This is a genomic window from Neisseria sp. P0001.S005, from assembly GCF_051963715.1.
In genome coordinates this window covers 1-57671 of record NZ_JBQCTZ010000003.1, presented here as the reverse complement: position 1 = coordinate 57671, position 57671 = coordinate 1, and the positions used below count along the sequence as shown (strand labels likewise).

46 protein-coding genes, 3 tRNA genes and 3 pseudogenes (1 of these 52 running past the window's edge) are annotated in these 57671 nt (G+C 49.2%); 29 read left to right on the top strand and 23 right to left on the bottom strand.

Annotated elements, in window-relative coordinates:
- Both ACTHSP_RS01240 and pgmB read left to right on the top strand, forming a co-directional pair.
- Positions 1-1630: the 3' portion of a glycoside hydrolase family 65 protein gene (locus tag ACTHSP_RS01240; RefSeq protein ID WP_440345482.1), read on the top strand. 629 nt of this gene lie to the left of the window's left edge; only the last 1630 of its 2259 coding nucleotides appear in the window; its start codon lies off the left edge, out of view; its stop codon occupies positions 1628-1630.
- Between the two features lie 12 nt (positions 1631-1642).
- The gene (pgmB, locus tag ACTHSP_RS01235; protein ID WP_440345481.1) at positions 1643-2308 is read left to right on the top strand and encodes a beta-phosphoglucomutase; all 666 of its coding nucleotides are present in this window, start codon (positions 1643-1645) and stop codon (positions 2306-2308) included.
- Between the two features lie 559 nt (positions 2309-2867).
- Here the strand turns inward: pgmB and ACTHSP_RS01230 are convergent.
- From ACTHSP_RS01230 to ACTHSP_RS01215, 4 genes and pseudogenes are all read right to left on the bottom strand, one after another.
- Positions 2868-3155, bottom strand: a complete 288-nt coding sequence (locus ACTHSP_RS01230) for a hypothetical protein (protein ID WP_440345480.1) — start codon at positions 3153-3155, stop codon at positions 2868-2870.
- A gap of 94 nt (positions 3156-3249) precedes the next feature.
- Positions 3250-3441: pseudogene (locus ACTHSP_RS01225) on the bottom strand (UvrB/UvrC motif-containing protein); the annotation flags it as partial.
- A gap of 11 nt (positions 3442-3452) precedes the next feature.
- A complete protein-coding gene (gene murI / locus ACTHSP_RS01220) occupies positions 3453-4262 on the bottom strand; it encodes a glutamate racemase (RefSeq protein WP_049331752.1) in 810 nt (269 codons plus the stop codon).
- A 60-nt stretch (positions 4263-4322) separates the two neighbouring features.
- Entirely contained in the window at positions 4323-5552 is a 1230-nt protein-coding gene (locus ACTHSP_RS01215; RefSeq protein ID WP_440345479.1) for a multidrug effflux MFS transporter, read from the bottom strand.
- Between the two features lie 241 nt (positions 5553-5793).
- Between ACTHSP_RS01215 and ACTHSP_RS01210 the strand changes: the two genes are divergently transcribed.
- From ACTHSP_RS01210 to ACTHSP_RS01200, 3 genes are all read left to right on the top strand, one after another.
- Positions 5794-7323 carry a helicase HerA-like domain-containing protein gene (locus ACTHSP_RS01210; RefSeq protein WP_049350586.1) on the top strand — a complete coding sequence of 510 codons (1530 nt, stop codon included), beginning with the start codon at positions 5794-5796 and terminating at the stop codon, positions 7321-7323.
- Positions 7324-7453: 130 nt separating this feature from the next.
- Positions 7454-7942: a GNAT family N-acetyltransferase gene (locus tag ACTHSP_RS01205; protein ID WP_036472879.1), complete on the top strand. Its 489-nt coding sequence runs from the start codon at positions 7454-7456 to the stop codon at positions 7940-7942.
- Positions 7943-8150: 208 nt separating this feature from the next.
- Complete coding sequence (locus tag ACTHSP_RS01200; protein ID WP_191620539.1) at positions 8151-8651, top strand: glycosyltransferase family 9 protein; 501 nt, start codon at positions 8151-8153, stop codon at positions 8649-8651.
- A 48-nt stretch (positions 8652-8699) separates the two neighbouring features.
- Here ACTHSP_RS01200 and ACTHSP_RS01195 read toward each other — a convergent pair whose 3' ends face one another.
- From ACTHSP_RS01195 to ACTHSP_RS01185, 3 genes are all read right to left on the bottom strand, one after another.
- Complete coding sequence (locus tag ACTHSP_RS01195) at positions 8700-10055, bottom strand: PFL family protein (protein WP_049350902.1); 1356 nt, start codon at positions 10053-10055, stop codon at positions 8700-8702.
- Positions 10056-10070: 15 nt separating this feature from the next.
- Entirely contained in the window at positions 10071-10343 is a 273-nt protein-coding gene (locus ACTHSP_RS01190; RefSeq protein ID WP_440345478.1) for an ACT domain-containing protein, read from the bottom strand.
- 107 nt (positions 10344-10450) lie between these two features.
- Complete coding sequence (locus tag ACTHSP_RS01185; protein WP_440345477.1) at positions 10451-11596, bottom strand: polyamine ABC transporter substrate-binding protein; 1146 nt, start codon at positions 11594-11596, stop codon at positions 10451-10453.
- Between the two features lie 328 nt (positions 11597-11924).
- Between ACTHSP_RS01185 and ACTHSP_RS01180 the strand changes: the two genes are divergently transcribed.
- Together ACTHSP_RS01180 and parE are read left to right on the top strand one after the other, a co-directional pair.
- Complete coding sequence (locus ACTHSP_RS01180; protein WP_004520487.1) at positions 11925-12461, top strand: RNA pyrophosphohydrolase; 537 nt, start codon at positions 11925-11927, stop codon at positions 12459-12461.
- Positions 12462-12529: 68 nt separating this feature from the next.
- Positions 12530-14515: a DNA topoisomerase IV subunit B gene (gene parE, locus ACTHSP_RS01175; protein ID WP_049350900.1), complete on the top strand. Its 1986-nt coding sequence runs from the start codon at positions 12530-12532 to the stop codon at positions 14513-14515.
- Between the two features lie 190 nt (positions 14516-14705).
- Here parE and ACTHSP_RS01170 read toward each other — a convergent pair.
- The 4 genes from ACTHSP_RS01170 to ACTHSP_RS01155 form a co-directional block, all read right to left on the bottom strand.
- Positions 14706-14782 (bottom strand) — tRNA-Asp (locus tag ACTHSP_RS01170).
- A 32-nt stretch (positions 14783-14814) separates the two neighbouring features.
- Positions 14815-14890: transfer RNA gene (locus tag ACTHSP_RS01165), tRNA-Val, on the bottom strand.
- Between the two features lie 125 nt (positions 14891-15015).
- Entirely contained in the window at positions 15016-15609 is a 594-nt protein-coding gene (gene ribA / locus ACTHSP_RS01160; RefSeq protein WP_049351962.1) for a GTP cyclohydrolase II, read from the bottom strand.
- Positions 15602-16267 carry a hypothetical protein gene (locus tag ACTHSP_RS01155; RefSeq protein WP_049329074.1) on the bottom strand — a complete coding sequence of 222 codons (666 nt, stop codon included), beginning with the start codon at positions 16265-16267 and terminating at the stop codon, positions 15602-15604. Before ACTHSP_RS01155 ends, ribA begins: the two co-directional genes overlap by 8 nt.
- Positions 16268-16428: 161 nt before the next feature.
- Between ACTHSP_RS01155 and ACTHSP_RS01150 the strand changes: the two genes are divergently transcribed.
- From ACTHSP_RS01150 to ACTHSP_RS01100, 11 genes and pseudogenes are all read left to right on the top strand, one after another.
- Positions 16429-16513: transfer RNA gene (locus ACTHSP_RS01150), tRNA-Leu, on the top strand.
- 197 nt (positions 16514-16710) lie between these two features.
- On the top strand, positions 16711-17934 hold the full coding sequence (locus ACTHSP_RS01145) for a tyrosine-type recombinase/integrase (RefSeq protein WP_049329075.1): 1224 nt from the start codon (positions 16711-16713) through the stop codon (positions 17932-17934).
- 180 nt (positions 17935-18114) lie between these two features.
- On the top strand, positions 18115-18276 hold the full coding sequence (locus tag ACTHSP_RS01140) for a hypothetical protein (RefSeq protein WP_193699283.1): 162 nt from the start codon (positions 18115-18117) through the stop codon (positions 18274-18276).
- A gap of 1 nt (position 18277) precedes the next feature.
- A complete protein-coding gene (locus ACTHSP_RS01135; protein WP_049329076.1) occupies positions 18278-19075 on the top strand; it encodes a hypothetical protein in 798 nt (265 codons plus the stop codon).
- Between the two features lie 97 nt (positions 19076-19172).
- Complete coding sequence (locus ACTHSP_RS01130; RefSeq protein WP_049329077.1) at positions 19173-19379, top strand: helix-turn-helix transcriptional regulator; 207 nt, start codon at positions 19173-19175, stop codon at positions 19377-19379.
- 112 nt (positions 19380-19491) lie between these two features.
- A complete protein-coding gene (locus ACTHSP_RS01125) occupies positions 19492-19749 on the top strand; it encodes a helix-turn-helix domain-containing protein (protein WP_049329078.1) in 258 nt (85 codons plus the stop codon).
- Between the two features lie 282 nt (positions 19750-20031).
- Positions 20032-20370: a hypothetical protein gene (locus tag ACTHSP_RS01120; RefSeq protein ID WP_049329079.1), complete on the top strand. Its 339-nt coding sequence runs from the start codon at positions 20032-20034 to the stop codon at positions 20368-20370.
- A gap of 142 nt (positions 20371-20512) precedes the next feature.
- The gene (locus tag ACTHSP_RS01115) at positions 20513-20728 is read left to right on the top strand and encodes a hypothetical protein (RefSeq protein ID WP_049329080.1); all 216 of its coding nucleotides are present in this window, start codon (positions 20513-20515) and stop codon (positions 20726-20728) included.
- Entirely contained in the window at positions 20725-21825 is a 1101-nt protein-coding gene (locus ACTHSP_RS01110; protein WP_371464500.1) for a DUF7146 domain-containing protein, read from the top strand. The genes ACTHSP_RS01115 and ACTHSP_RS01110 overlap by 4 nt, the downstream gene beginning before the upstream one ends.
- Positions 21822-23567, top strand: a pseudogene (locus ACTHSP_RS01105) (DUF927 domain-containing protein). Before ACTHSP_RS01110 ends, ACTHSP_RS01105 begins: the two are co-directional and overlap by 4 nt.
- Before the next feature lie 769 nt (positions 23568-24336).
- Positions 24337-25677 carry a DUF2868 domain-containing protein gene (locus ACTHSP_RS01100; protein ID WP_049352741.1) on the top strand — a complete coding sequence of 447 codons (1341 nt, stop codon included), beginning with the start codon at positions 24337-24339 and terminating at the stop codon, positions 25675-25677.
- Positions 25678-25750: 73 nt separating this feature from the next.
- On the opposite strand, the gene ACTHSP_RS01095 is transcribed toward ACTHSP_RS01100, so the two are convergent.
- The 3 genes from ACTHSP_RS01095 to grpE all read right to left on the bottom strand — a co-directional run bounded on the left by ACTHSP_RS01095 (position 25751) and on the right by grpE (position 29042).
- Positions 25751-25969, bottom strand: coding sequence for a hypothetical protein (locus ACTHSP_RS01095; protein ID WP_003684970.1), 219 nt, complete (start codon positions 25967-25969; stop codon positions 25751-25753).
- Positions 25970-26236: 267 nt separating this feature from the next.
- The gene (gene dnaK / locus ACTHSP_RS01090; RefSeq protein ID WP_440345476.1) at positions 26237-28165 is read right to left on the bottom strand and encodes a molecular chaperone DnaK; all 1929 of its coding nucleotides are present in this window, start codon (positions 28163-28165) and stop codon (positions 26237-26239) included.
- 304 nt (positions 28166-28469) lie between these two features.
- Complete coding sequence (grpE, locus tag ACTHSP_RS01085) at positions 28470-29042, bottom strand: nucleotide exchange factor GrpE (RefSeq protein ID WP_308887835.1); 573 nt, start codon at positions 29040-29042, stop codon at positions 28470-28472.
- A 150-nt stretch (positions 29043-29192) separates the two neighbouring features.
- Here grpE and cysE point away from each other — a divergent pair, with 150 nt between their 5' ends.
- The gene (gene cysE / locus ACTHSP_RS01080) at positions 29193-30011 is read left to right on the top strand and encodes a serine O-acetyltransferase (RefSeq protein ID WP_440345475.1); all 819 of its coding nucleotides are present in this window, start codon (positions 29193-29195) and stop codon (positions 30009-30011) included.
- 73 nt (positions 30012-30084) lie between these two features.
- Here cysE and ACTHSP_RS01075 read toward each other — a convergent pair whose 3' ends face one another.
- Positions 30085-30675, bottom strand: coding sequence for a tyrosine-protein phosphatase (locus ACTHSP_RS01075; protein WP_440345474.1), 591 nt, complete (start codon positions 30673-30675; stop codon positions 30085-30087).
- 125 nt (positions 30676-30800) lie between these two features.
- Between ACTHSP_RS01075 and mnmC the strand changes: the two genes are divergently transcribed.
- Positions 30801-32411 carry an FAD-dependent 5-carboxymethylaminomethyl-2-thiouridine(34) oxidoreductase MnmC gene (gene mnmC / locus ACTHSP_RS01070; RefSeq protein ID WP_440345473.1) on the top strand — a complete coding sequence of 537 codons (1611 nt, stop codon included), beginning with the start codon at positions 30801-30803 and terminating at the stop codon, positions 32409-32411.
- A gap of 208 nt (positions 32412-32619) precedes the next feature.
- Here mnmC and ACTHSP_RS01065 read toward each other — a convergent pair whose 3' ends face one another.
- Together ACTHSP_RS01065 and ACTHSP_RS01060 are read right to left on the bottom strand one after the other, a co-directional pair.
- Positions 32620-34857, bottom strand: coding sequence for a TonB-dependent hemoglobin/transferrin/lactoferrin family receptor (locus ACTHSP_RS01065; protein WP_440345484.1), 2238 nt, complete (start codon positions 34855-34857; stop codon positions 32620-32622).
- A gap of 234 nt (positions 34858-35091) precedes the next feature.
- Positions 35092-36090 carry a Slam-dependent surface lipoprotein gene (locus ACTHSP_RS01060; RefSeq protein ID WP_049352749.1) on the bottom strand — a complete coding sequence of 333 codons (999 nt, stop codon included), beginning with the start codon at positions 36088-36090 and terminating at the stop codon, positions 35092-35094.
- A 370-nt stretch (positions 36091-36460) separates the two neighbouring features.
- Between ACTHSP_RS01060 and ACTHSP_RS01055 the strand changes: the two genes are divergently transcribed.
- Positions 36461-38002 carry a surface lipoprotein assembly modifier gene (locus ACTHSP_RS01055; RefSeq protein WP_049352751.1) on the top strand — a complete coding sequence of 514 codons (1542 nt, stop codon included), beginning with the start codon at positions 36461-36463 and terminating at the stop codon, positions 38000-38002.
- 120 nt (positions 38003-38122) lie between these two features.
- Here the strand turns inward: ACTHSP_RS01055 and ACTHSP_RS01050 are convergent, their stop codons facing one another.
- On the bottom strand, positions 38123-38746 hold the full coding sequence (locus ACTHSP_RS01050; protein ID WP_049352753.1) for a biliverdin-producing heme oxygenase: 624 nt from the start codon (positions 38744-38746) through the stop codon (positions 38123-38125).
- A 404-nt stretch (positions 38747-39150) separates the two neighbouring features.
- Here ACTHSP_RS01050 and ACTHSP_RS01045 point away from each other — a divergent pair, with 404 nt between their 5' ends.
- Genes ACTHSP_RS01045 through ACTHSP_RS01035 form a run of 3 tightly spaced genes read left to right on the top strand, consistent with a single transcriptional unit; the run spans position 39151 to position 42637 of the window.
- The gene (locus ACTHSP_RS01045) at positions 39151-40461 is read left to right on the top strand and encodes a PqiA/YebS family transporter subunit (protein WP_079454066.1); all 1311 of its coding nucleotides are present in this window, start codon (positions 39151-39153) and stop codon (positions 40459-40461) included.
- A complete protein-coding gene (pqiB, locus tag ACTHSP_RS01040; protein ID WP_440345472.1) occupies positions 40458-42119 on the top strand; it encodes an intermembrane transport protein PqiB in 1662 nt (553 codons plus the stop codon). The genes ACTHSP_RS01045 and pqiB overlap by 4 nt, the downstream gene beginning before the upstream one ends.
- Complete coding sequence (locus tag ACTHSP_RS01035; protein ID WP_049352757.1) at positions 42119-42637, top strand: PqiC family protein; 519 nt, start codon at positions 42119-42121, stop codon at positions 42635-42637. Before pqiB ends, ACTHSP_RS01035 begins: the two co-directional genes overlap by 1 nt.
- A 56-nt stretch (positions 42638-42693) precedes the next feature.
- On the opposite strand, the gene ACTHSP_RS01030 is transcribed toward ACTHSP_RS01035, so the two are convergent.
- A complete protein-coding gene (locus ACTHSP_RS01030; protein WP_049352759.1) occupies positions 42694-43404 on the bottom strand; it encodes a GrxB family glutaredoxin in 711 nt (236 codons plus the stop codon).
- 88 nt (positions 43405-43492) lie between these two features.
- Between ACTHSP_RS01030 and ACTHSP_RS01025 the strand changes: the two genes are divergently transcribed.
- From ACTHSP_RS01025 to putA, 4 genes are all read left to right on the top strand, one after another.
- Positions 43493-45706, top strand: coding sequence for a RelA/SpoT family protein (locus ACTHSP_RS01025; protein WP_440345471.1), 2214 nt, complete (start codon positions 43493-43495; stop codon positions 45704-45706).
- Between the two features lie 251 nt (positions 45707-45957).
- Positions 45958-46752 carry a formate/nitrite transporter family protein gene (locus ACTHSP_RS01020; protein WP_049352763.1) on the top strand — a complete coding sequence of 265 codons (795 nt, stop codon included), beginning with the start codon at positions 45958-45960 and terminating at the stop codon, positions 46750-46752.
- A gap of 456 nt (positions 46753-47208) precedes the next feature.
- Positions 47209-48735: a sodium/proline symporter PutP gene (putP, locus tag ACTHSP_RS01015; protein ID WP_049352766.1), complete on the top strand. Its 1527-nt coding sequence runs from the start codon at positions 47209-47211 to the stop codon at positions 48733-48735.
- A 231-nt stretch (positions 48736-48966) separates the two neighbouring features.
- Positions 48967-52575, top strand: a complete 3609-nt coding sequence (gene putA, locus ACTHSP_RS01010) for a bifunctional proline dehydrogenase/L-glutamate gamma-semialdehyde dehydrogenase PutA (protein WP_049352767.1) — start codon at positions 48967-48969, stop codon at positions 52573-52575.
- A gap of 56 nt (positions 52576-52631) precedes the next feature.
- Here putA and nth read toward each other — a convergent pair whose 3' ends face one another.
- The 4 genes from nth to ACTHSP_RS00990 form a co-directional block, all read right to left on the bottom strand.
- Complete coding sequence (gene nth / locus ACTHSP_RS01005) at positions 52632-53261, bottom strand: endonuclease III (RefSeq protein WP_003685196.1); 630 nt, start codon at positions 53259-53261, stop codon at positions 52632-52634.
- A gap of 137 nt (positions 53262-53398) precedes the next feature.
- The gene (gene nhaC, locus ACTHSP_RS01000) at positions 53399-54778 is read right to left on the bottom strand and encodes a Na+/H+ antiporter NhaC (RefSeq protein WP_049352769.1); all 1380 of its coding nucleotides are present in this window, start codon (positions 54776-54778) and stop codon (positions 53399-53401) included.
- A gap of 180 nt (positions 54779-54958) precedes the next feature.
- Positions 54959-55582: an alpha/beta fold hydrolase gene (locus ACTHSP_RS00995; protein WP_049352771.1), complete on the bottom strand. Its 624-nt coding sequence runs from the start codon at positions 55580-55582 to the stop codon at positions 54959-54961.
- Between the two features lie 92 nt (positions 55583-55674).
- A complete protein-coding gene (locus ACTHSP_RS00990; RefSeq protein WP_049352773.1) occupies positions 55675-56898 on the bottom strand; it encodes a sugar MFS transporter in 1224 nt (407 codons plus the stop codon).
- Between the two features lie 272 nt (positions 56899-57170).
- Here ACTHSP_RS00990 and ACTHSP_RS00985 point away from each other — a divergent pair.
- Positions 57171-57377: pseudogene (locus ACTHSP_RS00985) on the top strand (YqaA family protein); the annotation flags it as partial.
- Positions 57378-57671 lie beyond the last annotated feature (294 nt).

The following is a 57671-nucleotide window of genomic DNA, read 5'->3' as shown; positions in this document are numbered from 1 at the left end:
ACAATTCATCGTCAACGCTGAGCAAACCTTCGCCGGCAGCTTCAAAGCCCTCGGCGGCAGCCAAACCGACTGGCAAGTTTCTAATTCTTTTGAAGCCGAAGTCGGCAGCACGCCCGAAACCTTTGAAAAACGCGTGATTGTTACCACCAGCCGCGATTATCAAGGCTTGGAAGCAGTGAAAGCCGCAGGTCGCGCCTTGTCGGAAAAAATCGCAGGCGTTGCGTTTGAAACCTTGCTGAACGCGCACAAAGCAGGCTGGCTGCACCGTTGGGAAATCGCCGACGTGGTCATCGAAGGCAGCGATGAAGCGCAGCAGGGCATCCGCTTCAACCTGTTCCAACTGTTCTCCACCTACTACGGCGAAGACGCGCGCCTGAACATCGGCCCCAAAGGCTTTACCGGCGAAAAATACGGCGGCGCGACCTATTGGGACACCGAAGCCTACGCCGTGCCGCTCTACCTTGCACTGGCGGAACCCGAAGTTACCCGCAACCTGCTGCAATACCGCCGCAACCAACTGCCGCAGGCGCAGCACAACGCGCGCGAACAGGGCTTGGCGGGCGCACTTTATCCGATGGTAACGTTTACAGGCATCGAGTGCCACAACGAATGGGAAATCACCTTTGAGGAAATCCACCGCAACGGCGCGATTCCTTACGCCATCTACAACTACACCAACTACACCGGCGATGAAAGCTATCTTGCCAAAGAAGGCTTGGAAGTCTTGGTCGAAGTGTCCCGCTTCTGGGCGGACCGCGTCCACTTCTCCAAACGCAACGGCAAATACATGATTCACGGCGTAACCGGCCCGAACGAATACGAAAACAACATCAACAACAACTGGTACACCAACACCCTCGCCGCATGGGTATTGGACTACACCCGCGAAGCCTTGGCGAAATACCCGCGCCCGGATTTGAACGTGAGTGCCGCCGAGTTGGAAAAATGGGCGGACATCAGCGCGAATATGTACCGTCCGCATGACGAAGAACTCGGCGTATTCGTGCAGCACGACGGCTTCCTCGACAAAGACATCCGCCCCGTGTCCGCACTTTCGCCCGACGATTTGCCGCTCAACCAAAAATGGTCGTGGGACAAAATCCTGCGTTCGCCCTTCATCAAACAGGCGGACGTCTTGCAAGGCATCTACTTCTTCGGCGACCGTTTCAATATCGACGAAAAACGCCGCAACTTCGACTTCTACGAACCGATGACCGTGCACGAAAGCTCGCTGTCGCCTTGTATCCACGCCATCCTCGCCGCCGAACTGGGCAAAGAAGAAAAAGCCGTGGAAATGTACCAGCGCACCGCCCGCCTGGACTTGGACAACTACAACAACGACACCGAAGACGGTCTGCACATCACCTCCATGACCGGCTCGTGGCTCGCCATCGTCCAAGGTTTCGCCCAAATGAAAACCTGGGGCGGCAAACTCAGCTTTGCACCGTTCCTGCCGAGCGCATGGACAGGCTACGTCTTCCATATCAACTACCGAGGCCGTCTGATTAAAGTCGCCGTCGGCAAAGAAAACGTCGTCTTCACCCTGCTCAAAGGCGAACCGCTCGATTTGCAGGTGTACGGCAAAGACATCACGCTCAACGGCAACCATACCGTTGCGTTGGAAAAATAAGGAGGGCGCAAAATGACTTTTACCGCAGTGCTCTTTGACCTCGACGGCGTCATCACCGACACCGCCGAATACCACTACCGCGCATGGAAAAAGCTCGCCGAAGAACTGGGCATCAGCATCGACCGCAAGTTTAACGAGCAGCTCAAAGGCGTGTCGCGCGACGATTCGCTCAAACGCATCCTCGCGCACGGCGGCAAAACCGTCAGCAAAGCCGAGTTCGCCGAACTGACCCGCCGCAAAAACGACAACTACGTCGAGATGATTCAGGCAGTCAAACCCGAAGACGTGTACCCCGGCATTTTGCCGCTGCTGGAAGCATTAAAAGCAAACGGCAAAAAAATCGCCCTTGCGTCCGCCAGTAAAAACGGCCCGTTCCTACTCGAACGCATGGGGCTGACCCACTTCTTCGACGCCATTGCTGACCCTGCCGCCGTCGCGCATTCCAAACCCGCCCCCGACATCTTCCTCGCCGCCGCCGAGGGCGTGGGCGCGGACATCCACCGCTGCATCGGCATCGAAGACGCCGCAGCAGGAGTAGCCGCCATCAAAGCCGCCGGCGCCTTGCCCATCGGCGTGGGCAAAGCCGAAGACTTGGGCAGCGACATCGCACTGGTCTCCGGCACCGCCGAGCTGACCTACGCCTACCTGCAAAACGTGTGGGCGCAGTCGGGCAGGTAAAATACTAAGGAAGTAAAAAGGCCGTCTGAAAACTGGATTCCAGACGGCCTTTATTCTAAAAGTTTCCAGACGACGTTTGAGGTCTTCTGAAGATTGGAAACAATGGTTTGAACGACAAAGAACGCGTGCGTGCGTGCGTACCGCACACACCCTACACCTCGGTTTTAAAGTTTGTGCCATCCGCAGGTAGTGTGTGTGGCTCAGCCACTCACGCGTTTGGTGGGGATGTAGGCTACGGCTTGCTTTACGTTAAGAGGTTTTTAAACGACGTTTAAGGTCGTCTGAAAGTTTGAAATAATGGTTTGAACGGAAAAGAACGCGTGCGTACCGCACACACCCTACACCTCGGTTTTAAAGTTTGTGCCATCCGCAGGTAGTGTGTGGCGTAGCCACACACGCGGTTGGTGGGATGTAGGCTACGGCTTGCTTTACGTTCAGAGGTCTTCAGACGACTTTAAGGTCATTTGAAAATTTGAAACAATCGTTTGAACAGTAAAAAACGTGTGTGTGCGTATCACACATACTGCACGTCGGCTTGAGAGTTTGTGCGTCCCTCAGGCTACCCTTGCTGCTGCTCCAAAACGTATACTACTTCTATACTGCGAGGGTCATTAGAGTAATTATCCTCTGTTGCTTGTAAATAACTGTCTGTATTTTTTATGCGGTCAAATAACTTAGCTCTAAATTCACCATCAATTTCATAAACAAAAACAGCTTGTGCCCCATCTGGCTCACGAGATAAGGCATTACTTCTATTACTAGGCAGAGTCGCCCTAACTATTTCCAAATGATTTTCAGGAATATCAGATATATCATTTATGTTTTCTACACGAAAAGAATATGTCATTTTCAGTCCTCAGAATGTAATTGATCAAGTTACGATGTTTCTCCACATCTTTTAAGAACATTGTGGTCATCAACTAAACTTTCAAGTGCTTTTATTACTCACTCCCAAACAACAAATTCTCCTTAATCCCCCGAATCTTATCCCGCAACACAGCCGCTTCTTCAAACTGTAAATCTCTAGCAGCCTGCTGCATGGCTTTTTCCAGTTTAGCGATTTCTTTAATCGCGTCTTCTTCATTGTGAATTTCGCCGACTTTAACCTTGTTCTTACCTTTCAGACGGCCTTTAATATTTCCAGTCAACCCAACGTTACCATCTCAATCTGTTCCATACTTCTACCCAAGAAGCGTTCGCCGATGGTGCGGAAGCGCAGTGGGATATCGCTGACGTAGAAGCGGTAATCCGGATTGTCGTTTTCTGTATTCAGCAAACCTGCTTGCGCTAAGGCTTTGGCGGTGGCTTCGGCGGTGGTGATGGCGGAATCGACCAAGGTGACGTTTTGTGCTTCACGGCCGATAAGCGGTTTGAGCAGTGGGAAGTGGGTACAACCCAACACCAGCGTATCGATGTCGTCGGCCAAGAGCGGCTTCAGGTATTCGCGTACGGTCAGGCGGGTGACTTCGTGATCGAGCCAGCCCTCTTCAACCAATGGCACAAGCAGGGGCGCGGCTTGTGTGCGCACCAGCGTGTCGTTGTTTTTTGAATGGATGGCGCGTGCGTAGGCATTGCTGTTGACGGTAGTGTTGGTTGCGATAATGCCGATTCGGTTGTTTTTGGTGGTTTGCAAAGCGGCTTCCGCACCGGCGGAGATGACGTCCAATACGGGCATATTGCCTGCTTTTTGGCGGATTTTTTGTCCGGCAACCGCGGCGATGGTATTGCACGCGATGACGAGTGCTTTGACATCGTTTTCCAGCAGGAAATCGACAATCTGCATGGCGAAGGTTTCAATGGTGGCACGGGATTTGGTGCCGTAGGGAACGCGTGCGGTATCGCCGAAATAGATGATGTTTTCCATTGGCAGGCGTTCCATCAGGGCGCGGACGTTGGTCAAGCCGCCGACGCCGGAATCGAATACGCCGATGGGGCGTTGTTTGCTGGTACTCATGGTTAATTTCTTCAATATAGAGTTGAGGCCGTCTGAAACCGTTTTCAGACGGCCTGAAGGTTAAACATATTCTTTTTTATCGTTTTCTACCCAAGCCTGATGCGAGCAAATCCACAACAGTACGATACCGCATACGGTCGAGCTCAACATCATACCGGCCATTACCAAGGCGGAACCATTATGCAGCCAAGTCGTTGCCATGCCGACCGATGCGCCGATGAGAGATTGGAACACGCCTAAAACGGCATTTGCGCTGCCACCCTCTGCGCTGAAATAGCTCATAAAGCAGGCCTGAGTGTTCGCACCGACCAAACCTTGCGTACCGACTGAAAACATCACACATGGCACTAAAGCCCACAAAGGCGGCAGAGACAGTGACAACACCAAAACCGTCATCAACAGATTGGCGGCGAATTGGACGATAATGCCCCATTTGAGGATGTTTTGCGGATGCGTACCGGTTTTCAAACGCCATGCGGTAACGCGGTTAAACGACATCATGGTAATGATATTGAGCGCAAATATCCAAGCGTATTGGTTTGGTGAAACATGATACAGATGTTGGTACACAAACGATGATTCGGTCAAAAAGGCAAACATCGAACCAAAACTGAAAGCTTGGAAAAACAAATAGCCCATCGCAGCTCGCGTTTTCAAAACGCGTTTAAACCTGTCTGCCACCACGCCGAACACGTCCATGCTGATTTTGCCTTTTTGGTGCGGCTTGGGCAGGAAATACCACATCAACCCCCAAAGCAGCAGCGAATAGCAGGCCAGAAAGCCGAAAATCATGCGCCAACCGCCCAAATTCTGCAAGCCGGCACCAATCATCGGCGCCATCAGCGGCACAATCATCAGAATGATGCCGATTAAGGCAAACATCTGCGCGGCTTTGCGTCCGGAATAATAATCGCGCACCATCGCGCCGGAAATCACCACGGTCATCCCCGCACCAAACGCCTGCAAAGCACGCAAGTTCAACAGCTGCTCGACATTATTCACCATCGTCAAACCGATAACGGCGGCAAAGTAAATGCTCAAGCCCACCAAGGCGACAGGTTTGCGGCCTTTAATATCCGAAATCGAACCGCCGACTACCTGACCAAACGCCACGCCAAACATAAAAAAGCTCAGGCTTTGCTCAATACGGTGGATGTCCGAACCCAGCGACTTCGCCATTTCGGGAATCGCAGGCAGATAGGCATCGACAGAAAACGGCATCAGCGCGACCAACATCGCCATCAGCACGGCCATGGTTTTTTCGCCCAAAGGGGCTTGTTGTGCAGTCATTCCGACTTTCGCTTTCGTAAAAAATATTCAAAAAACAAAGAAAACAACCGCCTTGTCAGACGGTTGCGGATTGGATGGAATTATAGCAGATTTCAACCTTGTCCAATCACTGCAAAAAAACCTTTGCAAAACTTAAGGCCGTCTGAAACTTTGCTTGGTTGAACCCCCTCGCCGCAAACGTTAAAATGCTTGTTTTTTAAGACAACAAATTGTTTCACATCACGGATCCTAAGGAATAATCATGACTACATTTCAAATTGCGCGTGCCGACGGGAAAACGCTCGAAATCCAAGGTAAAATGGCCAACCGCCACGGCTTGATCGCCGGTGCGACCGGTACGGGGAAAACCGTTACCCTGCGCCGCATGGCGGAAGCCTTCAGCAGCGAAGGCGTCCCTGTATTCTTGGTCGATGTCAAAGGCGATTTGTCGGGCATCGCGCAAGCCGGTGCCAACAGCGGAAAAGTGGGCGAGCGCATTGCCGAGTTTGGTTTGGGCGAACAATGGCTGCAAAATTTCCCCGTGCGCTTTTGGGATGTTTACGGTGAAACCGGTATTCCCGTACGCGTCACCGTTTCAGAAATGGGCCCTATGCTTTTGGCCCGCCTAATGAATCTGAACGACACGCAAGAAGGCCTGCTCAACCTCGTGTTCAAAGTTGCCGATGACAGAGGCTGGCACATTCTGGATTTGAAAGACCTGCGCAGCATGTTGAAACACGTTTCCGACCACGCTTCGGAATACCGCACACAATACGGCAACGTTTCTGCCGCCAGTATCGGCGCGATTCAACGCCAACTGCTGACTTTGGAAAACGAAGGCGCAGAAAAATTCTTCGGCGAACCTTCCCTCAACCTGCAAGACTGGATGCAAACCGACAACGGCAAAGGCATCATCAACATCCTTAACTCCGAAAAACTGATGCGCTCGCCGCGTATGTACAGCGCGTTTTTGCTGTGGATGCTGGCAGAATTGTTTGAAGCCCTGCCCGAAGTCGGCGATTTGGACAAACCTAAATTCGTGATGTTCTTCGACGAAGCGCATTTGATGTTCGACAATGCCGCCAATGCGCTGGTCGAACAAATCGAACAAGTCGTGCGCCTGATCCGTTCCAAAGGCGTAGGCGTATATTTCGTCACCCAAAACCCGCTCGACTTGCCCGATACCATTCTCGGCCAACTGGGTAATCGTGTACAACACGCCCTGCGCGCCTTCACACCGCGCGACCAAAAAGCAGTCAAAGCCGCTGCCGAAACCTTCCGCAGCAACCCAAACATCAAAGTTGCCGAAGCGATTGCCGAACTCGGCGTCGGCGAAGCCCTCGTTTCCTTCCTTGATGAAAAAGGTATGCCCGAGCCGGTAGAACGCGCCCTCATCCTGCCGCCGCAATCCTCCCTGACCCCGCTTGCCGCAGAAGAGCGCAACCGTTTGTTCCAAAACGACGATTTGTATCCAACCTATAAAGACATGGTGGACAACTACTCCGCTTTTGAAGCATTGGCCGAAGCAGACAGCCAGGCTGCCGCTGAAAAAGAAGCCGCAAATGCCGCCAAAGAACAGGAAAAAGCGCAAAAAGCCGCAGAAAAAGAAGCTGCCAATGCCGATCCCGGCATCCTCGGCGGACTGATCGGCGGCTTGAGCGGCGGACGTAAAAAATCCGGCCAAGGTTTGGGCTACAACGTTGCCGACGCCATCGGCAGCCAAATCAACCGCCAAGTAACCAACGCCATTTCCCGCAGCGTAATGGGCATTATTAAAAATATGTTCAAATAATCAGCCTGCAAACATACTGCCTTTATTGCAATAGCCGCAAGTCGGATACTTGTATCCGACACCTTGCTTTCAGACGGCCTCAAAGCAGCCTGAAAACAAGCCAAGTGCCCGCCAAACAGGAAAACACGCCATGCCCCAAACCGTTACCCTTGTGCTGTACGACCCCGCACACGCCGCCGATTTGGACTACCGTCTGCACGGAGAGCAAGCACAATACTCGGTTTCGCCCCAAGAGCGGCTGCAAAACGGCCGGTTCGCCGCGCCCGACTGTTTGGCCGTAACCATTTTGTGCCAAAACCGCCCCATCGGATTTTTCATCCTTGATAAAGGCAGCGACCGCCTTACTTACAGCGCCAACCCCCGCGCCGTATTGCTGCGCTCGATGTCGGTCAACCCCGCATATCAGGGTCAAGGCTGCGCCCGCGCGGCGCTGGCTGACGATAAATTGGCGCCGCTCATCCGCAGCATATTGCCCGACTGCGACGAAATCGTGTTCGGCGTACACCACGCCAACCGCGCCGCCATCGGCCTGTACCAAAGCTGCGGATTTGCCGATACGGGGCGAACCTTTATGGGCACAAAGGGGCTGCAATATATTTACAGCAAAACGATTCGGTAAAAGGCCGTCTGAAAAACTGAAAACGACCGGTTTCCAACTCCCTCTCCTGCGCTCGCGCGGGGGAGGGTTGGGGAGGGGGTGGCGTTTCACAGAAACGCTTTGCCGCCGCCTCGTAATGTTCCCGAAGCCGCAAACGCCCCCACCCTAGCCCTCCCCCGCAAGTAGGAGAGGGAACGAATAGGCCGTCCGCACCCAAAAGACCCCAAAAATGACCGCTAAAACCCTGTTCAAAGCCATCAAAAAACGCCTGCAAACGCTGCGCATCCGTGCGGGCAAGGCGTGGCTAGACCGTGCGCCGGTGCCGTCTGAAAAGCCGCTTGCGCCGGAGAATATCGGCGGCATTCTGTTTTTGCGCCAAGACGGCAAAATCGGCGACTACATCGTCAGCTCGTTTGCCTTTCGCGAAATCAAAAAATCCGCGCCGCACATCCGCATCGGCGTGGTCTGCACCGAGGCCAACCGCAGCCTGTTTGACGCCAATCCGCATATCGACGCGGTGCATATTGTCCAAGCCAAAAGCAGCCGCTCGTATCGGGAAACCGGCCGCTCGATTGCAGGGCAATATGATGTCGTTATCGATCCCACCGTATTGGTGCGCAACCGCGATTTGGTTTTAATCCGCAGCATCAGCGCGCCCTACAACATCGGCTTTGCCAAAGAAAACTACCACATTTTCAACCGCAACATCGCCGATAAAAAACAGCATTAAAGGCCGTCTGAAAATCAATTTCAGACGGCCTTTTATTTATCAATCCAATCAGTTTTTCATCGATTGAACCGGAGCCGGGATTCTACCGCCTCGGTTGACGAACACTTCGCATGAGCCTTCTTTGACCGGCATTACAGGCGCGTGGCCCAACAGGCCGCCAAACTCAACGCTGTTGCCAACGGTTTTGCCGGTTACCGGAATAATACGCACGGCGGTGGTTTTGCTGTTGATCATGCCGATGGCGGCTTCGTCGGCGATGATGCCGGAAATGGTATGAGCAGGCGTATCGCCGGGGACGGCAATCATGTCCAAACCAACGGAGCAGACGGCTGTCATGGCTTCGAGCTTGTCCAGTGTCAGTACACCGGCTTCAGCAGCCGCAATCATGCCCTCGTCTTCGGAAACAGGGATAAATGCGCCGCTCAAACCGCCGACCGCGCTGGAAGCCATCATGCCGCCTTTTTTCACGGCATCGTTCAGCAATGCCAAAGCCGCTGTCGTGCCGTGCGTACCGCAGACGCTCAAGCCCATTTCTTCAAGAATGCGTGCCACCGAATCGCCGACGGCAGGAGTTGGTGCCAATGACAAATCAAGAATACCAAACGGGATATTCAGCATTTTTGAAGCTTCGCGGCCGATGAGTTCGCCCACACGGGTAATTTTGAAAGCCGTTTTCTTCACTACTTCCGCAACTTCGGTCAATGTCGTTGCATCTGAATTTTCCAACGCAGCTTTTACGACACCCGGGCCGGAAACGCCGACATTGATAACGGCATCCGCTTCGCCCGAACCATGAAACGCGCCCGCCATAAACGGGTTGTCTTCCACTGCATTACAGAACACGACGATTTTGGCGCAGCCGAAACCTTCAGGCGTGATTTCAGCCGTGCGTTTGATGGTTTCGCCTGCTAGTTTGACCGCATCCATATTGATACCGGCACGCGTGCTGCCAATATTGATGGAGCTGCACACGATATCAGTGGTTTTCATGGCTTCAGGAATGGAACGAATCAGCACTTCGTCCGAAGGCGACATGCCTTTTTGCACTAACGCGGAAAAGCCGCCGATAAAGGACACGCCGATGGCTTTGGCAGCTTTATCCAAGGTTTGCGCCACGCTGACATAGGAATCGGCATGGGTGGCCGCGGCGATTTGGGCAATCGGCGTAACGGAAATGCGCTGATTCACAATCGGTACGCCGTACTTGGCAGACAGATATTTTGCCGTTGCCACCAAATCCTTACCGACTGTGGTAATTTTATTGTAAATGTTTTGGTTCAACACATTGATATCGCTGCTGATACAGTCGTGCAGATCAATACCGATGGTAATGGTGCGCACGTCAAAATTCTGGTCGGCCACCATTTTGACGGTTTCTAAAATCTCGCCGGATTGAATACTCATGGCTCTCCCTCCGACTTAAATACGGTGCATGGCTTGGAAAATTTCTTCGTTTTGCATACGGATATCAAGCGCAAGTTTTTTGCTCTCTTCCACAAACAAATCCAAAATTTCTTGACGCGATTTGGTGCATTTTGAAGTGTCCACCAAAATAATCATGGTAAAAAAATCGTCCATCAGCTGTTGGCTGATGTTGAGAATATTGATTTGGTTTTCCGCTAAAATTTTGGAAACGTCGTACACAATGCCCACACGGTCTTTACCGATGACGGTGATGACTGAATTGTTCATAACGCTGTTTCTCCTTATAGGATATTTGAAAAGTGTTGACAATTATAACACTCAGGCCGTCTGAAAAACTGTTTCAGACGGCCTGAGTATTCAAATTTCAATTTTAATTATCGCCCTGCTTTCAAAGCCTGCCACAGGCGAACGCTGAGTTTGCTCGCATCGGTTGACTTAGGCGAAACGATGAAGCTTTTTTCCATCAATTCTTTACTTGGGAAAATCGATTCGTCAGAGGTGTATTTTTCATCCATCAAATCACGCGCCGGACGGCTGGCCGGAGCATAAGTCACATAGTTGCCGTTTTTGGCCGCTGTTTCCGGATTGAGCGTGTGATTGATGTATTTGTGGGCATTGGCCACATTTTGCGCATCACGCGGAATCATCAGCGAATCCACCCAAATACCGACGCCGCTTTTCGGCGCCAACACTTCGACTTCGACGCCGTTTCCGGCTTCTTTGGCACGGGTTTTGGCAATATTGAGGTCGCCGCCGTAGCCTACCGATACGCAAAGATTACCGGCAGCCATATCGTCGATATAGCCGGACGAGGTAAAGCGTTTGATGTCGGGGCGCACTTTTTTCATCATATCGACAGCTGCTTTGATGTCGTCAGGGTTTTCGCTGTTCGGGTCTTTGCCCAAATAATGCAAAGCCAAAGGAATCTGCTCGATGGCACTGTCAAAATAGCTGATGCCGCAGGTTTTCAATTTTTGGGTGTATTCAGGATTGAACACCAAATCCCATTCGTTTTCAGGCAGCTTGTCCGTACCCAAAGCCTTTTGAACCTGCTGCTTGTTAATCGCCAGCGTATTGATACCCCAGAAATAAGGGACGGCATATTCGTTGCCCGGATCGACGGTTTCCATCATTTTCAACAAATCGGGATCGATATTGGCGTAATCGGGAATTTGCGATTTGTCGATTTTTTGATACGCGCCGGCTTTAATCTGGCGGCCGACATTGGCAATAGAAGGTGCAACCAGGTCATAACCCGACTTGCCGGTCAGCAGCTTGGCTTCCAGCGCTTCGTTGCTATCGTAGTAATCGTAGCGGACATTGATATTCGTATTTTTTTCAAACTCAGACAGCGTGGCCGGATCGACATAATCCGACCAGTTGTAGATATTGAGTTTATCCGTTTGAGAGGAAGGAGTTTGAGTTTGAGATGCGGAAGATTCTGCGGCGGTTTCTTTTCCACCGCTACACGCAGTCAAGACGAGGCTCACGATTGCCGCCGCCATCAAAGATTTTTTCATGGTTTCAGACCTTTTGTTCGGGGGGTAAAAATATTGCAGCGGTGGCGGATGCCACTTACAAAAGGGAAACTGTGGGGGCGGCCAGCATGTGTCCTTTGCCCTTAATTCAGCAAGGTTTGCATTAAACGGCAAAAAGCTTTTGAATGCAATACCTTAAAGCGGAAAAAAATTTCATTTTTCAGACGGCCTGAAGCTATGGTTTTATTCATAAACAACATTTTTTCAGAAACGGTTTCATGCCGTCTGGAAAAAACTGTGGGCTTATTCAGACGGCCTCAAGATTTGTCAAAACCGCCCAATTTGTGGGAAAATTGCACGATTGAATTTAATGAAGGGCGACACCGTGTTAGACAGAGAAGGCTATCGCCCCAATGTCGGTATTATCCTGATTAACGAACGTAACGAAGTCTTTTGGGGCAAACGCGTACGCGAACACTCATGGCAGTTTCCGCAAGGCGGCATCAAGCCGGGCGAAAGTCCTGAGACCGCCATGTACCGCGAATTGTACGAAGAAGTCGGCCTGTTACCGCAACACATCAAAATCGTTGGCCGTACGCGCGACTGGTTGCGTTATGACGTACCCAGCCATTGGGTGCGCCGTGAATGGCGCGGTTCGTATCGCGGACAAAAACAGATTTGGTATCTTTTGCGCTTGGTCGGCCGCGATAGCGACGTCAACCTCCGCGCCTGCCATCATCCTGAATTTGACGGCTGGCGCTGGCACCAATACTGGGCGCCGGTTGACGAAGTCATCGACTTCAAGCGCGGCGTGTATTTGGACGCATTGACCGAACTCTCCCGTTTCTTGCGCGGCATAGAAAGCTATGAAGACTTTATCCGTCGCAATCCAATAGAAAACCTATAACCCAAACGCTTTCAGACCGTCTGAAAGCGTTGTTTTTCATCCTTTCAGACGGCCTTTACATTATTCCTATGGCTAAAAACAATCAATACAGCGAATCCAGCATCACCGTCCTCAAAGGCTTGGAGCCGGTCAAAGAACGTCCCGGCATGTACACACGCACCGACAGCCCGACCCACATCTGCCAAGAAGTCATCGACAACGCGGCGGACGAGGCGTTGGGCGGTTTCGCCACTGAAATCGACGTGCGCATCCACGACGACGGTTCGCTTTCCGTGTGCGACAACGGACGCGGCATTCCCGTCGGGCTGCACCCTGTCGAAGGCGTGCCCGTGGTCGAACTCGTGTTTACCCGTCTGCACGCGGGCGGCAAGTTCAACAAAAAAGACGGCGGCAGCGCGTATGCCTTTTCAGGCGGCCTGCACGGTGTGGGCGTATCCGTGACCAACGCACTCTCCACCCGCCTTGAGGTAACCGTCAAACGCGAAGGCAAAATCCACCGCATCGTGTTTGCCGGTGGCGACGTGGTCGAACCGTTGGCGGAAGTGGGCAAATGCGCCGTCAAAGACAGCGGCACCGAAGTGCGCGTCTGGCCGGACGGCAAATATTTTGAAAGCCCGAATTACAGCATCCCCGAACTCGAACGCCTGCTGCGCGCCAAAGCCGTGCTGCTGCCGGGTGTGCGCGTTTCCCTGACCCGCCCGGTCAAGGGCGAAGACGAAGCGCACACACAAACCTGGCACTACCCCGACGGTCTGAAAAGCTATCTGACCGACCTGATTGCCGACGTGCAAGAAGCCGTACCGCTGTTCTCTTGCGAAAACTACATTTCAGACGACCACAACGGCGATTTCAGCATCGGCGAAGGCGCCGCGTTTGCCCTGACCTGGCTGGAAGAAGGCTCGTGCGCCAACGAAAGCTACGTCAACCTCATCCCCACCCCGCTGGGCGGCACGCACGAAGCAGGCTTGAAACAAGCCGTGTTCAACGCCGTCAACAATTTCATCAACCTGCACAACCTCCTACCGCGCGGTGTGAAAGTACAAAGCGACGACGTGTTCAGCAAAACCGCCTTCGTCCTCTCCGCCCGTGTCCTCGACCCGCAATTCCAAGGTCAGACCAAAGACAAACTGACCAACCGCGACGCGCTGAAACTCGTCGCCGCCGTATCGGGTGATCCTTTGGAATTGTGGCTGAACCAAAACGTGGACTTCGGCAAAAAAATCGCCGAACTCGCCATCCGTCAGGCACAGGCGCGGATGCGTTCAGTTAAAAAAATCGAAAAGAAAAAAGGCAGCGGCGTCGCCGTCCTGCCCGGCAAACTGACCGACTGCGAAAGCGAAGACATCCGCGAAAACGAACTCTTCCTCGTCGAAGGCGATTCCGCCGGCGGCTCCGCCAAACTCGCCCGCGACAAAGCCACCCAAGCCATCCTGCCCCTGCGCGGTAAAGTCCTTAACAGCTTTGAAGTCCACCCCGACCAACTCTTCGGCAACGCCGAAATCCACGACATTTCCGTCGCCATCGGCGTCGATCCGCACGGCATCAACGACAATCCCGACTTAAGCGGCCTGCGCTACGGCAAAATCGCCATCCTGTCCGATGCCGACGTGGACGGCTCGCATATTCAAGTTTTGCTGCTGACCCTGTTCTACCGCCACTTCCCGAAACTGGTCGCCGATGGACACATCTACGTCGCCCAGCCGCCGCTGTTCCGCGTCGATGTCAACGCACAAGGCAAAAGCAAACCCGCCCGCAAATTCTATGCCCTCGACCAAAACGAACTTGACAGCATTTTAGAGCGGCTGCAAAAAGAAGGCGTCAAAGAAACCGCCTATTCCATCAGCCGTTTCAAAGGCTTGGGCGAGATGAACCCCGACCAGCTCAAAGACACCACCATGCACCCCGACACCCGCCGCCTGTTGCAGGTGCAAATCCCCGAAGGCGCGGATGACGAAACACGCGACATCTTCGTCAAACTAATGGGCAAAGGCGAAGCCGCCGCCCGCCGCGCATGGATGGAACGCGAAGGCGATATGGCGGAATTGGATATTTAATCCATTGTTTTAATAGGCTAAAGGCCGTCTGGAACTTTAAAAGTTTCAGACGGCCTTTTTTAAAATCATCAGAATTTAAGGTTAAACAGTATTTCAATACCCCGTTACTTACCTGTTTCTATTTTTGCAGCTTAATTGTATCTTTAAGACAAATAAAAAAGCACCGATATAATCAGTGCTTTTTAAATAATGGCGCGGCGGACGGGGCTCGAACCCGCGACCCCCGGCGTGACAGGCCGGTACTCTAACCAACTGAGCTACCACCGCGCATTCACTGTCAAAGACAATGAAAGGAAACTTGGTGGGTGATGACGGAGTCGAACCGCCGACATTCTGCTTGTAAGGCAGACGCTCTACCAACTGAGCTAATCACCCGATAAGCCGACATTAAATCAAAAAATCAGGCTACACGCAAGGTTTTTATTTAAATAAAAATATATCCCATTGAAAGAATATAGAATATTTTATTTAACCACAAAAAACACCGTTATGCCTATCCATCAATCAAAAATCAAATGTCCCAATTTATCCGCTTTAGTATGCAGATAACGTTCATTTTCCACATTTTCGCCGACATGTAATGCAATCCGTTCGACCACATTAATGCCGGAATCTTTCAACGTTTGGATTTTTTCAGGATTATTGGTCAACAACCTAACTTCACGAATATGCAGATAATCATAAATCTGCTTGGCCAAAGTGAAGTCGCGAGCATCAACAGGAAGGCCAAGCGCTACATTAGCCTCAACCGTATCCAAACCTTGATCTTGCAGACGATATGCACGGATTTTGTTTATCAAACCAATGCCCCTGCCTTCTTGGCGCAAATATACGATAACGCCACGCCCTTCTTTCTGAACAGCCTGCATCGCCGCTTGCAACTGAGGGCCGCAATCACATTTCACCGAAAATAAAGCATCACCGGTCAAACACTCTGAATGGATACGCGACAACACAGGCAGGCCGTCTGAAACATCGCCCATCGTCAATGCGACATGTTCCTGACCGCCCTCTTCTTCAAAGCCGTGCATGGTAAATTCGCCCCATTCCGTAGGCAAACGGCATGACGCAACAAACTTCAAGGCCTCACTCATTTTCCGCTTCCTCGTTTTCAGCCACGCCCAACAGATTTTTCAAAGAATCCGACAGGGCCAAGGCAAGGGCAATCCAAGCCACCAATACTTCGTCAGGTGCGCCGTCTTTGACATCAAACTCAGCATGTACCACACCCAAGACCGCACCACTGGGCATACAGACAGGAACAGAAATCTGACTCAAACCGGGATGATTGCGTTCGGTCGACAATTCACCAATTTCCTGCCAATACGCCACATTCTGACAAACATTCATCCAACCGCTTTGCGCCGTACGCACAACCAAAAAAGCCTGTCCGGTCTGCTCGTCGATTGGAATCACATTTTCCAATGGCATGCCCCAACGGCTCAGTCGAACCAGCGACAACGCGCCATCTTTCGGAAATGCTGTATAAACCGCTGCGCTTTTCAAATGCTCAGTGCGCTCGGCAACTGAATCCAAAGCCATAAAAATCTGTTTCAGCAACAATTCATGTTCGGCATCAACATAATCCGCCAACTGCCAACCGTCTTCAGACGGCCACAAAATCGAACGCTCAACCGAAGCATTGCCCATTTTAATCACAGTCTGGGCAGTCAAATAAGCAACATGTATCTCATCCGCCGGCAACTTCAAACCTTGCGTCTGCAAAAAATCTTTAATCAATAAAGCAGGCATCTGCCCTTCCTCACCAATAGTAAAGTTGAGGCCGTCTGAAAACAAACCCTGCTTTCAGACGGCCGGAATAAACCATTATATAAGGGATAAACCGAAAAATTCAAGCAAACAAGACTTTGCGCCCCCATTAATCTTGTGTATAATCCACGGTTCAAATTAGTGCGGACGTGGCGAAATTGGTAGACGCACCAGATTTAGGTTCTGGCGCCGCAAGGTGTGAGAGTTCGAGTCTCTCCGTCCGCACCACTCAACCCCTTTCAGGGGTTATTTTTTTGTCTAATCAAATCTAACGCAGTAATCAAGATTCAATACTGGCAAGGCTTTCAGACTAATAACCCCCTTGCCAAGTGTCTAAATACCCCCAATGCCATATAATTGAATAAAGCAAAATATGGGGGTATGATTCGGGGCATCTGACAACACCCCCTAAAAACATACCCCCAATGCCCCTGAACGACCGCCAAATCAAAGCCGCCAAGCCGTCCGATACTGGAAAGAAAACCAAGTTATTTGACGGGGGCGGCTTATATCTTGAAGTTACACCAGCGGGCGGGAAAGTATTCCGTCTGAAATACCGTATAGATGGCAAAGAGAAAACTCTTACCATCGGAAAATATCCGACCGTTTCACTGGTAGAAGCCCGCCAAGCCGCTGAAAACGCCCGCCGCATGATTGCACAAGAGCAAGACCCATCAGCAATGAAGCAACAGGCCAAACAGGAGCGCAAAACGGCCTTACTGAATACCTTTGCCAACGTTACTAAGGCATGGCATGAGAAAACTACCAAGCGCAAAAGCTGGAAGCCTAATCATGCCGCCCGTGTTTTGCGGTACTTTGAAACAGATGTTTTCCCTATTATTGGGGAAACGCCTATAAACAAAATCGGGAAAAAAGAGATAAAGGCCGTATTGGATAAAGTAACAGAGCGGGGCGTGTCGGAAACCGCTGAAAAAATCAGGCAATGGATAGGTGCGGTGTTTACCTATGCCGGTTATGAAGAATTGACCGACCGAAACCCTGCCGCGTTACTGAAAGGCTATATAGAGCCAACAGAAAGCAAAAGAATGCCCGCCCTGCCCCGTGAAGAGCTGACCGAGTTTTACCGCCGCTTGATACTGGCAGATTGTGAGCAACAAAACAGAATTTGCGTAATGTTGATCATGCTTTGCTTTGCCCGAAACAAAGAGATACGCGGCGGCCAATGGCAGGAAATCGACTTTAAGCGCAAAACATGGACGATTCCCGCTGATCGTATGAAACGGCCACGAGAGCACACAATCCCCTTGTCTGATTGGGCGATTGAGCTATTAAACGAACTACACGCCATAACCGGCGAAACACCCTTTCTATTTCCAAGCCCTAAATCCAAAACTGGTTACATCAGCGAAAATACAGCGGGAAAAATCATCAACGGCATGGGTTATTACGGGATAGCTACCCCGCATGGTTTCCGCTCGCTTGCAAGCAGCGTTTTGAATGAACAAGGTTTCAACCCTGACGCGATAGAACGACAACTTGCCCACGTTGAGAACAACAAAATCCGCGCCGCCTATAACCGCGCCGATTATCTGAATGAGCGCGCAGAGTTTATGCAATGGTATAGCGACTATTTACGGGAGCGATACAACCAGGCATTACAGATGATTCAAGAGAGCAAGACGGATTAAAAAATCCCTATGTGCGAGAGTAAATATACTGGTTACACTGGTTACCACAAAATTTAACAAATATAACTATATGAATATAAATATAAATACAAAGAAAAAGCGGTAACCAGTTAACGTAAATTTACTGGTTACCAACTGGTTACCACTGGTTACCATTTTATACAGAAAGAAGTTAACCCTATGAAATACAGTGTATTAGATGTTTTGCTTTCGTTTGACCGCCTGGCCGTAGGAAACATAGAGCTTGAGACCGGCACGAAGCAACGCGAAACGGCAGCCGGTAGATTTGAGCATAACGGCGTGAAACTTATAAACCCTTTTGAGCTTGCAAAGGATATTTAACATGGCTTGGAGAATGTATTACTCACTTGAAGCGGCAGCAGAGAAGCTAAGTAAAGATTTTAACGACCCATATACAGCAGATGACTTGATACATTATGCAGCCATTGGTTTGACTGAGGTATATATAAATTGCATTGGACAGGAATATTATTTTACGAGGAGACCATATTATGATTGGTTATATGATAAAGATGAAAAAGGTGAGTATGCTGAAATTCCTGAAATGCTGCTATACAAGGGCGACTTTATCCGTTTAGAAGAAATTAATGCTAGATACTTAGAGGGGAAAAAAGAGTTTTTAACAGTAAATATTGTTGATAAATTAGCATTTATAGGCACTGATGAGGTATTGGAGAAAACTATTGCTACTCCATCCGCTGAACAGACTGAATCTAAACGTTGGGGGTTTTGTTATATTCCATATAATTTATTGGATGGATTAGCACTATCAGAAGATATGCGTATAAAGCGGGAAGATTTAGATATACCCGATAATGCCATTAAGGTGGGTAAAAATGATTTGTGTATCTTTCAGGATGACTTAATAGAACTAAAAGAAGCATTGAGCGAGAGAATGAAAATAAAAAAACCTATCAGTAAGCGCACTGAAAATAAGCAAGCTGAAATTATTGCGGCACTTTCTGCCATCTATACAAAAACTGATTGTAGTAAACCATATGAAGCCGCAGAGACTATTATCCAAGAATGGGAAAGACAGGCTGATAAACTAGGCAAGACCCCTACTAGGGATACGTTAGCAAAATACATCAAGCAAGGTATTGACCGTCTTTCACAGTAGCCTAATTAGGTTCTAAAAAATCATATTTAGGAAAAGCCGCCCACAGAGGCGGCTATTATTTTGTCTGTCATATAACACCGACCAAGAAAGGCAAGCAATGAATAATACTGTATTAAGAGTAAACGATACCGCCCGCGTTATGGGCGTTTCACGGGCGACTATCTGGAATTGGGTAAACCCTAAGAGCCGTCATTACCGCCCTGATTTTCCTAAGCCCCTCAAACTTTCTGAAAATATTACCGGCTGGCTTTCCAGTGAGATTGAAGAGTATCTCAACAAACTGGCCGCCAAGCGCGAAGAATAGGAGTTTTCTGAGCAATACGCGCGCGCGAAGAATCAGCGGGAATCTATCCCTTTAGACAAAATAAAACCGCCTGAATAGAGGGCTATTCAGACGGCACGGAGTAAAAAATCTGATGAAAACTGATTATATCAACAGCAAGCCCAAAACGCCAAGCCAAAGAGAGCGCATTTTAGCCCGATTGAGAAAAGGGAGCGTTACATCATGGGAACTGGCACAGATGGGCATACTTAGCTATAACACGCGCATTATGGAGCTTCGCAGAGCGGGGCATGAAATCATAACCGTGATGGAAGAAGTGCAAAATCAATTCGGGGAGACCGTGAAATGCGGGCGGTTTTCTTTGCTGGTGTCGAAAAGGAGTAAGTCATAACGCCGTCTAACCCCGTAAGAAATTAATTGACAGATTGAGCTTTGGGAAGCAGAATTAAGTTTCTCTCTCAAATCGTATAGCCCAAATCAGCAGGGTAAACGCTGATTTTTTATCGCCATTTTCTCTTATGGCGTTTGAAGCCTATTCACAGGCTTTGGACGGCGTATCAAAGTTTATGGCGGTGTGTGGTAACGGCAACGCCCACGCCTGACTATACGCAGGAGAGAGCACCGCCCCCTATTTGGGCATTTCTCAAATCTCGAACGTATAGGAGCATTTCAAATGCAATCTTCCATTTCTACCCAAATCCAAAACATTCAAAACCAAGCCCAAACGGTAACCATTCCTCACAAGCTGGCAAACGACGCAGCAGACGCTTGCTTTTACGCAGGCCGCGCCGCCGAAAACCTTGCCGCCATCCTAGACGCAGCCGAAATCCTGACCGATATGGCTATCGACCAACAAACCTTCTCTTTAACCGTCCGAAAACTCATCAAAGCCGCCAAGAACGAGGTAGAGACGCTGGCAGAGCTTCACCCTTTCAGCCTGTTTGAAACGTCAGCGAATTTGAATGACGAAATCTTCAGCCAAATCCACAGCCAAACACGCGGCGCGAAATAAACCCCAAACCCCGTAAAACCTAACCCGCCATGCCGCCTATTTCAGACGGCATAGGGCAAACTTCGCCCTAGTGTTTTTATAACCTATTGATTTTATTAGATTCATGTTTTGAAACACTGGGAGCAGAGCAAAGGATAAAACCATGAAACAGACCATTAAATCCGACCGTTTCCGCCGGTATTTAAACCGCGCTTTGCTGGTGTTTTGGGTGTTGCTTTTGGCTTTGGTAGTCCGAGCCTGTAACCAGCCCGCCCACGCCGACACGGAGCAACTAGAGCCGGAAACGCCCGCAATATGGGAAACCGACCCAACAGCAGGAATTGTTTTAGAACCAGTATCAGAGGAGGCGGAGCAATGAAACCAACATATCAAGACATTAAAGCAGCCGCGCAATACCACTGGCCGGAAATCCACGCCGCTATCGGCATAGACCCGCGATACCTGAAAAACAAACACCAGCCCTGCCCCGCGTGTGGAGGGAAAGACCGTTTCAGATATGACGACAAGGACGGAAACGGCACATTCATTTGCAGCCATTACAACAACGGCGCGGGCGATGGTTTCGGCTTGGTAATGCACTATTTGCAATGCGACTTTCAGACGGCCTTAAAGCAGGTTTCAGGCGTTTTAGGCATGGACAATGCAAACCCCTTGCCGATACCGCCAAAACGCCCACAAGCGCAGCCACGCCCCGAAAAAGACCAAATCGAGAAACTGGCCGCATTATGGAGAAGCACAGAACCTATCCGCCCCGATTCCCCTGTTATCCAGTATCTGAAATCACGCGGTTTGGAGATGGCGCATTTACCCGAAAACGTCCGTTTTCTACCTGAAAAAGACTATTGGACAACAGGCGAGGATAAGCCGCTTCTGCTTGGTAGTTTCCCGTGTATGGTTTGCGCTATCCGCGACATGGATGAGGAGCTACAAGGCTTGCACCTTACCTATCTTCAGACGGCCTATGACAAGCCATGCGGAGAGGACGGACTACACGCACCACGCTATCAGAAACTGGCAATCAAACACCCTGAAACGGGCGAAACCTTACCGGCCAAGAAAATGCGAAACCGTAAGCAAGGCAGCATTTCAGGGCAAACCGTCCACTTGTTCCCGATTCCTGAAAATGGCCGTCTTGTCATTGTAGAGGGAATAGAAACCGCCCTTGCCGCCCGTGAATTGTACAAGGCTTACGATTGGGGCTTATACGCGGCCTTGAGCGCAAACAGCATGGCAAATTTTCAGTTTCTGAACGGTATAAAAGAAATTGCGATTATTGCCGATAACGACACGCCCCGCCCCGTTGGTTACAGAGCCGCTTATGACTTGGCAATGCGAGCCATTAAGCAGGGGATCAAGACGAGCATATGGCAGAGCGAAACGCCAGGCTATGACGCACTGGACGAACTGAACGAGAAAAAGCAATCAGACAATCATTTCGGAGGACAGACAGCATGAAAAATACCGAAACAGCGAAGCAGGAAAACACCAAAGACTACAACCTTGAGAATATCGAGCCATTCCGCCCGCGCCCTCACTTTGAAATCGACAATCGGGGCGTATGGTGGATAAACGTTAGAACCGACAAAGACGGAGATGCTATCGAAGCAGAGCCGCAATTCCTTTCCGACCCTATCGACATTATCGGCACGGGGCAAGACAATGACGGCGCGTATTATCGGATCATCAAATTTAAAGACAAAATCACACGCCAACAAAAGACCGCCGCCCTACCACAAGCAGAAATTACAGAGGGGAAATGCTGGGGGCGTTTGGGGTTTTACGGCTTATCCATTGGGAGCGAGCCGACAAAAAGGCGAAGACTGGCAGACTATTTGCAGAAAGAGGGAAGCCAAACAGCCTTTACCATTACCGACCGCGCCGGCTGGAACGGGGAAGCCTACATACTGGCAGGCGGGGAAGCCGTTAACGCAGACGGCGCAAACATTCTATACAACGGAGACACCAGCCAAAAAGACGGTTACACAGAAAAAGGCAGCCTCAAGGAATGGCAGGAGCAGGCCGCGCGATACGCAGAGAACAATAGCCGCCTATGCCTTGCTTTAGGTTTAAGCATGGCCGCGCCATTCTTGGCACTTTTGAACGAAGAGGGAGGCGGTTTCCATTTAGCGGGCGATTCCTCAAAAGGCAAAACAACCGCCGCCCGGCTTGCCTTGAGCGTATGGGGAGACCCTGAAACCACTAAAGGAAATTGAGATACCACCCCGCTTGGCTTGCAAAATTTAGCTTTAGCCCGCAATGATGGCTTGCTGGTGTTAGATGAAATCGGGCAATCAGCCGACCCGCGAAAAATCCCGCAAATGGTTTACAGCGTTATCAACGGCGTGTCAAAAACACAGGGCGCAAAAGATGGCGGCAACCGCCGGCAGAAAACATGGCGCAATCTGATACTTTCAACCGGCGAGATAAACCCAGAGAGCCTGATAGGAGACCGCGCCCAATGGAAAGCGGGTAATCATGTTAGGTTACCTGACATACAAGCAGAGGCAAGATACGGCATTTACGACACATTGCACGGCTTCACAGATGGCGCGAAACTGTCGGAGCATATCAACCAAGCCACAGCCAAGCAGCGAGGAACAGCAGGCCGCGCCCTTATCCGCCAAATCCTCAAAGACGGAAAAGAAGCCGCCGCCCAAGCCGTAGAAGCCCGCCGCGACCAATTCCTTGAAACCTTGCCGCCAATGGAAGGACAGGCGCGAAGAATTGCCCGCCGCTTTGCCCTCTTGGCCGCTGTCTTGGAATATGCCGCGCCTATTACCGGCATGAGACAAGGAGCAGGCGAGGCAGGAGTGAAGCAGTGTTTCAATGAATGGCTGGAAGAAAACGGCACAGGAAACCGCGAAGACCGCCGAATCATTGAGCAAGTAATCGCTTTCATGGACGTTAACGCCCTATCAATGCGCTTTTCAGACTGGAACGCCCAAACCACAAACCAAAATCACGCAGGTTATCGGAAACAAGAGGGGAGCATAGATGAATATTGGATAATCCCCGTAACCTTTGAAAATGAAGTCTGCAAAGGATATAGCCAGCGCAAAGTATGTGAAGTCCTACATGATCACGAATGGTTAAAAAAAGCCGATAACGGCAGATGGCAACACCAGCGCAAACGCAACGGCGTTGCAAGCCGATTTTATGTTTTGATGGGAGAAGCCCCGCCCGACTTTGACGAATAACCAAGAGCAAGCCCGCTATTACCGACAATGGCGGGCTTTTTTACGTCTAAACATTCAGGCAGACCAACCAAGAAAGCATAAAATCGACAGGAAGCCCCCAAATATCAAAATTTAGAGCTATTCACACCCTGCCCTATACCTGACCCTACCCAATCAACAAAACACGCTTACAGCGCGATTTTAGCCTATTTCTGTCATATCTACCAAAAAGGCAAGCGAAGAACAAATAATTTCGACACCAATACGCGCGCGCGTAATAATGCAGTCTCTTGAATTTTGCGAGTCCATAAAAAGAAAGCAAAAAATGGCGGGTAACCACTTAACCGGCACTGGTAACCAATGACAATGGCATAACTGGTTACCGAATTATCGTTGATTTATAAAGGTTTTTAGGGGCTGGTAACCAGGTAACCAGAGTAACCAGTGCATTTTGTATATATATAGCGGTTTAAATTTGAGCGGGAAGCCACCGGCCTACTCACTCAAATAACAACACGCCCCAAAAAAAGTTATAATGGACGGCACTAGACTGCTAAATAATTTTTTGACCTTTGCAAGATGGGGGGTTATTTGGGGGTATATTTGGATTGCTTTATTATTTTTATAATATAAAACAATGAATTACCTCTTAAGTGCGTGTCTCTCCGTCACACTCAAAATGAGCAGCTTTCGGGCTGCTTTTTTTACATCTATTCCACTATACACCCATTCGAAATCGAAACTGCTTTTACAGCTGTTTCCATTGTATCTTTCAGACGGCCTATCATTTATGTTGAATCCATCGCAAAAACTTGTCGAATTGGTCCGTATCCTTGAAGAACGTGCCTATATTTTTCCGGGAGATCCTGTGCAGGCGACGGAAGCGTTGCAGCATATTGATGGCGGCAACGAGGAAAAACTGATACGCCGCGCCCAAATCATTGACCGCGACCAGCATTTAAAATATGTGTTGCAACAGGTGGAGACAGGCTCGTTTTGGCTTTGGATTGTTGCGGCGACATTGTTGTTTACGGTCGGTTTTTCCAGCACTTATCTTTTGATGGACAATCAGGGGCTGAACTTTTTTCTGGTCTTGGCCGGGATTTTGGGCATGAATACAATCATGCTGCTGGTGTGGCTGGCGACTTTATTCCTGCGTTTGAAAAATGTGCACTTTATCAGCAGTCCGGCAACTTGGTTCCGAGGCAAAGATCCTGTCAATCAGGCAATTTTGCGGCTTTATGTGGATGAATGGCGCAAACCGCAAACGCGTTGGCTGATTGGTGCAACTTCGCACGGTCTATGGCTATGCACGCTGTCGGGAATGTTGGTTTCTATTTTGCTGCTGCTTTTGGTACGTCAATATACATTCAACTGGGAAAGCACGCTTTTAAGTAATACGGCATTGGTGAAAACGGTTGAGGCTTTGTCATGGCTGCCGGAACGTTTGGGCTTTCCTGTTCCCGACAGTCAGGCCGTAATTGCAGGTCGTCTGAACAATCATATCGAAGATGCACGTGCTTGGGCAGGTTTACTCATCGGCAGCATTATCTGTTATGGCATTCTGCCGCGCTTGCTTGCTTGGCTGGCTTGCAAGATTACTTTAAAAACCCTTCGCGAACGTTTGGATTTGAATCAGCCGTACTATCAAAACATCCTCCGCACATGGCAAACGAAAATTGTCGATGCCGATGATTTTCAGGAAAACATCATCCCTGTTTCATCTAAAATTACGCTGAATAATGCGCCCAAATGGGCAGTTACACTGGAAACGGAATGGCCTGAGCCGCTTTGGTTTTCCGGCGTTTTGGCACAAGAATGGATAGATAAAGGCGTGGCCGCCGGCAGAAAAGATTTGGAACAATTAGAAGCCGAATTGAAACAAACTCCGGCGCAACTTCTCATCGGCGTACGCACGCAAACTGTTCCCGACCGCGGCATTTTGCGTCAAATCAGCCGTTTAGCCGAAGCGACGGACGGCGGCGTTATCATTCAACTTTTGAATCAAGACAGTTTCTTTGAAGATTTGGATACCAAACTGGATTATTGGCGCGATGCGCTGGCAGAAAGAAACATTGCCTGGTTGGAGCCGACCCGTTTGGCACAAGAAAAACGGCAAAACTCTATTTGACAGATAAACCGAAGGCCGTCTGAAACCTGATGTTTGGGTTTCAGACGGCCTTATTTATTGTTGAGGATTCATCTTAATGATGGTCGTGGCGATGCTCTTGATGATGTTTGGGCTTGGTTGCGTGGTGTTTGGCTTTAGGTGCAGGTTTTTTCATTTTTTGCGGTTTGGCTTTTTTGTGCATACGTTCTTGTTTCGGATGCATTTCGTATTTACCGTGTGCAGAAGCGACTGAAGCCAATACCAAACCGGCAGCAGCAACCATCAAAGAGGTCATTTGAATCAGTTTTTTCATATTTATCTTCTTTCAAGGGGTTGATTTGAGGTAAAAATAAGAATTTATTCGTACTCAAGCGATGGACAAATATTAATGGCTTTGACTGTCAGCTGCTGTCAGCACTTGGCGAAATCTATTCAAAATTCGGCAATAGAAGTATGGCAACACGATAATGTAGCAAGCTTTTGAAAGTTTACCGTCAATTTCAATAAAGCGTCTTTACACATTTCCCAAACGACAAAAAGCGCGAACCTTTCGATTCGCGCTTTTTTCAGACGGCATCAATTATTTTTTGTCGTCTTTTACTTCTTCAAAGTCGGCATCTACGATGTCGTCGTCTTTCTTAGCAGAAGACTCGGCTTGTGCGCCCTCGCCTGCTTGCGCTTCGGCTTGCGCTTGAGCGTAAACCATTTCGCCCAATTTTTGGCTGGCTGCACCCAAAGCTTCGGCTTTGGCATCGATAGCGGCTTTGTCGTCGCCTTTAACTGCTTCTTCAGCTTCTTTCAACGCAGCTTCGATTTTTTCTTTCTCAGCAGCGTCGAGTTTGTCGCCGTAGTCGGCCAGAGATTTTTTCACAGAGTGAATCAGGGCTTCAGCTTGGTTGCGGGAAGCGACCAATTCAGTCAGTTTTTTATCTTCTTCAGCGTTGGCTTCGGCATCTTTCACCATGCGTTCGATTTCTTCTTCGCTCAAACCTGAAGAACCTTGGATGGTGATGTTGGCCGCTTTGCCGGTGCCTTTGTCTTTGGCAGAAACGTGCAAGATACCGTTGGCGTCGATGTCGAAAGTAACTTCAATTTGCGGCATACCGCGTGGTGCAGGTGCGATGTCGGTCAAGTTGAACTGACCCAAAGATTTGTTGGCAGAAGCGCGTTCGCGTTCGCCTTGCAGTACATGGATGGTTACTGCGCTTTGGTTGTCTTCGGCAGTAGAGAACACTTGAGACGCTTTAGTCGGAATAGTAGTGTTCTTTTGAATCAGCTTGGTCATCACGCCGCCCATGGTTTCGATACCCAAAGACAGAGGAGTTACGTCCAGCAGCAATACGTCGCTACGGCCGCCGCTCAATACTTCGCCTTGAATCGCTGCACCTACGGCAACAGCTTCGTCAGGGTTCACGTCTTTACGAGGCTCTTTACCGAAGAAGGCTTTAACGGCTTCTTGTACTTTCGGCATACGGCTTTGACCACCGACCAAAATTACGTCGTCGATGTCGCTGGTGCTCAAGCCGGCATCTTTCAATGCGACTTTACAAGGCTCGATAGAACGTTGGATCAAATCTTCAACCAGGCTTTCAAATTTGGCACGGGTAATTTTCATGGCCAAGTGTTTAGGACCTGTTGCGTCCATAGTGATGTATGGCAGGTTGATTTCAGTTTGCTGGCCGCTAGACAATTCGATTTTGGCTTTTTCAGCAGCTTCTTTCAGACGTTGCAGAGCCATTACGTCTTGTTTCAAATCAATGCCTTGTTCTTTTTTGAACTCGTCAATGATGTAGTCGATCAAGCGTTGGTCGAAGTCTTCGCCGCCCAAGAAAGTATCGCCGTTGGTAGCCAATACTTCAAATTGTTTGTCGCCGTCGAGGTTGGCGATTTCGATGATGGAGATATCGAAAGTACCACCACCCAAGTCATATACGGCTACTTTGCGGTCTTTGTTGTCGCCTTTGTCCATACCGAATGCCAAAGCGGCTGCGGTTGGTTCGTTGATGATACGTTTTACTTCCAAACCTGCGATGCGGCCTGCGTCTTTAGTCGCTTGACGTTGGCTGTCGTTGAAGTAGGCAGGAACGGTAATCACAGCTTCAGTGACTTTCTCGCCCAAGTAAGCTTCAGCGGCTTCTTTCATTTTACGCAAAACTTCTGCGGAAATTTGAGGAGGAGACAGCTCTTTGCCTTGCGCTTTCACCCATGCGTCGCCGTTGTTGGCTTTGATGATTTCGAAAGGCATGGATTCGATGTCGCGTTGAACTTCTTTGTCTTCAAATTTGTGGCCGATCAAACGTTTGGCGGCGTAAATGGTGTTTTTAGCATTGGTTACCGCTTGGCGTTTTGCAGGCGCGCCGACGAGGATTTCGCCGCCGTCCAGATAAGCGATAACGGAAGGAGTGGTGCGTGCACCTTCTGCATTTTCGATCACTTTGGTTTGACCGTTTTCAGAAATGGCCAAACAAGAGTTGGTTGTACCTAAGTCAATACCGATTACTTTTGCCATATTATGTTGCTCCTAATAAATAAACTTTTCTAAATTAATAATCCTGTGGAACATTTCGTTCCGATGGCTTGTAAATAAGGTTGCTTCATTTTTTTTCAAGGCTTAATTTGAATTTTTTTTCAAATTAAATTCAATCACTTGATTTATTTATCCACAAGCCGTTTATTCTTTTTTCAGACGGCCGGTTTTAATTTTCCGATTCCGGTTTATCGGAATGATTTTCCAATAGCGGAACATCAGGCTTTGAAACCGGATAAGGCCGTCTGAAGATTTTATGCTTGATAAACTTTATCAAGCGGTGCCTTCAATCTTCTTTTTTCGCCACGACAACCATCGCAGGGCGCAAAACGCGGTCAGATAATGTGTAGCCTTTTTTCATCACGCTGACGATGGTGTTCGGCTCTTGCTCGCTAACCACTGTCTGCATGGCTTGGTGGTAATGCGGATCAAGTTTCTCACCTGCCTGAGGATTGACTTCTTTAATATGGGTAGCATCAAACGCTTTTTGCAACTCGTTCAAAGTCATTTGCACGCCCATTTTCAGGGCATCGAAATTACCGCTTTGGTCGAGCAGCGCCATTTCAAGGTAGTCTTTGACAGGCAGCATTTCGGCCGCAAATTTTTGTCCGGCGAATTTATGGGTATCAGCGATTTCTTGCTGATGGCGGCGGCGCAGGTTTTGCTCGTTTGCCAAACCGCGCAGCTCGCTGTCTTTGAGCTGGCCTTCCAACTCGGCAATACGCGCCTGCAGATCTTCGTAAGTCGGCTCGGCTTGTACTTCGGCTTGTTCGGTTTCAACTGCTTCAGCAGTTTCTACGGCTGCCGCTTCTTCAGCTTCGTTTTGGTGTTGTTCGTTACGATCCGTCATTTCTGACATCCTTTTAGCGTGTTGATATTTGATGTTTCATATATAAGGCCGTCTGAAAAAACTTCAAGCATTTGAATACCGATTATCAAATACCTTGTTAAAAGACGTTGGAAAACGGTAAGATAGCCATCTGATTTTATTCTTCAGACGGCCTCGAATATGAAAAAAGACCATTTGAATTCAACCGATTTTAATCTATGGCTCACCATCCGCGAAGAAACCGAAGCCGCAGCCGCGACCGAACCGATGCTGGCAAGCTTCCTGCATCAAACCGTGTTGCGCCACGATTCGCTCGATTCGGTACTTGCCTACCATCTTTCCAGCAAACTGGGTAGCCCGATTATGGATGTGCGCGCGCTGTTTGAAATCTATCAGCAAGCTTTGAGCGTGGACACCCGCATCAGCAAATGTGTCGAGGCCGACTTGAAAGCCATTTATGAGCGCGACCCGGCTTGTGACGAATATTCGCTGCCACTGTTGTATTTCAAAGGCTTCCACGCCGTACAGGCACACCGTATCAACCACTGGCTCTATCAAAACGGCCGTAAAACGCTGGCGTATTTCCTGCAAAACCGCATGTCGGAAGTCTTCGGTGTCGACATTCACCCGGCAGCCCGTTTCGGTCACGGCCTGATGCTCGACCATGCCACCGGTTTTGTGGCCGGCGAAACCGCCGTCTTGGGCAACAATATTTCCATCCTCCACGGCGTAACGCTGGGCGGTTCGGGCAAAGAAAGCGGCGACCGCCACCCGAAAATCGGCAATGGCGTGATGATTGGTGCGAATGCCTCAATTTTGGGCAACATCCGCATCGGCGAAAACGCCAAAATCGGCGCAGGCAGCGTGGTGGTTGCCGATGTACCGTCTTCGATTACCGTTGTCGGCGTACCGGCCAAACCGGTTGGCCGCTCGTCCAAAACCCCGTCTGCCGATATGGATCAAAACATTCAATTATCGACTACGGATTTTGTGATTTAAGCAATCTGCCATTTAAAAGGCCGTCTGAAAGATTTGTTCTTTCAGACGGCCTTTTATGATTTAAATCTTAGTGTTAACCGCGTTTGCGCAAGGCTTCCAAGTGCATTTTAACCTGCTTGACTTTCTCTTCGGTAAACAGGTTGGCAATGTTTTTCCAAATGCTGTGATAACCGTAAGGCCCATGTTGCATTTCGGCTTTTGCTTCTTCCACCGGCCAGCCTTGATAAATGATGCGGTACATTCCGGCAATCAAACCGGTACGGTCTGCGCCGTGATAACAATGGATAAGCACTGCGCCGTTTTGCTGTTGTTTTTCAATCAGGTATAGGATTTCCGCAATCTCTTTCGGCTTAATGCTCCATGACAGCAACGGACGGTTTAGCAAGGTCAAACCATACGCTTTCAAATGGTCGTCATCGTTGCGATCGAAAAAGCGCAAGTTGATCACGCTTTGAATGCCCAGTTTGACGATGGCTTCGCTATCTTCGGCAACAGGCTGCTCGCTGCGGTAAAGCTTGTCGTCGATACGATAAAGGTTAGCATCGTGTTTGACGGGGGCTGCCCAGCGTTCGGACTGAACGGCTTTGCTGCCTTTATCCGGCGGCGCGGACGAGCAAGCAATGGGCAAGCCGGAAGCGAGAAGGCACAACAAAAGACGGCGCATAAAATTCCTGTATGAAAATCAATTGGAAATCAAAATATCATGCGATTCTCTCAAAACCCGTTCGGATATTCTATCCGCGCAAACCGCGTTACAATAAAGCCTCTTTTTTCAGACGGCCTTTCATCATGACCTACCTTGCTTGGAACACCACGCCTTCCCTTGCTACCCTTTGCCGCGCAATCGAACAACATACCGTACCGCTTTATTTGATTATCTGCCTGCCTGAAAACCGTATTCCCGATTTTCCGCTGTCGAATCATCCCTCCGAGCTTGAAGGCCGTCTGAACAACCGTCTTGCTCAAGCCATGAAATGCCTTCAGTTCAACAGCGTCAATGTTTTAGAAAATCTATTGTCTGATGTGCATCTCTGGCTAGTTCCGCCACACCGCGCCGACCGCTTACACGAACATTTCCCTCATATCGAATGGCAAACCGAAGCCATACCCCAATCCGCCCCTATTCCTCTAAAACCTTGGTTCAGACGGCCCGAACATCAAGCCGCGCCCGAACACATCCTGATTATCGGCGCAGGCATTGCCGGCGCGGCGACCGCGCGCAAACTGGCTGAACACGGCGTACGCGTTACGGTTTTGGAGGCCGGTAAAGCGGCGCAGGCAGGCAGCGGCAACCGCCAAGGCTTGCTCTACGCCAAAATCTCGCCACACGATACCGAACAAACCGAACTGCTGCTGACAGGCTACGGCTACACGCGCCGATTGCTGGAAGACTTGCTGTCCGACTCCGACGTATGGGGCGGCGACGGCGTATTGCATTTGAATTTTGACGACAGCGAACGCAAACGCAATCAGGCCTTGGGTTTGCAACACCAGCATAAACACCTCTACCGCAGCGTATCTGCCGAAGAGGCTGCGTCCATCGCAGGCATAGACGTATTTTCAGACGGCCTTTACTGGCCGCAAGGCGTATGGCTGAATCCGCCCGCCGTCGTGCATACCTTATTGAATCATCCGCTGATTGAGTTGCACGAACATTCGCCGCTGACCGCAGTATCACATGACGGCACACAATGGACGGCACACACGCTGGACGCGCATTTCAACGCCAGCCATATCGTTTACTGTATGGGCGCGCACAGCCCGACTGCCGCCGACACCAACGTCTCCGCCCTGCCTTTCCGCCAAATCCGCGGACAAACCGGCGTTGTATCCGCCAGCCCGTTTTCACAAAAACTGCGTTGCGCCATTTCCGGCGAAAGCTACATCAGTCCAAGCTGGCAAGGCCGCCACTGCTACGGCGCGACATTTATCCTCAACAGCAACGATGAAACTTGGTATCCGCACGAAGAAACCGAAAACCGCGCCGCCCTGCAACAGCTCAATCCGCCATTGGCACAATCCCTGTTTGAGCGAGATTCGTTTTCAGACGGCCTTCTCGACACACAAGGCCATGCCGCCCTACGTTGCGACAGCCTCGACCACTTACCCGTTGTCGGCGCGCTCGGCGACATCACCGCCATGCAGTCCGCTTACGCCAAGCTGGCATTGGACAAAAACTACCGCCTCGACAATATCCCCTGCCCTTACCTGCCCAATGCCTACATCAATACGGCACACGGCACGCGCGGACTGGCGACAGCCCCCATCTGCGCCGCCACCATTGCAGCCGAAATACTCGGCTTGCCGCATCCGCTATCGCAAAGGCTGAGAACCGCGCTACACCCCAACCGCGCCATCATCCGCGCGATTGTTCGGCAGCAACCGTTGTTATCCGATTAAGGATTTCGCTGTAAATAAAAAAGGCCGTCTGAAAGTCATTAAAACTTTCAGACGGCCTTTAGCTATCCGTTAACTGCTTAGAATTTCCATTCCAAAGACACGGCATAGTTGCGACCTGGGCACGGTAGCGATCTAAGCCTTTGCCATCGCGGTCAACGCCGTTGGTGGTGCTGTAGCTTTACCAACCTTCCTTTCTGTTCTAATTACCTTAGAACTTGGCTTCAAGTGTAAAGTTGTAACTTCTTCCTGGTGAAGAGAAACGCTCTATACCTGCATGTGTCTTATTATCGACACGATTAACTGTACCAAATTCACGGATACTACGTAGAGATTCCCAAGTGTAATATTTTTTGTTACCGATGTTATAAGCACCGGCGCGCACAGTGAAGTATTTGCCCAAGTTGACGTAACCAGTCAGATCGAAAAGCGTATAGGCTTTGCTATGTTTGGCAAACGGCCATGGGTTGTTCAAATCATCACTGCTGTGAACGGTGTCAGACGGTTTTTTAGCTGCAGTGTGTGTCAGGTACGCATTGATACCCCAGCGTTTGGAAGGAGCGTCGTAGCCCAGATTGTAAACGGCAGACCACGGCGAAAGTGCGTTAATTGGGGTTTCCTGTTCGTTGGTCTGTTTGGCTTTGCCTTTGATGTAGCTGACATTGACACCTGCGTGCGTACCTTGCGGCAAACCGATGCTGTCGAGGTTCCATGTGCCGTTAAATTCCAAACCTTTCACCCATGCGGAGGAACGGTTTTGGTTTTGCCAAACGGGTGAGCTGACCAATGCGGTACCGTCGGAAATCGGCGCATAATTAGGGCTGTTGGGGTTGTCTGAGGACACGCCCATGTAGGTCAGCTCGATAAAGTTGCGGTAGCGGGTTTGGAAGCCGGAGAGTTTAAAGTTTCCGGCTTTGCCACTGCCGGCAAGTCCCAGCTCGAAGTTTTTGGCGGTTTCTGCCTTAAGGTTAGGGTTTGCTTTAAGGTAGAAGTCAGGATGCGGGAACAATAGCCAGGTTTCGTCCGAAGTCGGCGCGCGGAAGCCTGTACTGTATTTCGCCAGAAGATTCAAATGCGGAGTGAATTTCCAGTCTAATCCTAAGCCATAGCTGAAACCGCTGTGTTTACGCTCGCTGCCAAGATAGGGAATTTGACCGCGGATGGCAGGGGTATAGTTGGGGTTGTCCTTGGCTTTGCTGCTGCTGTTGTCGTAGCGAAGCCCGGCATTGAGGCGGTATTGGCTGCTGTCGCCGAATTGGAAGGTGTTGTTCCAGTAGGCAAAACGGTTTTTGGAGGAGCTTTCGACCAGCATAGTCAATTCTTGGTTGTTGGACGTTTGATATTTCGGGTCGTATAGGCGTACCCAATAGCTATGATCTCTATTGCCGTTGTCGTTTTGGGAACCACCCAATCCGTATTGCATTGCCCATACCGATTTGGAGAAGTCGATTTGTTTTTCGGCATCGGCACCATATTGTATGGTCTTTTGACGGATGTTGCGGAACATATGGTATACGTCGCTGTTGATACCGTTTTGGGCGTAATCGGTCGGCAAGTCCCAAGTCCAGGTACTCATGTCGATGGTTTGACGGTCGTAACGCAGGTTAAGGTTATCCCATGGTCCTTTGTCAAGTTGGTTTTTGTATTCGAAACCGATGCGTTTGCGGTAGGAAATATCTTGACGGGAACGGGTATCGCCCAGAGCCTCACCTTTCCAGTTTGCCGCCCACATATTGGATAATTCAGTCGTCGTGCGATCGGTGCGTGAATCCTCGTAAATCCAACCGATACGGTTTTTATCGTTGAAGTTGTAACCCAGTTTGAATAAGGTGCTTTTGTTTACCCAATCTTGTGGATCGGGTTTGCTGCGGGCTACGCCGCGGCTGCCGTAGTTGGTGCTGCCGGCATTCGGGTTCCAGCTTTGTTTGTTGTCGGTGATGACGGTATCGGCAGCGTCGCTGTTGTTTTTGGTTTCTTTACCGAAACGGCGGGTGTAGACCATCAATGCGTCCAGTCCCAACCAAGTGCCTGCGGCGGTTATGCTGCTGAATTTTTGGCTGTTGCGTCCGATATAGCCGCCTTTAATGCCTAAGTGGTAGGGTTTTTCTTCGGAAATATAGTCGCTTGCGGATTTGGTTTTATAGTTGACGGCACCGCCCAATGCACCACTGCCGGATTTGAGCGAGTCCGCACCTTTGGTGAGGGTTACTTCCGAGAAATTTTCGGGTTCGGAAGTGTTGCGGTTGGCATTGAAGTTGCCGTATGCGCCGAACAACTCTTGGAATGCTTCAGACGACCTGCTTTCTGCTTGTGCCAGTCCGTCCACGTTGATGGCAACGCGGTCTTTATCGACACCGCGTATGGTAAAACCGTTAGAACCGGAGCGTCCGCCTTCAACGACGCTGATGCCCGGATCGTAGCGCACCAAGTCGCTTTCATCGGAGACCATTTGTTTATCCAAAGCCTGACGGCGGATTTTTTCTTCACCAAGTTTTTGTACTTTGCGGCCGCCAATGACTTTGACTTCATTCAACTCCTGATAAGCTTGAGGAATAGGATCGGCAGCGAAGGCAGGGAAAGTTTGGCTGACAATAGCTGCCAGCAGTACAGGTTTAAAATGGAAGGACATTTTTTGCCTCTTAATATATATTGATTATCTATTATTGGAATGCTTGATGTGCGGTTACTTGCTGACAGGTGTCAAACTTGTATCTGTCGTATTGCGGTCTGATGAATTTTCTACGCCGCCAAATACAGTATCTAACGATTTGTCAGCATCGAAGGTTACTTTGCCGCCTATGCTGACTTCTGTTTTATAACCACTATTGAACTGACCGAAGAATTTCCCTTCGACTTTGCCGTTTTTACCATCGGATTCGGCAGTACCTGAGAAATCAACGCCATTGATGCCTACATCTTTCATCACAACGTCCGGACCGTAATCCGCATTACCTAAAATCGTGCCGCCGAGTTTGTTGGTGTTGAAATTGGCTGTCAGCAGTGAAAGTTTGGGCGTGTTTTTTTCAGACAACCCGGAGGATTTGCCTGGATCGTAGGTTGAGGTAACGATATTGCCGTTGCGGACGCGGACTGCCCAAACTTCGTATGTGGTCTTGCCTTTTGCCACAGTACTGTCTGACGGAGTGTAATAAGACGGTTTTGCCGTTCCGACAGGTTTGCCGCCGACAAACAGGTCTGCCGTACCGTCTGAACTTATCCATGCGCCAAATTTAAGGTGATCATGTTTGGTTGCAGGGGCATTGGTGAACTGTCCCGAACTACTGCAACAGACAAATAGTTTGCCACCTTCAGATAAAGGTTGTCCTTCATGGCGGGTACGAAGGGCATAAGATGGGCTGGAATATGATGGGACAATCGGATCAGAATATGAACTAATGTTGTAATAGTTACCAGAAGGGGTTTGATAGACATATTGTTTATCGGTATAGCTGTAGCCCCATGATGTTTTCACTTCGAGTTCCGCTTCACGCAGACTGCCGCCTTTACCGGAAAGGGTATTGATGGTCTGTATCGCACTGCTTTCATCACTCAACTTAACATTGGCGATAGGTTGCGCTGTCGGAATAGCAACGGGAACTTTGGGCTCAGATGCACCTCCACCTGCACATGCAGTCAAAATAAAGGTAGTTGCAATGGGTACTATAAATACATTAATTTTCATAACCAATCTCTCTAAATACAAGCTTCTCAAATACAATAATGATAAGTATTACTAATAATATGAAATATTGTGTAACAAATATTTTATTTTAGCAATACTAATATTTTCTCTATTCAGTAGTTAGGGTGAATCTTTATGCTATCCTCTCTCTGTTAAATATATTTACGTAATTTATAATCCTATAAAAATAAATAAGTTATATATATTTCGTAAATTTGCCGTTATAATGATAAATCTAAATACGAATCTGTATTTTTTATGCAAAAAATAAAATTACCTGAGATGCCTCAGGCAGTTTTATGATAAGAGCAAATCCCTTATTAGAAACGGTTTGCCCTGCAATATATACATATATTTCGGATGACTTTAAATGCTAAAAATAAAACAAAAAATTGTCTCAGCTTCTTTGTGCTACCTATTGCCGTCAGTAGTCTTTGCTGAATTTCCCGAAGAGGGTGTTCGGCAGAATATTTCTTCTCAGAATACTGCTGTACAAGTACAACAGAAACAATGGTTAGATATTTTATCTGAGGAAGAAAGGTCGTCTGAAAAGAATGAGAATATAGGCAGACCGACTCTGATTAACGATGATTTTTTAGCGTCAAACCCGCATATTCTTGAGGACGCGTTAGTTCAAGCACTTAACGGCAATAGCGCAGATCTGGTTTCCTCGCTTGTTGCCCTTTACCGCAAACAGCCCAACCACAATCCCAAACTGATTGCGCGTGCCGATGCTTTGCTGGCAAAGTTGAAAGGACGAAATTCCGAAGCGGTCGAACGTTATCGTACCCTTTATGAATCTGACGTTTCAGACGACCGCATATTATTGGATTTGGCAGCTGCAGAGTTTCAGGACCATCGTTTGGGTGAGGCAACGATGCATTTTCGTCATGCCGCGCAACGCGATATACCTGCCCCCGTTTTGGAAAATGTCAAACATTTTCAAGAAGCCATCAAACGGCAGACAGAATGGAAATGGTCTGGCGGAATCAGCCCCGTGCATAACGATAATGCCAACAACGCTGCTCCGCGTTATTGCATCGAAACAAGGGGGCAAACCGCATGCAGTGTTACCTTACCTGTCAGTGCCAACGGCTTGAATTACGAATTGAACACCGAAAAACTCACCCCATTGTATGGGCATCACGCCATCAAATTCCGTACCAACCTCAGCGGCACAAGCTATTTTTTCGACCGTCAATCGGCTTACGACGATGCGTTCGGCAGGGCTTATTTGGGATGGCAGCGCAAGGATGGCAAACAAACCATCAGCGTTTTACCGTTTTATCAGGCACAGTTGGCAGGCAGCAGCGAGTTTGACAGCAAAAAAGAAAATAACCGTCGCGCCGCGCCGTATATGCTGGCACACGGTGTTGGCGTACAGCTTTCGCATATGGTCAATCTCGGTAACGCAACACAACTTTATTACTCGCTGGAGCGCTACCGCCAAAACTATCGGGAAACTGATCGTGCACTGCGCAACGATGGTTGGCACGACAGTACTTATCTTTCCCTAGCGCGCCGTTTCGGCAGTACGACCCTGTTCGGCGGTTGGCAATACAACCGCTTTGTTCCTGAAAACAAAAACATACGTAATACCGTCAACAATGCGGCCTACCACCGCAACGGTTTCAATATAGGTTGGATACAGCAATGGCAGGTTTTAGGCGGGCTTAACAGCAGACTTACCGCTTCATTTGCCAACCGTCGCTATAAAGGCATTATGGCATTCGGTACGGAGTCGCAACGCAACCGGGAGCGCTCCCTCTCTATCAGCCTTAGTCACAACAAATTATCTTATAAAGGCATTACCCCTACTTTGAATTATAGTTATAGTCACACCCGTAGCAATGCACCATATGCAATGCGTAATATTCATCAATGGTCATTAGGTGGTGAATGGAATTTTTAAAGGAGAATCAAATCTGAGTAGGTATAAGACAGCAACCCGTTCAAACAAAACTTTGTAGTGTAATTAAAGGCCCCTGCAAACATCTACGCCGAGACCTTGTCTGTTTGATTTAATTATTTTTTAGAGTCTGTGCGGTGTCATACCTTCAGGCGCTTCTGCACCTTCCGGCAAACCGAAGGTTTCGCGCAAAATCACTTTATAGAAAGCAAATGCTTCGCGCGCACCTTGAATGGCTTCCGCCTCGGCTTCAGGAGTCAAGTTCAAAGCATTCAGATGCTCGACAAAAGCGCGCCAGTGTTTGCCGCGGCCGTTCGGATGCGGAGCCAGGTGGCGTGCGCCGAATTCGCCGGTGTATTCGAGTTTTTGAGCGTGTTTAAACAAGAACGCTGCACCCAAATTAGAACCTTCTGCACAATACAGCCAGCCGATGGCTTTATTGCCGGTTTCGTGTGGCAATTCTTTGTCAAATTTGTAAGGCTCTTCGCCCAAGTCTTTCAAGTCTTGAGTCACGGCATCGTAACGCGCCATGTATTCAAGCTCTGGAATGGCTTTATTCAATTCGGCATCTTTATAGATATGGTCAACAGCCTTGTGGAAAACAGATTGAAGTTTCAAGAATTTGATGTAGTTTTCTTTGCTGGAAAAAGGTTGAACGGACATAACCAAGTTATCAACGCTGTCGTGCGTTGTCGTGGTTTGCTCTTTCAAGCGTTTGGCGAAAGTCAGCTCTTGGGTTTCACTCATAATGTTTCCTTTGAATTAAGAGACTAATGATTTCAGACGGCTTTTATGGTTAAAAATACCGTCTGATTTGAAAAGAATCGTTTTAAAAACAAAGAAGATAACTTTTAACCTGCTTCAGGTTCGTTGACCACGCACCTTCCACAAATCTACAAGGCTAATCATGTTTTTAAAGACTGAAAATATATCTCATTTTTATCCTAATGACAATAAACCAAACTAAGACCTATTAATAAAATTTAACAGCCCATAGCAATAATCTTCCAAAGTCTTTTCAAACTTTTCAGACGGCCCAAACCTTATTAAACAGCCGCCATTCAATCAAATATCAACCTAAATTTGGGCTATCCTTCTGTTTTCCTTTATAATGCGACACTCTTTGCACCTTCTTTACCCCCTGCCGAACCATGAAACGGATTCCTGCCTACCATCGCTGGTGGCGCTACAAGTCTTATCTTCCTGATGCGACGCTGCCTGCACATACGGTGGAATGCCCGGATTGCGGCTGCCGTATGGATATTCCGCGCCTGCGTCAGGGGCAGGAAGCGCATTGTCCGGTGTGCAACCATGAAATCGTGGAAGTGGAAAACAATCCGTATATCGCGCCGATTGCCTATGCGCTGACAACCTTGATTCTGATGGCATTCGCGTACAATATGGTGTATATCCGCGTCGATTTGTTCGGCGTGACATCGATTTTGTCGTTGCCGCAAATGATGCGACTTTTGATTTCGCTGGATTATGGTTTTCTGGCGGAAGTGATGTTTATCCTCACCTTCGGCGCGCCCTTACTGTTTTTACTGCTCTGCCTTTATGTTTATACGGCTTTGATACGCGAAAAGGCCTACCCTGCGCTGCGCTTTGCAACGCGTGTATTGGTGCGGCTGCGTCATTGGATTATGGTGGATGTGTTTTTTATTTCCACTCTGGTGGCGTATATCAAGCTCTCGTCCGTTGCTACGGTAGAATTCGGCTCGGCGTTTTATCTGATGTTTCCGTTGTCGGTCATGCTGATTCGGACTTCGGTATCGATTCCGCAGCATTGGGTTTATTATAAGATTCACCGTTTAACCGGCGGCCATGCGGTTCAGACGGCCACTGAAGACAAAATCTGTTGCAGCCGTTGCCTGTATTTCCGCAATAAAGACGAGCAGCCTTGCGGCGTATGCGGTGCGGACTTATACCGTCGCCGCCCGAAAAGCCTGAGCATTTCGCTAGCGTTTTTAGTCGCAGCGTTTATCCTGTATTTCCCTGCCAACATCCTGCCGATTATGATTTCGTCCAACCCGACAGCTTTGGAGATCAATACGATTTTCAACGGCATTGTTTATATGTGGGACGACGGCGACCGATTGATTGCTGTGATTATCTTTAGTGCCAGTATTATGCTGCCGGTTTTGAAGATTATTGCGATGGCGGTTTTGATTTATTCCGCATACTTCAAACCCGTGATGAGCGCGGACAAGATGTCGGTTTTGTATCGGATTACCGAATCCATCGGCCGCTGGTCGATGATTGATATTTTTGTGATTATTATTTTGATGAGTTCGTTCCACACCAATATGGCGCGCGTCGTGCCAGGTGGTGCGGCGATTTACTTCTGCCTGGTCGTTATTTTGACCATGCTTTCGGCCTATTATTTCGATCCCCGTCTGATTTGGGACAAGCAACAGCAGCTTTCAGACGGCCTTGATTCTGACCAGACCTTAACACAATGAAAAAACAAGATTCTTCACCCAATTATCACGCCCCGGCACGTGTCAAGAAAACCAATGTCTTCACGTCTATCGTGTGGCTGATTCCGCTGATTGCGCTGATTGCCGGCGGCTGGCTTTTGGTTAAAGACATCCGCAACCGCGGCCCTGTCGTTACGCTGTTGATGGACAGCGCCGAAGGCATCGAGGTCAACAACACCGTTATTAAAGTGTTGAACGTCGATGTCGGACGCGTTACCCGCATCAAATTGCGCGACGACCAAAAAGGCGTGGAAGTCACTGCACAGCTCAGCGCGGATGCCAAAGACCTTATCCGCAGCGATACCCAATTTTGGGTGGTCAAACCGCGTATCGACCAAAGCGGCGTTACCGGCTTGGGAACCTTACTTTCCGGCTCATATATTGCATTTACACCGGGTAAAAGCCAAGAAACCAAAGATGTATTTGTCGTCCAAGACATTCCGCCGATTGCCGCCATCGGTCAAAGCGGCCTGCGCCTGAATTTGATCGGTAAAAACGACCGCATCCTCAACGTCAGCAGCCCTGTTTTGTATGAAAACTTTATGGTCGGCCAAGTAGAAAGCGCACATTTCGACCCGTCCGACCAAAGCGTGCATTACACTATCTTCATCCAAAGCCCTAACGACAAACTGATTAATTCCGCCAGCCGTTTCTGGCTGGAAAGCGGCATTAATATCGAAACCACGGGCAGCGGCGTCAAACTCAACTCCGCCCCTCTGCCTGCCCTGCTGTCCGGCGCGATTTCCTTTGACTCGCCTAAAACAAGCGACAGCAAAAACGTTAAAAGCGAGGATAGCTTCACGCTTTACGACAGCCGCAGCGAAGTTGCCAACCTGCCTGACGACCGCTCGCTGTACTACACCGCATTTTTCAAACAATCCGTCCGCGGCCTGTCTGCCGGTTCGCCTGTCGAATACAAAGGCCTGAATGTCGGCGTGGTTTCCGATGTCCCTTATTTCGACCGCAACGACAGCCTGCACTTGTTTGAAAACGGTTGGATTCCCGTGCGAATCCGCATCGAGCCTTCCCGTTTGGAAATCAATGCGGACGAACAAAGCAAAGAACATTGGAAACAACAATTTCAGACGGCCTTAAACAAAGGCCTGACTGCCACCATCTCCAGCAACAACCTGCTGACCGGCAGCAAAATGATTGAGTTGAACGATCAGCCTTCTACCTCGCCTAAGCTGCGACCGCATACCGTTTATGCAGGCGATACCGTTATCGCAACCCAAGGCGGCGGTTTGGACGATTTGCAGGCAAAAGTGGCTGATTTGTTAGACAAGTTCAATAATCTGCCATTGGATAAAACCGTTGCCGGCTTGAACGGTTCGCTTGCCGAGCTCAAGTCCACACTCAAATCTGCCAATGCCGCCCTAAGCTCCATCGACAAACTGGTCGGCAAACCGCAGACACAAAACATTCCGAACGAGTTGAACCAAACCCTAAAAGAATTGCGCCAAACCCTGCAAGGCGTATCACCTCAATCGCCTATCTACGGCGACGTACAAAATACGCTGCAAAGTTTGGACAAAACCTTAAAAGACGTTCAACCCGTGATTAATACTTTGAAAGAAAAACCCAACGCGCTGATTTTCAACAGCAGCAGCAAAGACCCTATACCGAAAGGAAGCCGATAATGCGCCTCTTCCCGATTGCCGCCGCCCTGACGCTTGCCGCCTGTGGCACTGCGCAAAGCACACAATATTTCGTTCTGCCCGACAGCCAGTATATCCGACCTGCTACGCATGGCAGCGAAATTGCGGTTAAAGTCAACCTTGCCGAACCGCTTGCCAACGGCGGCCTCGTTTACCAAACCGATGCCTATCATGTGAATCTGGCGAAAAACCACCTTTGGGCGGCACCGCTCGATGGCGCGTTGGCAGCAAACCTCAGCAACAAGCTCAACCGCCTCAATCCACATCGCACCTTTGTGCCTGCTTCACGCAGCCAAAGCAGCCAAACCCTGAAAATCTATATCGAAGCCTTCCAAGGCAGCTATCAGGGGCAGACCACCATCAGCGGTTATGCACAATGGCCGGACGGACGCAGCAAACCGTTTAACGCCGTCACGCCGCAACAAGGCGACGGCTATACTGCCATGCTCGAATCGTTGGAAAACGGTTTGTCACAGGTTGCCGATACAATTGCTTATTAAATAAAAGGCCGTCTGAAAGATGTTCAGACGGCCTTTTTTTATGTTTCAAACATTCATTACAACGCGCGGTCAAAATACAAAGCCACGCCGGAACGCTCACTCATCGCCAACAAATAATCCATCAATTTTTGCGGCCATTGAATACCGCGCACAACGGTCAGATTGCGCAAAATAGGGAAAGTCAGGATATCTTCCAAACTGATTTCACCGCCCAAGCCCTCGCCTTCGCACACCAGCGCTTCCAGTTCGGCCAAGTCTTGATGCAGACGCTCCAAATATTGCGCCGTTTTGTTCAGATTAGTCTCGAAATTGCCGATACTTCTCTCTTTTTTGTCGATAAAGTATTTTTTCGCTTCATCGGTCTCAAATTCGGGCAGGCCGATTTTAACCATGCGCGGCTGTACCAATTTGTTATTGTATTCGCCCACTTTGTCCAACCAAGCCTGAACCTCGGGACGAACTTCTTCTTTCAGACGGCCTTGATCGATGTAACGGACAATATCCAAACTTTCGCCCATAAACGAACCGTCTTCTTTTTGCAAAATCGGCACTTGTTTTGAGCCAATCATACCAATCGGCGTAGCTTCGTCATCGTTTGCCAAAACAACCTCTTCCACCTCCACATCGCGCAAACCGTAAATCATCCGCGCACGGACGCAAAACGGGCAATGGTCGTAAATATACAGTTTCATCGAAATACTCCTTAAAATTTCAAAACGGTTAACCATAACACCCAAAGCCGTCTGAAACAAGGTGTCCTGAAACATAGTGCCACATTCGCATACAAATCTAGGGCTGCCGGCAATAAACTGTTACAATAGCAACGTTTTTATCACAAAGAAAAAAACGCACGCCATGACCACTATTCGCCAAACGCCCCAAACATCGAGTGCAACGCTGGAAGGCCTCCTCGCTTGGTTCGACGGCTATGTTGCCGCGCTGCCCGATTCCGATAAAAACCTGATTCAGACGGCCTTTGACTTAGCTAAAGAACATTATCCTGCCGATGCCCTAACGACTTACGGCGAGCCTTTAATGGAACATTTTCTCGGCTCGATGCAAATCGTCAGCGAACTCGACTTATTGCCCGATGCCGTGGCGGCTACGATTTTGTCCGACATCGGCAAATACGTTCCCACTTGGCAAGAATTGATTGCCGAACGCTGCAACAGCACCGTTTGCGAGCTGGTCAAAGGCGTAGACGAAGTACAAAAACTGACCCAATTCGCACGCGTGGACAGCCTTGCCACGCCGGAAGAACGCGGCCAACAGGCCGAAACCATGCGCAAAATGCTGTTGGCGATGGTTACCGACATCCGCGTCGTCCTGATCAAGCTGGCAATGCGTACGCGCACCCTCCAATTCTTAAGCAACGTTCCCGACAATCCGGAAAAACGCGCCGTCGCCAAAGAAACCCTCGACATTTTTGCCCCGCTCGCCAACCGCTTGGGCGTGTGGCAACTCAAATGGCAGCTCGAAGATTTGGGCTTCCGTCATCAAGAGCCGGAAAAATATCGCGAAATCGCCCTGCTTTTGGACGAAAAACGAACCGAGCGCCTCGAATATATCGAAAACTTCCTCAATATCCTGCGTACGGAACTGAAAAAATACAATATTCATTTTGAAGTTGCCGGAAGACCGAAGCACATCTACTCCATTTACAAAAAAATGGTAAAGAAAAAGCTCACTTTCGACGGCCTGTTCGACATCCGCGCCGTACGAATTTTGGTGGACACCATTCCAGAGTGTTATACCACGTTGGGCATTGTCCACAGCCTCTGGCAGCCGATTCCGGGCGAGTTCGACGACTATATCGCCAACCCGAAAGGCAACGGCTATAAAAGTTTGCACACCGTCATCGTCGGCCCGGAAGACAAAGGCGTGGAAGTGCAAATCCGCACCTTCGATATGCACCAATTCAACGAATTCGGTGTCGCCGCCCACTGGCGTTATAAAGAGGGCGGCAAGGGCGATTCCGCCTACGAACAGAAAATCGCCTGGTTGCGCCAACTCTTGGACTGGCGCGAAAACATGGCGGAAAGCGGCAAGGAAGACCTCGCCGCCGCCTTCAAAACCGAGCTTTTCAACGATACGATTTACGTCCTGACCCCGCACGGCAAAGTCCTCTCCCTGCCCACGGGCGCAACCCCCATCGACTTCGCCTACGCCTTGCACAGCAGCGTGGGCGACCGTTGTCGCGGCGCAAAAGTCGAAGGACAAATCGTACCGCTGTCCACACCTTTGGAAAACGGACAACGCGTTGAAATCATTACCGCCAAAGAGGGAAATCCTTCCGTCAACTGGCTCTACGAAGGCTGGGTCAAATCCAACCGCGCCATCAGCAAAATCCGTGCCTACATCCGCCAGCAAAATGCGGATACCGTGCGCGAAGAAGGCCGCGCCCAGTTGGACAAACAGTTGTCAAAAATCTTCCCCAAACCCAATCTTCAAGCGTTGGCGGAAAAACTCGGCTTCAAAAAAACCGACGAACTCTATACAGCCATCGGTCAGGGCGAAGTTTCCAACCGCGCCATCCACAAAGCCTGCGGCGCGCTAAATGAACCGCCTCCCGTACCGATTGATGAAACCAATATCGTCAAGCAGTCCAAAATCAAAAAAGGCGGTAAAAACGGCATTTTGATTGACGGCGAAGAAGGCCTGATGACCACGCTTGCCAAATGTTGCAAACCGGCACCTCCGGACGACATTATCGGTTTCGTTACGCGCGACCGCGGCATTTCCGTCCACCGCAACACCTGCCCTTCTTTCCGCCACCTTGCCGAACAGTCTCCTGAAAAAGTGTTGAATGCAAGCTGGGCAGCCTTGCAAGAAGGACAAGTGTTTGCCGTCGATGTTGAAATCCGCGCCCAAGACCGCTCCGGTTTGCTGCGTGACGTTTCGGATGCGCTGGCGCGTCATAAACTCAACGTTACCGCAGTGCAAACCCAATCGCGCGATTTGGAAGCCAGTATGCGCTTTACCCTTGAAGTCCGCCAAGTCAATGACCTGCCACGCGTATTAGCCAGTTTGGGCGACATCAAAGGCGTTTTAAGCGTAACGCGCTTGTAGTTCTCATTACCCAAGCAAATCCAAAGGCCGTCTGAAAGCAACTTTTCAGACGGCCTTTTAAGTTTTTAACACACCAATATCTCAACGCCTCAACTTATCTTTCTTAAAAAAGTCAGCTGCAGCCTTAGCCGCTTCAATATATAACCCCCTCTTCTATTCTTACAACCAGTCGTTATTTCCTACCGGCATCATTCTCAGGCAAACTTATTATCTTCATGATAAACAAGATATTTACAATTTAAGGGAGCCTCATGGATACACGAGATTTGTACCCTCACGAGATTTTGCAGGAAGCCATCGGCAAGAGCTGCGCCAAGTCCGAGTTCAGCATCAAAATGTTGGTGATTTTGAGTTTTTTAGGTGGCGGCTATGTCGGCTTCGGCTATCTTGCCTGCCTGCGCGTCATCAGTGGCATTCCTGCCGAATGGAACGGCCTGGCCGCCCTTTTGGGTGCGTCTGTGTTCCCGATTGCGCTGATTTGTATCTTAATCGGCGGCGGCGAGCTGGCAACAGGCAATATGATGATTATGGCTTTGGGCAGATTGACCGGCCGCGTCAGCACCTACAAACTGGTACGCAACTGGCTCATCGTCAGCTTGGGCAATCTGGCAGGCGCCGTTGCCATGGCCTATTTCCTCGGCCACTATGTCGGCCTGGCAGAGGGAGCGGCTGCGGCGAAAACCATTGCCATCGCCGAAGCCAAAGTTAATATGGACTTTGGCCGTGCATTCGTTTCCGCTGTCGCATGTAACTGGATGGTGTGCATGGGTATTTGGTTCTATTTCGGCTCACGCCATACTTCAGGCCGTATTTTGGCAACTTGGTTTCCGGTCATGATCTTCGTGTTAATCGGCTTCCAACACTTTGTTGCCAATATGTTCATCATTCCGGCCGGTATTTGGGCGGGCGCAAATGTCAGCTGGGGTCAATTTTTCTACAATATGATTCCCGTCTTCTTGGGCAATGTCCTCGGCGGATCGTCTTTTGTTGCCGCTTTCTATCTCTTCGCTTATAAACATTTGTTAAAAGATGATTTTTCTATTTAGTTCAAGCTGACTCGCTACCCCGTATTCATCAGAAATACGGGGTAGTGCCATTATCAGGCCGTCTGAAAACGCCTTTTCGTGTCGCATAATTACGCTTTCTCTCTGCGTAACGTTTCATTTATAGGAAAGATAGTTTCATTGTCTTTCCTTTTCTCCAATTTAAGATAATTTTTGCAATCTTTTGTTTTCAAATGACTTCCCCTCAAAAGCACTACGATTTTTCATAAAGCCCGTGTTCCGTGCTTTGCAAAACAAAAAATTTACTGTATTCTGAATTTAATTATTTACAATTTAATGCGGATTGGTTACATATCCTATTGTATTTGAAAATAATTTATCCTGACTCTCTCGTGAAAAACAGGATTTTTAAGCTGTATTTTTATTAGAAAAAAGTTTGGGTACGAATTGCTTGCAATTTCAAAACCCGTATTTATAAGTTAGATGAGGAATAAGTACATGAATCCCATGTATATCACTTTCGCGATCTATCTGGTCGCTGTATTACTGATCGGCCTCGCCGCCTATTTTTCAACACGAAACTTCGACGACTACATCCTCGGCGGCCGCAGCTTGGGCCCGTTCGTGACCGCGATGTCTGCCGGTGCTTCCGATATGTCAGGTTGGCTTTTGATGGGCTTGCCAGGTGCCATTTACCTGAGCGGTTTGAATGAAGCTTGGATCGCCATTGGCCTGATTGTAGGTGCATACCTCAACTGGCTTTTGGTTGCAGGCCGTCTGCGCGTACATACCGAATACGCCAACAACGCGCTGACGCTTCCTGATTACTTCTTCCACCGCTTCGGTGCCGGCGGTCACTTGATGAAAGTGGTTTCTGCACTGATTATCTTGTTCTTCTTCACTATTTACTGTGCTTCAGGCATCGTAGCCGGTGCTACCCTGTTCCAAAGCCTGTTCCACGGTCTGTCTTACACTCAAGCCATGTGGCTGGGTGCCGGCGCAACCATCGCCTACACTTTCTTGGGCGGTTTCTTGGCAGTAAGCTGGACCGATACCCTGCAAGCTTCTTTGATGATTTTTGCATTGGTACTGACTCCTATCATGGTGTACTTGGGTTTGGGCGGTGCAGATCAAATGAATGCTGCCATCCAACAAGTTGCCGCTTCTACCGGTAAAGAATACGGCAGCTTGTTTGCCGGTACTACTTTCATCGGCATTATCTCTACCGCTGCTTGGGGCTTGGGCTATTTCGGCCAACCACACATTTTGGCCCGTTTCATGGCTGCTGAAAGCGCTAAATCTCTGGTTTCTGCACGCCGTATCGGTATGACTTGGATGATTCTGTGTATGGCCGGTGCTGTGGCTGTCGGCTACTTCGGTATCGCTTACTTCGGTGCCAACCCTGCCCACGTTGAAGAAATGAACGGCAACCACGAACGTATCTTCATCGCTTTGGCTACCCTGCTCTTCAACCCTTGGATTGCCGGTATCATCTTGAGCGCGATTCTTGCCGCCGTAATGTCCACCCTGTCTTGCCAATTGTTGGTTTGCTCCAGCGCGATTACCGAAGACTTCTACAAAGGCTTCCTGCGTAAAAACGCCCAACAAGCTGAATTGGTATGGATTGGCCGTGTAATGGTATTGGCTATCGCCGTGATTTCCATCCTGATTGCTTCTGATCCTGAAAGCAAAGTATTGGGCTTGGTAGCTTATGCATGGGCTGGCTTTGGCGCCGCATTCGGTCCGGTCGTTATCCTGTCTGTTTTGTGGAAACGCATTACTGCCTACGGCGCACTCTCCGGCATGATTGCTGGCGCGCTGACTGTGGTTGTTTGGGCTGAGTGGATTAAAAAACCTGCTTTGGCTGCACAAGAAACAGGCTTCTCTACCGTTTATGAAATCGTTCCCGGCTTCATCATTTGTACTCTCGTGATTGTTTTGGTCTCCCTGATCGACAAACAACCGTCACGCGAATTGCAAGAACGTTTCGAAAAAGCAGACGCAGAATACCGCGCCTCTAAATAAGACGTTTTCAGACGGCCTGCATGATTCAGTGCAGGCCGTCTGTCTGTGTTATGAAATAAACTGTTTCAAAATAATCTGAGCCTTGTCAGAAAAAACAGCAATTTATGCGGATGCATCTTGTATCCGCATCATAATTTTATTACGATATTACTATCCTTCAGAATACCTGTTTTAGCAGTATTAATTCAGGCCGTCTGAAACCATGAAAAAAACCTTTGGAGAACATAAATAATGTTTAACTTCGCTTTTCCAACACAAACTCCTCTGCGTCAAGCTGTAACCGATGCCTACCGCCGTGATGAAATCGAGGCCGTTCAGGATATGTTGCAACGTGCACAGATGACCGACGAAGAACGCAATGCCGCCTCCGAGCTTGCCCGTCGTTTGGTTACTCAAGTCCGCTCCAGCCGCACAAAAGCAAGCGGCGTAGATGCCTTGATGCACGAATTCTCTCTCTCCAGTGAAGAAGGTGTTGCACTGATGTGTCTGGCCGAAGCCCTGCTGCGTATTCCAGACAATGCAACCCGCGACCGCCTGATTGCCGACAAAATCTCCGAAGGCAACTGGAAAAGCCACTTGAACAACAGCCCTTCCCTCTTCGTTAACGCGGCTGCATGGGGTCTGTTGATTACCGGCAAACTGACCACCAACACTTCTGAAAAAAACATGGGCTCTGCACTGAGCCGCATAATCAGTAAAGGTGGTGCGCCTCTGATCCGTCAAGGTGTAAACTACGCAATGCGCCTGTTGGGCAAACAGTTTGTAACCGGCCAAACCATTGAAGAAGCGCTGCAAAACGGTAAAGAGCGCGAGAAAATGGGTTACCGCTTCTCATTCGATATGTTGGGTGAAGCCGCATACACCGAAGAAGATGCCAACCGCTACTACAACGACTACGTTCAAGCCATTCACGCCATCGGTAAAGATGCCGCAGGCCAAGGCGTTTACGAAGGCAACGGTATCTCCGTTAAACTTTCCGCCATCCACCCACGCTACTCACGCGCCCAACACGAACGCGTGATGAGCGAACTGTTGCCACGCCTGAAAGAATTGTTCCTTTTGGGTAAAAAATACGATATCGGTATCAACATCGACGCTGAAGAAGCCAACCGTCTCGAATTGTCTTTGGACTTGATGGAAGCTTTGGTTTCCGACCCTGACTTGGCTGGCTACAAAGGTATCGGTTTCGTTGTTCAAGCCTACCAAAAACGTTGCCCGTTCGTTATCGACTATCTGATCGACCTGGCACGCCGCAACAACCAAAAACTGATGATCCGTTTGGTTAAAGGCGCATACTGGGACAGCGAAGTGAAATGGGCTCAAGTAGACGGCATGGATGGCTACCCGACTTACACCCGTAAAGTCCACACCGACATCTCCTACCTCGCCTGCGCACGCAAACTCTTGGATGCGCAAGATGCCGTGTTCCCACAATTTGCCACCCACAACGCCTACACTTTGGGCGCAATCTACCAAATGGGTAAAGGCAAAGACTTTGAACACCAATGTCTGCACGGCATGGGCGAAACCCTGTACGACCAAGTGGTCGGCCCGCAAAACTTAGGCCGCCGCGTACGCGTGTATGCCCCGGTCGGCACACACGAAACCCTGCTTGCCTACTTGGTACGCCGCCTGTTGGAAAACGGTGCGAACTCTTCTTTCGTGAACCAAATCGTTGACGAAAACATCAGCATCGACCGCCTGATTAAAAGCCCGTTCGACACCATCGCCGAACAAGGCATCCATCTGCATCCGGCATTGCCTCTGCCGCGCAATTTGTATGGCAAAGACCGCCTGAACTCTCAAGGCGTAGATTTCAGCAACGAAACCGTATTGCAAAACCTGCAAGAAAAACTCAACCAAGCTTCTTCCGAAGACTTCCACGCCGCTTCTATCGTCAATGGCGAAGCGCGTAACGTAGGTGAAGCACAACCTGTCCGCAACCCTGCAGACCACAACGATGTTGTCGGTACCGTCAGCTTTGCCGATGCGGCATTGGCTCAAGAAGCGATTGGTGCAGCCGTTGCCGCCCTGCCTGAGTGGAGTGCCAAACCTGCTTCAGAACGCGCCGACTGTCTGCGCCGTTTTGCCGATCTGTTGGAACAACACACGCCTGCATTGATGATGCTGGCCGTCCGCGAAGCCGGTAAAACCTTGAACAACGCCGTTGCCGAAGTACGCGAAGCCGTTGACTTCTGCCGCTACTATGCCAACGAATCTGAAAACACCCTGCCTAAAGATGCCAAAGCTGTCGGCGCAATCGTTGCCATCAGCCCATGGAACTTCCCATTGGCCATCTTTACCGGCGAAGTGGTTTCTGCATTGGCTGCCGGTAACACCGTTATCGCCAAACCTGCCGAACAAACCAGCCTGATTGCTACTTACGCAGTTTCCCTGATGCATCAAGCCGGTATTCCAACTTCTGCGCTGCAACTCGTACTCGGCGCAGGCGATGTCGGTTCTGCCCTGACCGGCGATGCCCGCATCGGTGGCGTAATCTTTACCGGTTCTACCGAAGTAGCGCGCCTGATTAACAAAGCACTGTCCAAACGCGACGACAACCCTGTCCTGATTGCCGAGACCGGTGGTCAAAACGCGATGATCGTGGACTCTACTGCCCTGCCGGAACAAGTCTGCCTCGACGTATTGAACTCTGCCTTCGACAGCGCGGGCCAACGTTGTTCTGCTCTTCGTATCTTGTGCGTTCAAGAAGATGTTGCCGATAAAATGGTCAACATCATCAAAGGCGCAATGGACGAATTGGTTGTCGGCAAACCGACCCAACTGACCACAGACATCGGCCCTGTCATCGATGCTGAAGCCCAACAAAACCTGTTGGCCCACATCAACCGAATGAAAGGCGTAGCGAAGGCTTACCACGAAATCAAAACTGCTGCCGACGTTGATAACAACAACTCTACTTTCGTTCGTCCAATCCTGTTTGAATTGAACAACTTGAACGAGTTGCAACGCGAAGTGTTCGGTCCTGTATTGCACGTTGTCCGCTACCGCGCCAGCGAATTGGATCAACTCATCGACCAAATCAACGCCAAAGGCTATGCTTTGACCAGCGGTGTGCACAGCCGTATCGAAGGTACTGTCGAACACATCCGCGATCGCATCGAAGCCGGTAACATCTACGTTAACCGCAACATCGTCGGTGCCGTTGTCGGCGTACAACCTTTCGGCGGTCACGGCTTGTCCGGTACCGGTCCTAAAGCGGGCGGTCCATTCTATCTGCAACGTTTGGTCCGCACTCCTGAATGGGTTGCGCCAACCCTCAGCCGTATTGGTCAAGCAGACGAAGACGCGCTCAAACGTTTGGAAACTTTGGTTCACAAACTGCCGTTTGATGCAGAAGAGAAGAAAACTGCAGCCGCAGCTTTGGGTCACGCGCGAGTTCGCACTCTGCGCAAAGCCGAAACCGTATTGGTCGGCCCGACCGGCGAACGCAACTCATTGAGCTGGCGCTCTCCGAAACACGTTTGGGTACACGGCGGTACTCTGTTGCAAGCCTTCTCTGCCCTGACCGAGCTGGCTGCCGCAGGCATTCAAACCGTTGTTGAGCCAAACAGCCCACTGGTTGCCTACTCTGCCGATTTGGACGGTTTGTTGCAAGTCAACAGCAAACCTGAAAACGCAGGCATCAGCCATGTTGCCGCCATCGAGCCTTTGAGCAGCGAGCGCAAACAAGAGTTGGCCGGCCACGACGGTGCGCTCATCCGCATTCTGCCTTCCGAACAAGGTCTGGACATCCTGCAAGTATTTGAAGAAATCTCTTGCAGTATCAATACTACCGCTGCCGGTGGTAATGCCAGCCTGATGGCAGTTGCCGACTAATCGTAGCCAAATCAAAGGCCGTCTGAAATTCAGACGGCCTTTTTTTATGTTTTTATTTACATTTTTGCCGGATATTCGCACAAATCATTAATCAGACATTTGCTGCATTGCGGTTTTAAAGCCTTGCACGTATAGCGGCCATGCAAAATCAACCAGTGATGGGCATCCATCAAAAATTCTTTGGGAATAAAGCGCATCAGTTTGTCTTCAACCTCGCGCACATCCTTGCCCGGAGCAATTTTAGTGCGGTTGGAAACACGGAAAATATGGGTATCGACCGCCATAACAGGTTGCCCGAATGCAGTATTCAGCACGACATTGGCAGTCTTTCGGCCAACGCCGGGCAAAGATTCCAAAGCCTCTCGGTCAGCAGGCACTTCGCCGTTGTATTTCTCCAGCAAAATACGGCAAGTCTGCATGATGTGTTTGGATTTGGTTTTGTAGAGGCCTATGGTTTTGGTGTATTCCATCACGCCGTCCAGCCCCAAATCCAACATGGCTTGCGGCGTATTGGCAACGGGAAAGAGTTTGGCAGTCGCTTTGTTCACGCCGACATCAGTTGCCTGCGCAGACAATAACACGGCGATCAGCAACTCAAACGGCGAGCTGAAATTCAACTCGGTAGTAGGATGAGGATTGGCAGCGCGGAAACGCTCGAAAATTTCTTGGCGGATTTGTTTGTTCATTGTTTGGATTATTTTTTTATTGGCGCAGCAATTATAGTGAAATCATGCTGATACGGCTACTTCAAGTAAAACAAGGCCGTCTGAAATTGTTTTCAGACGGCCTTGTTTTATAAAAGCATTGCTGTTTTAAATGCGGTTTACTTCTTACTCAAAGTCAGTCCTGTCCAACCAAACACCAGCGTCAGAGCCAAGCTCAAGTAGCAGAAGAAGGCGTAAGGCAGGTATTCCCAAACAGGCACGCCCAAGGCATGGCTGATAAATACGCCGCAGACGCTCCAAGGCACCAACGGGTTGATGACCGTACCCGCATCTTCCAGCGTACGGGCAAGGTTGCGCGAATGCAAACCAAGCTTGTCATAAACCGGCTTAAAGGTTTCGCCGGAAAGCAGGATACTCAAATATTGCTCGCCAATCAGGAAGTTGACGCCGACCGATGTCATGGCCACGCTGAAAGTAGCGCGTCCGGCATTGGTCAGGAACGCACGAATGGCTTCCAGCAAAGACGGAATCACACCAATGCTGAACAACAGGCCGCCCAAGCTCATGCCGAGTATCACGATGGTTTGCGTAAAGAACATGCTTTCCAAGCCGCCGCGAGAAATCAAACGGGCAATGTCTTTAAATGCTTCGCCTTCGAGTTTGTATCCGCTGTAAAACCACGCGCCCAGCTGTTTCAAATCAGGCGTACTGTGGAAGTAAGTCACAATCAGCGCCACTATAACGGTAAACAACATAGCCACAATGGCATTCACGCGCATCAGGGCAAGGACAACCAGCAAAGCAAACGGAATCAGTGAGTAAGCATGCACCAAACCGGTTGCTTCCAATTGCGCGCGAAAAGCTTCGACACTGTTCATATCATGCGCGGCAACATTAGGCAAGAGCCACAACATTAATGCGGCACTGATCAACCATGCAGGTACAGTGGTGTACATCATGTTTTTGATGTGCTCGAACAAATCAATGCCGACAATCGAAGCGGAAATACCGGTCGTATCGGAAAGCGGCGACATTTTATCGCCAAAGAACGCACCCGACACAATCGCACCTGCCGTCATCGCCATATCGGCATGAAACGCAGCCGCCATACCCATAAATGCCACGCCAACAGTCGCACAAGTCGTCAAACTACTGCCGATGGAAATACCGATGATCGAGCAGAGCGCAAACGCCGAGAAATAAAAATAAGTCGGCGAAATCAATCCGAAACCGTAATACATCAGCGTCGGAATCGCACCGCTCATCATCAGCGCGCTGACCATCAGGCCGATAAAGAAAAACAGATAAATCGCGCCCATACCCTGCCCGACCGCACCGATCATACCGTTTTGCATATCTTGATATTTCAAGCCGCGCATCAAACCGTACAACAGCAAGACTACAATCGCCGTCACAATCGACATATGCGGCAGCCATTCAAGCGAAATAATCGTATAACCCATTGCCGCAACCAAAGCGAAAGCCACAGCGATAGCCTCAAAGCGCGGCATATTAAGTAAGGACTTGAAAGCAAACATTGTTCTTTGCCTTTTTAATAAGTAGTTAACAGATTTTAGCATAACAGGCCGTCTGAAACCCGATTTTCAGACGGCCTGCCTGTTATTTTATAAAAACAGCTTCAGTAAAACTGCGACACTTTCTTTAAAATATATCAACTTATTAAAATTAAATATTTTTAAATAAAAATAAATGGAATTTTATTGCTTTTTAAAACATCTATCATGCAAAAATGCCACCACTTGCCCGACCGTTTTACGGTTAAACAGCATACCGCTATGGCTGAGAGGCAAAACAACATGATCGCGCATATTCGGACAATGCGTTTCGCTGACCAAAACCGTACCATCATGTTCGCCATGCAAACCTAAAACACGGCCCAGTCCATACGGTTTATTACCGGCAATACTGCCCAACTCAACACCCTCGGGCAATTCAGGCATACTGCCGTCCAATGCGCCTTTATACGATCCTCCCAATACCGGTTTTTGCAAACCCATATTGAACACACGTTGCGCGGCACGGCTGCCTTGGTGCGGCGTACCCATGGTAACGATACGGCCGCTGACTTTATCCGGATATGCCGCCGCAAAATTGCGTAAGACCAACCCGCCCAAACTATGGCCGACAAAGTGCAGCGTTTCATCAGCATGGTTCTCATCAATCCATCGCACCAAATCTTCAACATGTCGGTTCATCGAATGCAAAACGCTGTAATAATCGAACAGTGCAACTTCAAAACCTTCTTGTTCCAGCAAATACGCCAGCGGTTTCATTACCCATGAATGCATGTGTAAGCCATGCAGCAAAATGATTTTGGCCATTTTTTCCTCCTGTCATTTAAATCATTATGCCACAAAGTAAAAAGGCCGTCTGAAATCCCATAAGGTTTCAGACGGCCTTTTATCATGATGAATCATTCGTCAGCTTTGTAGCCTTTTATAGCAAAGAAGACGATGTATACGTAACAAATCGCTGATACAACGAAAGAAATCATCAGACCGTAAGTATCTGCTGCCCAACCTTGTACCACAGGCACAACCGCACCGCCGACAATCGCAGTACACAATACGCCGGAAGCGCTGCTGGTGAATCGGCCCAGGCCTTTGGTTGCCAAAGAGAAAATCGTTGGGAACATGATGGAATTGAAGAAGCCGATGGCCAACAATGCCCACATCGCAATATCAGCACTGGCTTTACCTGCCAACATAGCAATACCCAACAGGGCAACGGCAGCGGTAGCATTGAATGCCAAATAGCGGTTAGGCGCAATTTTTGCCATGATGGCAGAGCCTAAGAAGCGGCCAACCATCGCGCCGCCCCAGTAGAACGACAGATATTTTGCGGCAGACGAGTGGTCCATACTTTTCAGGTAACCCAACACGCTGACCAACAAAGAACCGATAGATACTTCTGCACCAACGTAACAGAAAATACCGGCCGCACCAAAAACCAAATGACGGTATTGCCATACGCTGTGTTTGCCATCATGGTTATGTTCGCTCTCTTCTTCAGCAATTTTGTTTGCGTCAGGCAGACGAATCATTTTGACGAACACAGCCAAAATAATCAGCAACCCGGCCAAACCTAAATATGGAATTTGAACAGAAGAAATTTGCTCGGCTTTGCTGACAGTTTGTGTCGCATCAGCCAAAATCAGGAATGCGCCGATTTGCGGAGCAATGGTCGTACCCAAAGAGTTGAATGCCTGAACCAAAGTCAGTGTTGCAGATTCTTTACCTGGTTTAGACAACAGGGTTACATAAGGGTTACCCGCCACTTGCAACAGCGTTACACCTGAAGCCAAAATAAACAGCGCACCCAAGAAAGTAGGATAAGAATGGCTGCCGGCGGCAGGATAGAACAACAGACAGCCGATGGCAGTCAATACGAAACCGCCAATTACACCGTTTTTATAGCCGATTTTGCCGACAAAATAACCCATAGGAATCGACATAATTGCGTAAGCGGTAAAGAAGCAGAACTGAATCAGCATCGCCTGAACATAAGTCAGCTCGAAAATATCTTTCAGATGCGGAATCAAAATATCGTTCATGCAGGTAATGAAACCCATCATGAAGAAGAGTGTGGTCAAGACGACCAGCGCAGGAGTATGATTTTGTTGTGAATGCGCAGACATAATTTGCCTTTCGTTTTGTTAAGACTCGCCAAAAATGAGCTTAAAGCAGTTCATTAAACTTAACACTCATTAACAGCCAATAGTATCATACTGATATTTCATCACCTTGAAAACTATTTTCCGACATCTGACTACATCACCTTTAAGCCGTTTAATTTTAAAACAACTAATAATATTGGTTTTATATTTTGATGTTTTGAAAAATATAGGCATAATCTCCTTTTAAATCCTGCTGTTTCTTTTTTACAATATCACTTGATGCAACTCAAAACATGCCCCTTCTTTACGCTTACCTTGCCCTGATTGCTTCTGCCTTCACTTCGGCCACACTACTTCCGGGTACATCCGAGGCGGCATACGCCGCATTTGTGTACCAATATCCGCAACATGCCCTCGGCGGATGTTTGTGTGCCGGTTTGGCGAATGGCTTGGGCAGTATGGTTTCGTATTACATGGGCAGAATGTTTCCGGCTAAGAAAAGATGCTACTTTAATCGTCTAGCGCAATTTTGAGTAATTTTCATAGGATATTGATTTTTATTGATATTTATTTTATATAATTAAGCAGGGCGCAAGCGTTTTAAGCTGTTTTTGCTTGACAATCAGGCAAAAACAGCTTTGTTATTTTGTGCAAACTCTAGGTAAGTTTGTAGCGTTCAGGATTGTAAGGTTTTTGGGTTTTATGGACGTAGTAAGACACGACAAGCAGCTTACGCATGAGCGCACCTAATATCAGCATCTTTGGTTTGTTCTTGGCTTTTAAACGTTTAACGA

Bases quoted from the DNA above. Each gene is read 5' to 3' on its own strand.
- ACTHSP_RS01020 (WP_049352763.1), top strand. From the start codon at position 45,958: ATGGATACACGAGATTTGTACCCTCACGAGATTTTGCAGGAAGCCATC.
- ACTHSP_RS01035 (WP_049352757.1), top strand. From the start codon at position 42,119: ATGCGCCTCTTCCCGATTGCCGCCGCCCTGACGCTTGCCGCCTGTGGC.
- ACTHSP_RS01110 (WP_371464500.1), top strand. From the start codon at position 20,725: ATGAAACCAACATATCAAGACATTAAAGCAGCCGCGCAATACCACTGG.
- ACTHSP_RS01075 (WP_440345474.1), bottom strand. From the start codon at position 30,675: ATGCGCCGTCTTTTGTTGTGCCTTCTCGCTTCCGGCTTGCCCATTGCT.
- ACTHSP_RS01055 (WP_049352751.1), top strand. From the start codon at position 36,461: ATGCTAAAAATAAAACAAAAAATTGTCTCAGCTTCTTTGTGCTACCTA.
- parE (WP_049350900.1), top strand. From the start codon at position 12,530: ATGGCTAAAAACAATCAATACAGCGAATCCAGCATCACCGTCCTCAAA.
- ACTHSP_RS01135 (WP_049329076.1), top strand. From the start codon at position 18,278: ATGGCTTGGAGAATGTATTACTCACTTGAAGCGGCAGCAGAGAAGCTA.
- grpE (WP_308887835.1), bottom strand. From the start codon at position 29,042: ATGTCAGAAATGACGGATCGTAACGAACAACACCAAAACGAAGCTGAA.
- ACTHSP_RS01050 (WP_049352753.1), bottom strand. From the start codon at position 38,746: ATGAGTGAAACCCAAGAGCTGACTTTCGCCAAACGCTTGAAAGAGCAA.
- ribA (WP_049351962.1), bottom strand. From the start codon at position 15,609: ATGAGTGAGGCCTTGAAGTTTGTTGCGTCATGCCGTTTGCCTACGGAA.
- putP (WP_049352766.1), top strand. From the start codon at position 47,209: ATGAATCCCATGTATATCACTTTCGCGATCTATCTGGTCGCTGTATTA.
- cysE (WP_440345475.1), top strand. From the start codon at position 29,193: ATGAAAAAAGACCATTTGAATTCAACCGATTTTAATCTATGGCTCACC.
- ACTHSP_RS01140 (WP_193699283.1), top strand. From the start codon at position 18,115: ATGAAATACAGTGTATTAGATGTTTTGCTTTCGTTTGACCGCCTGGCC.
- ACTHSP_RS01205 (WP_036472879.1), top strand. From the start codon at position 7,454: ATGCCCCAAACCGTTACCCTTGTGCTGTACGACCCCGCACACGCCGCC.
- ACTHSP_RS01100 (WP_049352741.1), top strand. From the start codon at position 24,337: ATGTTGAATCCATCGCAAAAACTTGTCGAATTGGTCCGTATCCTTGAA.
- ACTHSP_RS01120 (WP_049329079.1), top strand. From the start codon at position 20,032: ATGCAATCTTCCATTTCTACCCAAATCCAAAACATTCAAAACCAAGCC.
- ACTHSP_RS01185 (WP_440345477.1), bottom strand. From the start codon at position 11,596: ATGAAAAAATCTTTGATGGCGGCGGCAATCGTGAGCCTCGTCTTGACT.
- ACTHSP_RS01195 (WP_049350902.1), bottom strand. From the start codon at position 10,055: ATGAGTATTCAATCCGGCGAGATTTTAGAAACCGTCAAAATGGTGGCC.
- putA (WP_049352767.1), top strand. From the start codon at position 48,967: ATGTTTAACTTCGCTTTTCCAACACAAACTCCTCTGCGTCAAGCTGTA.
- ACTHSP_RS01200 (WP_191620539.1), top strand. From the start codon at position 8,151: ATGACCGCTAAAACCCTGTTCAAAGCCATCAAAAAACGCCTGCAAACG.
- ACTHSP_RS01030 (WP_049352759.1), bottom strand. From the start codon at position 43,404: ATGTTTCAGGACACCTTGTTTCAGACGGCTTTGGGTGTTATGGTTAAC.
- murI (WP_049331752.1), bottom strand. From the start codon at position 4,262: ATGAGTACCAGCAAACAACGCCCCATCGGCGTATTCGATTCCGGCGTC.
- ACTHSP_RS01125 (WP_049329078.1), top strand. From the start codon at position 19,492: ATGAAAACTGATTATATCAACAGCAAGCCCAAAACGCCAAGCCAAAGA.
- ACTHSP_RS01060 (WP_049352749.1), bottom strand. From the start codon at position 36,090: ATGAAAATTAATGTATTTATAGTACCCATTGCAACTACCTTTATTTTG.
- ACTHSP_RS01190 (WP_440345478.1), bottom strand. From the start codon at position 10,343: ATGAACAATTCAGTCATCACCGTCATCGGTAAAGACCGTGTGGGCATT.
- ACTHSP_RS01230 (WP_440345480.1), bottom strand. From the start codon at position 3,155: ATGACATATTCTTTTCGTGTAGAAAACATAAATGATATATCTGATATT.
- ACTHSP_RS00990 (WP_049352773.1), bottom strand. From the start codon at position 56,898: ATGTCTGCGCATTCACAACAAAATCATACTCCTGCGCTGGTCGTCTTG.
- ACTHSP_RS01130 (WP_049329077.1), top strand. From the start codon at position 19,173: ATGAATAATACTGTATTAAGAGTAAACGATACCGCCCGCGTTATGGGC.
- nth (WP_003685196.1), bottom strand. From the start codon at position 53,261: ATGAACAAACAAATCCGCCAAGAAATTTTCGAGCGTTTCCGCGCTGCC.
- dnaK (WP_440345476.1), bottom strand. From the start codon at position 28,165: ATGGCAAAAGTAATCGGTATTGACTTAGGTACAACCAACTCTTGTTTG.
- pqiB (WP_440345472.1), top strand. From the start codon at position 40,458: ATGAAAAAACAAGATTCTTCACCCAATTATCACGCCCCGGCACGTGTC.
- ACTHSP_RS01115 (WP_049329080.1), top strand. From the start codon at position 20,513: ATGAAACAGACCATTAAATCCGACCGTTTCCGCCGGTATTTAAACCGC.
- ACTHSP_RS00995 (WP_049352771.1), bottom strand. From the start codon at position 55,582: ATGGCCAAAATCATTTTGCTGCATGGCTTACACATGCATTCATGGGTA.
- ACTHSP_RS01065 (WP_440345484.1), bottom strand. From the start codon at position 34,857: ATGGTCTCCGATGAAAGCGACTTGGTGCGCTACGATCCGGGCATCAGC.
- ACTHSP_RS01095 (WP_003684970.1), bottom strand. From the start codon at position 25,969: ATGAAAAAACTGATTCAAATGACCTCTTTGATGGTTGCTGCTGCCGGT.
- nhaC (WP_049352769.1), bottom strand. From the start codon at position 54,778: ATGTTTGCTTTCAAGTCCTTACTTAATATGCCGCGCTTTGAGGCTATC.
- ACTHSP_RS01025 (WP_440345471.1), top strand. From the start codon at position 43,493: ATGACCACTATTCGCCAAACGCCCCAAACATCGAGTGCAACGCTGGAA.
- mnmC (WP_440345473.1), top strand. From the start codon at position 30,801: ATGACCTACCTTGCTTGGAACACCACGCCTTCCCTTGCTACCCTTTGC.
- ACTHSP_RS01045 (WP_079454066.1), top strand. From the start codon at position 39,151: ATGAAACGGATTCCTGCCTACCATCGCTGGTGGCGCTACAAGTCTTAT.
- ACTHSP_RS01210 (WP_049350586.1), top strand. From the start codon at position 5,794: ATGACTACATTTCAAATTGCGCGTGCCGACGGGAAAACGCTCGAAATC.
- pgmB (WP_440345481.1), top strand. From the start codon at position 1,643: ATGACTTTTACCGCAGTGCTCTTTGACCTCGACGGCGTCATCACCGAC.
- ACTHSP_RS01180 (WP_004520487.1), top strand. From the start codon at position 11,925: ATGAAGGGCGACACCGTGTTAGACAGAGAAGGCTATCGCCCCAATGTC.
- ACTHSP_RS01155 (WP_049329074.1), bottom strand. From the start codon at position 16,267: ATGCCTGCTTTATTGATTAAAGATTTTTTGCAGACGCAAGGTTTGAAG.
- ACTHSP_RS01145 (WP_049329075.1), top strand. From the start codon at position 16,711: ATGCCCCTGAACGACCGCCAAATCAAAGCCGCCAAGCCGTCCGATACT.
- ACTHSP_RS01215 (WP_440345479.1), bottom strand. From the start codon at position 5,552: ATGACTGCACAACAAGCCCCTTTGGGCGAAAAAACCATGGCCGTGCTG.